Origin of the sequence: Alloyangia pacifica, from assembly GCF_020524285.1 — a bacterium.
GTDB lineage: Bacteria > Pseudomonadota > Alphaproteobacteria > Rhodobacterales > Rhodobacteraceae > Salipiger > Salipiger pacificus_B.
Map to the genome: position 1 here is coordinate 1 of NZ_JAIVKX010000004.1, position 56653 is coordinate 56653.

Annotated in this window: 51 protein-coding genes (1 of these 51 cut by a window edge); 29 read left to right on the forward strand and 22 right to left on the reverse strand. The window is 68.8% G+C overall.

All coding sequences use genetic code 11. The annotated features are described in order from the left end of the window. The first annotated feature begins 129 nt into the window (after positions 1 to 129). From LC039_RS06400 to LC039_RS06425, 6 genes are all read left to right on the forward strand, one after another. Positions 130 to 813, forward strand: a complete 684-nt coding sequence (locus tag LC039_RS06400; RefSeq protein WP_226622409.1) for an adenylate kinase — start codon at positions 130 to 132, stop codon at positions 811 to 813. 56 nt (positions 814 to 869) lie between these two features. Continuing rightward, positions 870 to 1157: a DUF4212 domain-containing protein gene (locus LC039_RS06405; RefSeq protein WP_226622411.1), complete on the forward strand. Its 288-nt coding sequence runs from the start codon at positions 870 to 872 to the stop codon at positions 1155 to 1157. Between the two features lie 6 nt (positions 1158 to 1163). Next, positions 1164 to 2945 (forward strand): sodium:solute symporter family protein, encoded by a 1782-nt coding sequence (locus LC039_RS06410; protein ID WP_226622412.1) that lies wholly within the window; start codon positions 1164 to 1166, stop codon positions 2943 to 2945. Positions 2946 to 3068: 123 nt separating this feature from the next. Then, positions 3069 to 4892: a DUF294 nucleotidyltransferase-like domain-containing protein gene (locus LC039_RS06415; RefSeq protein ID WP_226622414.1), complete on the forward strand. Its 1824-nt coding sequence runs from the start codon at positions 3069 to 3071 to the stop codon at positions 4890 to 4892. A 19-nt stretch (positions 4893 to 4911) separates the two neighbouring features. Continuing rightward, positions 4912 to 5418 carry a hypothetical protein gene (locus LC039_RS06420; RefSeq protein ID WP_226622415.1) on the forward strand — a complete coding sequence of 169 codons (507 nt, stop codon included), beginning with the start codon at positions 4912 to 4914 and terminating at the stop codon, positions 5416 to 5418. Next, on the forward strand, positions 5415 to 6821 hold the full coding sequence (locus tag LC039_RS06425; RefSeq protein ID WP_226622417.1) for a PolC-type DNA polymerase III: 1407 nt from the start codon (positions 5415 to 5417) through the stop codon (positions 6819 to 6821). The genes LC039_RS06420 and LC039_RS06425 overlap by 4 nt, the downstream gene beginning before the upstream one ends. Here the strand turns inward: LC039_RS06425 and LC039_RS06430 are convergent. Beyond that, the gene (locus tag LC039_RS06430; RefSeq protein ID WP_226622418.1) at positions 6721 to 7596 is read right to left on the reverse strand and encodes an ArsR/SmtB family transcription factor; all 876 of its coding nucleotides are present in this window, start codon (positions 7594 to 7596) and stop codon (positions 6721 to 6723) included. The genes LC039_RS06425 and LC039_RS06430 overlap by 101 nt on opposite strands. 98 nt (positions 7597 to 7694) lie before the next feature. Here LC039_RS06430 and LC039_RS06435 point away from each other — a divergent pair, with 98 nt between their 5' ends. Continuing rightward, the gene (locus LC039_RS06435; RefSeq protein WP_226622424.1) at positions 7695 to 9521 is read left to right on the forward strand and encodes an ABC-F family ATP-binding cassette domain-containing protein; all 1827 of its coding nucleotides are present in this window, start codon (positions 7695 to 7697) and stop codon (positions 9519 to 9521) included. An 86-nt stretch (positions 9522 to 9607) separates the two neighbouring features. Here LC039_RS06435 and LC039_RS06440 read toward each other — a convergent pair whose 3' ends face one another. The 6 genes from LC039_RS06440 to LC039_RS06465 form a co-directional block, all read right to left on the reverse strand. Beyond that, positions 9608 to 10693 (reverse strand): AbrB family transcriptional regulator, encoded by a 1086-nt coding sequence (locus LC039_RS06440; RefSeq protein ID WP_226622426.1) that lies wholly within the window; start codon positions 10691 to 10693, stop codon positions 9608 to 9610. Positions 10694 to 10843: 150 nt separating this feature from the next. Continuing rightward, complete coding sequence (locus LC039_RS06445) at positions 10844 to 11431, reverse strand: redoxin domain-containing protein (RefSeq protein ID WP_226622427.1); 588 nt, start codon at positions 11429 to 11431, stop codon at positions 10844 to 10846. 345 nt (positions 11432 to 11776) lie between these two features. After that, on the reverse strand, positions 11777 to 12343 hold the full coding sequence (locus LC039_RS06450) for a membrane integrity-associated transporter subunit PqiC (protein WP_226622432.1): 567 nt from the start codon (positions 12341 to 12343) through the stop codon (positions 11777 to 11779). A gap of 13 nt (positions 12344 to 12356) precedes the next feature. Continuing rightward, a complete protein-coding gene (locus LC039_RS06455) occupies positions 12357 to 14462 on the reverse strand; it encodes an MlaD family protein (protein WP_226622434.1) in 2106 nt (701 codons plus the stop codon). Then, positions 14459 to 15091: a paraquat-inducible protein A gene (locus LC039_RS06460; protein ID WP_226622435.1), complete on the reverse strand. Its 633-nt coding sequence runs from the start codon at positions 15089 to 15091 to the stop codon at positions 14459 to 14461. Before LC039_RS06460 ends, LC039_RS06455 begins: the two co-directional genes overlap by 4 nt. Beyond that, positions 15061 to 15753 (reverse strand): paraquat-inducible protein A, encoded by a 693-nt coding sequence (locus tag LC039_RS06465; protein WP_226622437.1) that lies wholly within the window; start codon positions 15751 to 15753, stop codon positions 15061 to 15063. Before LC039_RS06465 ends, LC039_RS06460 begins: the two co-directional genes overlap by 31 nt. 182 nt (positions 15754 to 15935) lie before the next feature. On the opposite strand from LC039_RS06465, the gene LC039_RS06470 reads away from it, so the two are divergent. The 3 genes from LC039_RS06470 to LC039_RS06480 all read left to right on the forward strand — a co-directional run bounded on the left by LC039_RS06470 (position 15936) and on the right by LC039_RS06480 (position 19638). Then, positions 15936 to 16973 (forward strand): histone deacetylase family protein, encoded by a 1038-nt coding sequence (locus LC039_RS06470; RefSeq protein WP_226622439.1) that lies wholly within the window; start codon positions 15936 to 15938, stop codon positions 16971 to 16973. A 32-nt stretch (positions 16974 to 17005) separates the two neighbouring features. Beyond that, positions 17006 to 18388, forward strand: coding sequence for an aspartate aminotransferase family protein (locus LC039_RS06475; RefSeq protein ID WP_226622440.1), 1383 nt, complete (start codon positions 17006 to 17008; stop codon positions 18386 to 18388). A gap of 248 nt (positions 18389 to 18636) precedes the next feature. Next, complete coding sequence (locus tag LC039_RS06480) at positions 18637 to 19638, forward strand: GntR family transcriptional regulator (RefSeq protein WP_226622442.1); 1002 nt, start codon at positions 18637 to 18639, stop codon at positions 19636 to 19638. A gap of 84 nt (positions 19639 to 19722) precedes the next feature. Here LC039_RS06480 and LC039_RS06485 read toward each other — a convergent pair whose 3' ends face one another. Then, on the reverse strand, positions 19723 to 21045 hold the full coding sequence (locus LC039_RS06485; protein ID WP_226622443.1) for a PQQ-like beta-propeller repeat protein: 1323 nt from the start codon (positions 21043 to 21045) through the stop codon (positions 19723 to 19725). Between the two features lie 49 nt (positions 21046 to 21094). Then, positions 21095 to 21751, reverse strand: coding sequence for a hypothetical protein (locus LC039_RS06490; RefSeq protein WP_226622445.1), 657 nt, complete (start codon positions 21749 to 21751; stop codon positions 21095 to 21097). Positions 21752 to 22094: 343 nt separating this feature from the next. Between LC039_RS06490 and LC039_RS06495 the strand changes: the two genes are divergently transcribed. The 3 genes from LC039_RS06495 (at position 22095) to LC039_RS06505 (ending at position 27537) form a co-directional block, all read left to right on the forward strand. After that, positions 22095 to 23390: an efflux RND transporter periplasmic adaptor subunit gene (locus tag LC039_RS06495; RefSeq protein WP_226622446.1), complete on the forward strand. Its 1296-nt coding sequence runs from the start codon at positions 22095 to 22097 to the stop codon at positions 23388 to 23390. After that, on the forward strand, positions 23387 to 27082 hold the full coding sequence (locus tag LC039_RS06500) for an efflux RND transporter permease subunit (protein WP_226622453.1): 3696 nt from the start codon (positions 23387 to 23389) through the stop codon (positions 27080 to 27082). Before LC039_RS06495 ends, LC039_RS06500 begins: the two co-directional genes overlap by 4 nt. Before the next feature lie 98 nt (positions 27083 to 27180). Beyond that, positions 27181 to 27537 (forward strand): hypothetical protein, encoded by a 357-nt coding sequence (locus LC039_RS06505; RefSeq protein ID WP_226622454.1) that lies wholly within the window; start codon positions 27181 to 27183, stop codon positions 27535 to 27537. Positions 27538 to 27568: 31 nt separating this feature from the next. Here LC039_RS06505 and LC039_RS06510 read toward each other — a convergent pair whose 3' ends face one another. Continuing rightward, positions 27569 to 27772: a hypothetical protein gene (locus LC039_RS06510; protein WP_226622456.1), complete on the reverse strand. Its 204-nt coding sequence runs from the start codon at positions 27770 to 27772 to the stop codon at positions 27569 to 27571. A 197-nt stretch (positions 27773 to 27969) separates the two neighbouring features. Here LC039_RS06510 and pepN point away from each other — a divergent pair, with 197 nt between their 5' ends. Further along, positions 27970 to 30519, forward strand: a complete 2550-nt coding sequence (gene pepN / locus LC039_RS06515; protein ID WP_226622457.1) for an aminopeptidase N — start codon at positions 27970 to 27972, stop codon at positions 30517 to 30519. After that, entirely contained in the window at positions 30516 to 31256 is a 741-nt protein-coding gene (locus tag LC039_RS06520) for an SDR family oxidoreductase (protein ID WP_226622459.1), read from the forward strand. The genes pepN and LC039_RS06520 overlap by 4 nt, the downstream gene beginning before the upstream one ends. 108 nt (positions 31257 to 31364) lie before the next feature. Here LC039_RS06520 and LC039_RS06525 read toward each other — a convergent pair whose 3' ends face one another. Beyond that, positions 31365 to 32258, reverse strand: a complete 894-nt coding sequence (locus LC039_RS06525; RefSeq protein WP_226622461.1) for a transglycosylase SLT domain-containing protein — start codon at positions 32256 to 32258, stop codon at positions 31365 to 31367. Between the two features lie 204 nt (positions 32259 to 32462). Here LC039_RS06525 and LC039_RS06530 point away from each other — a divergent pair, with 204 nt between their 5' ends. Beyond that, positions 32463 to 33863 (forward strand): hypothetical protein, encoded by a 1401-nt coding sequence (locus LC039_RS06530; RefSeq protein WP_226622462.1) that lies wholly within the window; start codon positions 32463 to 32465, stop codon positions 33861 to 33863. Then, complete coding sequence (gatB, locus tag LC039_RS06535) at positions 33851 to 35365, forward strand: Asp-tRNA(Asn)/Glu-tRNA(Gln) amidotransferase subunit GatB (protein ID WP_226622464.1); 1515 nt, start codon at positions 33851 to 33853, stop codon at positions 35363 to 35365. Before LC039_RS06530 ends, gatB begins: the two co-directional genes overlap by 13 nt. Positions 35366 to 35625: 260 nt before the next feature. On the opposite strand, the gene LC039_RS06540 is transcribed toward gatB, so the two are convergent. After that, the gene (locus LC039_RS06540) at positions 35626 to 37239 is read right to left on the reverse strand and encodes a glucan biosynthesis protein (RefSeq protein WP_226622465.1); all 1614 of its coding nucleotides are present in this window, start codon (positions 37237 to 37239) and stop codon (positions 35626 to 35628) included. Positions 37240 to 37395: 156 nt separating this feature from the next. Further along, positions 37396 to 37956 (reverse strand): TetR/AcrR family transcriptional regulator, encoded by a 561-nt coding sequence (locus tag LC039_RS06545; RefSeq protein WP_226622467.1) that lies wholly within the window; start codon positions 37954 to 37956, stop codon positions 37396 to 37398. A gap of 180 nt (positions 37957 to 38136) precedes the next feature. Between LC039_RS06545 and LC039_RS06550 the strand changes: the two genes are divergently transcribed. Beyond that, positions 38137 to 38706, forward strand: a complete 570-nt coding sequence (locus LC039_RS06550) for a carboxymuconolactone decarboxylase family protein (protein ID WP_226622469.1) — start codon at positions 38137 to 38139, stop codon at positions 38704 to 38706. Positions 38707 to 38804: 98 nt separating this feature from the next. Here LC039_RS06550 and LC039_RS06555 read toward each other — a convergent pair whose 3' ends face one another. Further along, a complete protein-coding gene (locus LC039_RS06555; protein WP_226622470.1) occupies positions 38805 to 39068 on the reverse strand; it encodes a DUF6525 family protein in 264 nt (87 codons plus the stop codon). Continuing rightward, positions 39065 to 40285, reverse strand: a complete 1221-nt coding sequence (locus LC039_RS06560; RefSeq protein ID WP_226622472.1) for a GTP-binding protein — start codon at positions 40283 to 40285, stop codon at positions 39065 to 39067. Before LC039_RS06560 ends, LC039_RS06555 begins: the two co-directional genes overlap by 4 nt. A gap of 136 nt (positions 40286 to 40421) precedes the next feature. Here LC039_RS06560 and LC039_RS06565 point away from each other — a divergent pair, with 136 nt between their 5' ends. After that, positions 40422 to 41597, forward strand: coding sequence for a benzoate/H(+) symporter BenE family transporter (locus tag LC039_RS06565; protein ID WP_226622473.1), 1176 nt, complete (start codon positions 40422 to 40424; stop codon positions 41595 to 41597). 451 nt (positions 41598 to 42048) lie between these two features. Then, the gene (locus tag LC039_RS26960; protein WP_319003709.1) at positions 42049 to 42447 is read left to right on the forward strand and encodes a DUF4177 domain-containing protein; all 399 of its coding nucleotides are present in this window, start codon (positions 42049 to 42051) and stop codon (positions 42445 to 42447) included. Positions 42448 to 42467: 20 nt separating this feature from the next. Here LC039_RS26960 and LC039_RS06575 read toward each other — a convergent pair whose 3' ends face one another. Then, complete coding sequence (locus LC039_RS06575; RefSeq protein WP_164191651.1) at positions 42468 to 42725, reverse strand: BolA family protein; 258 nt, start codon at positions 42723 to 42725, stop codon at positions 42468 to 42470. A gap of 72 nt (positions 42726 to 42797) precedes the next feature. Here LC039_RS06575 and LC039_RS06580 point away from each other — a divergent pair, with 72 nt between their 5' ends. Beyond that, positions 42798 to 43424: a DnaJ domain-containing protein gene (locus LC039_RS06580; protein WP_226622475.1), complete on the forward strand. Its 627-nt coding sequence runs from the start codon at positions 42798 to 42800 to the stop codon at positions 43422 to 43424. A gap of 419 nt (positions 43425 to 43843) precedes the next feature. On the opposite strand, the gene msrB is transcribed toward LC039_RS06580, so the two are convergent. The 3 genes from msrB to LC039_RS06595 all read right to left on the reverse strand — a co-directional run bounded on the left by msrB (position 43844) and on the right by LC039_RS06595 (position 45941). Continuing rightward, a complete protein-coding gene (msrB, locus tag LC039_RS06585) occupies positions 43844 to 44305 on the reverse strand; it encodes a peptide-methionine (R)-S-oxide reductase MsrB (RefSeq protein WP_226622480.1) in 462 nt (153 codons plus the stop codon). A gap of 443 nt (positions 44306 to 44748) precedes the next feature. Further along, entirely contained in the window at positions 44749 to 45453 is a 705-nt protein-coding gene (locus LC039_RS06590; protein WP_226622482.1) for an anti-sigma factor domain-containing protein, read from the reverse strand. After that, on the reverse strand, positions 45438 to 45941 hold the full coding sequence (locus LC039_RS06595) for a sigma-70 family RNA polymerase sigma factor (protein ID WP_226623201.1): 504 nt from the start codon (positions 45939 to 45941) through the stop codon (positions 45438 to 45440). The genes LC039_RS06590 and LC039_RS06595 overlap by 16 nt, the downstream gene beginning before the upstream one ends. A 278-nt stretch (positions 45942 to 46219) precedes the next feature. Between LC039_RS06595 and cobS the strand changes: the two genes are divergently transcribed. The 6 genes from cobS (at position 46220) to LC039_RS06625 (ending at position 52713) form a co-directional block, all read left to right on the forward strand. Continuing rightward, a complete protein-coding gene (gene cobS, locus LC039_RS06600) occupies positions 46220 to 47206 on the forward strand; it encodes a cobaltochelatase subunit CobS (RefSeq protein WP_092430064.1) in 987 nt (328 codons plus the stop codon). Positions 47207 to 47353: 147 nt separating this feature from the next. Then, entirely contained in the window at positions 47354 to 48049 is a 696-nt protein-coding gene (locus tag LC039_RS06605) for an aspartate/glutamate racemase family protein (protein ID WP_226622483.1), read from the forward strand. Further along, complete coding sequence (locus LC039_RS06610) at positions 48046 to 48390, forward strand: hypothetical protein (RefSeq protein WP_226622485.1); 345 nt, start codon at positions 48046 to 48048, stop codon at positions 48388 to 48390. Before LC039_RS06605 ends, LC039_RS06610 begins: the two co-directional genes overlap by 4 nt. 90 nt (positions 48391 to 48480) lie before the next feature. Then, entirely contained in the window at positions 48481 to 50358 is a 1878-nt protein-coding gene (gene cobT, locus LC039_RS06615) for a cobaltochelatase subunit CobT (RefSeq protein WP_226622491.1), read from the forward strand. A gap of 175 nt (positions 50359 to 50533) precedes the next feature. Beyond that, positions 50534 to 52312: an aminopeptidase P family protein gene (locus LC039_RS06620; protein WP_226622492.1), complete on the forward strand. Its 1779-nt coding sequence runs from the start codon at positions 50534 to 50536 to the stop codon at positions 52310 to 52312. Positions 52313 to 52368: 56 nt separating this feature from the next. Beyond that, complete coding sequence (locus tag LC039_RS06625; protein ID WP_226622494.1) at positions 52369 to 52713, forward strand: DUF427 domain-containing protein; 345 nt, start codon at positions 52369 to 52371, stop codon at positions 52711 to 52713. A gap of 74 nt (positions 52714 to 52787) precedes the next feature. On the opposite strand, the gene LC039_RS26815 is transcribed toward LC039_RS06625, so the two are convergent. After that, positions 52788 to 53261, reverse strand: coding sequence for a MarR family winged helix-turn-helix transcriptional regulator (locus LC039_RS26815; protein WP_264179471.1), 474 nt, complete (start codon positions 53259 to 53261; stop codon positions 52788 to 52790). Between the two features lie 103 nt (positions 53262 to 53364). Between LC039_RS26815 and LC039_RS06635 the strand changes: the two genes are divergently transcribed. After that, positions 53365 to 53793, forward strand: a complete 429-nt coding sequence (locus LC039_RS06635; RefSeq protein ID WP_226622495.1) for an organic hydroperoxide resistance protein — start codon at positions 53365 to 53367, stop codon at positions 53791 to 53793. A gap of 111 nt (positions 53794 to 53904) precedes the next feature. On the opposite strand, the gene LC039_RS06640 is transcribed toward LC039_RS06635, so the two are convergent. Next, entirely contained in the window at positions 53905 to 54438 is a 534-nt protein-coding gene (locus tag LC039_RS06640) for a GNAT family N-acetyltransferase (RefSeq protein ID WP_226622497.1), read from the reverse strand. 42 nt (positions 54439 to 54480) lie between these two features. Then, entirely contained in the window at positions 54481 to 56157 is a 1677-nt protein-coding gene (locus LC039_RS06645; protein WP_226622499.1) for a chloride channel protein, read from the reverse strand. A 73-nt stretch (positions 56158 to 56230) separates the two neighbouring features. Between LC039_RS06645 and LC039_RS06650 the strand changes: the two genes are divergently transcribed. Then, on the forward strand, positions 56231 to 56653 hold the start of the coding sequence (locus LC039_RS06650) for an FAD-binding oxidoreductase (RefSeq protein ID WP_226622505.1). Its footprint extends 951 nt past the window's final position; 423 of the gene's 1374 nt are visible here — the first part of the coding sequence; its start codon is at positions 56231 to 56233; its stop codon lies off the right edge, out of view.

A 56653-nucleotide genomic window follows, 5' to 3' on the forward strand; every position in this document is an offset into this window, starting at 1 on the left:
GATCATGCGCCGCATCCTGCGCAAGATCGCCGAGAACGATTACGGCGCCTTGGGCGACACCTCCACCCTCGCCGACCCTTCCGTCGTCGACGACCTCATCGAGAACCGCGCAAACAAGGGGTGAGCGAGATGGATGCAACAACCGTGACCCGCGCCCCCGTGCTCATCCTTCTCGGCCCTCCGGGGGCCGGGAAAGGCACCCAGGCCCGCAAGCTCGAAAGCAAGTACGGGCTGGTGCAGCTCTCGACCGGCGACCTGCTGCGCGCCGCCGTGGCGCAGGGCACCGAGGCCGGCAAGCAGGCCAAGGCGGTGATGGAAGCGGGCGAGCTGGTGAGCGACGAGATCGTCATCGCCATCCTGCGCGACCGCATCGCAGAGCCCGATTGCGCCAATGGCGTGATCCTCGATGGCTTTCCCCGCACCACCGTGCAGGCCGAGGCGCTGGACGCGCTGCTGGCCGAGAGCGGCCAGCGGATCAACGCGGCGATCAGCCTCGAGGTGGATGACGCCGCCATGGTCGAGCGGATCTCGGGCCGCTACACCTGCGCCGGCTGCGGCGAGGGCTACCACGACACGTTCAAGACGCCGAGGGAGAGCGGCGTCTGCGACACTTGCGGCGGGACCGAGATGAAACGCCGTGCCGATGACAAGGCGGAAACGGTGGCCTCGCGACTCGAGGCCTATCACGCCCAGACCGCCCCGCTCATCGGCTACTACGAAGGCAAGGGCGCCCTGAGCCGCATCGACGCGATGGGCAAGATCGAGGAGATCGCCGCCGGGCTCGGCGCGATCGTCGAAAAAGCGACGGGCTGATCCGTCGGAGGCCGCTCAAAGGAGGGGCGGCCGCATTTTCAGGAGGAGGAACCGCCATGGCGGATCAATCAACGCACCATGCGCATGACGCCGAGGAGGCCGGCAAGGCCTACTGGTCGGCCAACCTGCGTCTCATCTTCATCAGCCTGATCATCTGGGCCCTGTGCAGCTTCGGCTTCGGCATCCTGCTGCGCCCGATGCTCTCGGGCATCTCGGTCGGCGGCTCGGACCTCGGGTTCTGGTTCGCCCAGCAGGGCAGCATCATCGTCTTCCTGGCACTGATCTTTTTCTATGCCTGGCGGATGAACAAGCTCGACCGTGAATACGGCGTGGACGAGGAGTAAGGCGTCATGGATCAGTTCACCATCAACCTGCTGTTCGTGGGCGCGTCCTTCGCGCTCTACATCGGCATCGCGATCTGGGCCCGTGCGGGCTCCACGTCGGAATTCTACGCCGCCGGACGCGGCGTGCACCCGGTCACCAACGGCATGGCGACGGCGGCAGACTGGATGTCGGCGGCCTCCTTCCTGTCGATGGCGGGCCTCATCGCCTTCACCGGCTATGACAACTCGGCCTACCTGATGGGCTGGACCGGCGGCTATGTGCTGCTGGCGCTGCTGCTCGCGCCCTACCTGCGCAAATTCGGCAAGTTCACCGTCTCCGAGTTCATCGGCGACCGTTTCTACTCGCCGACCGCGCGCCTTGTGGCCGTGATCTGCCTGATCATCGCCTCGACCACCTATGTGATCGGCCAGATGACCGGCGTCGGCGTGGCCTTCGGCCGCTTCCTCGAGGTGTCGAGCACCACCGGCCTGCTGATCGGTGCGGTGATCGTGTTTGCCTACGCCGTGTTCGGCGGCATGAAGGGCGTGACCTACACGCAGGTCGCGCAATACATCGTGCTGATCCTCGCCTACACCATCCCGGCGATCTTCATCTCGCTGCAGCTGACCGGCAACCCGATCCCGGGCCTCGGCCTCTTCGGCACCGACCAGGCCTCGGGTGAGCCGCTGCTGGCCAAGCTCGACCAGATCGTGCGCGAACTGGGCTTCGGCGAATACACCGCCCACAACGGCGACACGCTCAACATGGTGCTCTTCACCCTGTCGCTGATGATCGGCACCGCCGGCCTGCCGCACGTGATCATGCGCTTCTTCACCGTGCCCAAGGTGGCCGACGCGCGCTGGTCCGCCGGCTGGGCACTGGTGTTCATCGCCCTGCTCTACCTGACGGCCCCGGCCGTGGGCGCGATGGCACGCCTCAACATCACCCAGCAGTTCTGGCCGGAAGGCACTGCGGGTCAGGCCGTCTCGCTCGAGCAGATCGAGAACGATCCGGCCTACGACTGGATGGCCACCTGGCAGCAGACCGGCCTTCTGGGCTGGGAAGACCTGAACGGTGACGGCCGCATCCAGTACTACAACGACAAGAACGCCGCGATGCAGGAGAAGGCGACCGCCGAGGGCTGGTCCGGCAACGAGTTGACCAACTTCAACAACGACATCCTCGTGCTCGCCAACCCGGAGATCGCCAACCTTCCGAGCTGGGTGATCGGCCTCGTCGCTGCCGGCGGTCTTGCCGCAGCGCTGTCGACCGCCGCCGGCCTGCTGCTCGCCATTTCCTCGGCGGTCAGCCACGACCTGATCAAGGGGCAGATCAACCCGGCGATCTCGGAAAAGGGTGAGCTTCTGTCGGCACGGATCGCCATGGCCGTGGCCATCGCCGTCGCCACCTGGCTGGGCCTCAACCCCCCGGGCTTCGCGGCGCAGACCGTGGCGCTGGCCTTCGGCCTTGCCGCAGCCTCGATCTTCCCGGCGCTGATGATGGGCATCTTCTCGAAGGTGAACAACAAGGGCGCCGTGGCAGGCATGCTCTCGGGTCTGATCGTCACCCTGCTCTACATCTTCCTGCACAAGGGCTGGTTCTTCATCCCCGACACCAACAGCTTCACCGACGCCGACCCGCTGCTCGGCACCATCAAGTCGACCTCGTTCGGTGCGGTGGGTGCCCTGGTGAATTTCGCGGTGGCCTTCACGGTCTCGGCGATGAGCAAGCCGATCCCGCAGGAAATCTCCGAGTTGGTGGAAAGCGTGCGCGTTCCGCGCGGCGCGGGCGCAGCCCAGGATCACTGACCGGTGATGGCAGACGGGGGCGTGGCTGCGCCCTCGCCCTAGGCAAATGTCCCGTCCCGCGCTATGCCGGGACGGGATTTTTTCTTCCGCGATTGCCCCTTATCGCACCAGAGGAGCGCCAAGATGCCGATTGAGCCCGACGACCTGCGCCGTTTCCTGACCTCGGTGCACCCCTACGACGCGCTGGAGACAGACGCGCTCGACGTGCTGGTGCCGCAGTTCCTGACCCGCACCTACAAGCCGGGCGAGGAGATCTACGCCGTCGGCACGCAGCTCGAGGGGCTCTACCTCGTGCACACTGGGCAGGTGGAGATTCGCGACGAGAACGGCGTCGCCGTCTCGCTGCTGGGCACGCGCAACTCCTTCGGCGAGCGCGGGCTGATGCGCGAGGGGCTGGCCGCCACCACCGCCAGCGCGCTCGACGACACGGTGCTGCTGCTGCTGCCCGCCTATGCCTTCCGCGCGCTGGTGACCGAACACGCCGCCGCCCGCCGCTTCTTCGACCGCTCGCGCGCCGCGCGGCCGCGCAGGTCCGACCTCGCGCACAGCCGGGTCGAGACTCTGATGGCCCGCGCCCCGCTGACCATCCCGCCCGAGACCCCGGCGCAGCAGGCGGCGCTGATGATGCGCGAAGAGGGCGTCTCGTCGCTCTGCATCACCCGCGGCCGCGACCTGATCGGCATCGTCACCATCCGCGACATCTCGAACAAGGTGGTGGCCGGCGGCATGGACACCAATATTCCGGTCGCCGACATCATGACCCACGAGCCGGTGACCCTGCCGCCCTCGGCAATCGGCTCGGACGTGCTGCACACGATGGTCGAGCGCCGCATTGGCCACGTGCCGATCACCGACGCCGGGCAGCTGGTGGGCATCGTCACCCAGACCGACCTCACCCGCTTCCAGGCCGTCAGTTCGGCCGAGCTTGTGGCCGCCATCGCCCGCGCCCGCAGCCCCGAGCAGATGGCCGAAACCACCGCGCGCATCCCGCAGTTGCTGGCGCAACTCGTCGCCGGCGGCAACCGCCACGAGGTCACCACCCGGCTGATCACCGACATCGCCGACACGGTCACCCGCCGCCTGCTGTCGCTCGCCGAAGAGGATCTGGGCACCGCCCCGGTGCCCTGGCTCTGGCTGGCCTGCGGCTCGCAGGGGCGGCAGGAGCAGACCGGCGTGTCGGACCAGGACAATTGCATGATCCTCGACGACAGCGCCACCGAGCGGGACATGGAATACTTCGCGGAGATGGCGAAGTTCGTCTGCGATGGTCTTGACAAGGTTGGATATTTCAACTGTCCCGGCGAGATGATGGCGACCAACCCGCGCTGGCTGCAGCCGCTTTCGACATGGCGGGGCTACTTCAAGAACTGGATCGACAAGCCGGTCCCCGAGGCGCAGATGCTGGCCTCGGTGATGTTCGACCTGCGCCCCATCGGCGGCACCAAGTCGCTGTTCGAGGAGCTGCAGGAAGAGACATTGGAGGCGGCCGCGAAGAACTCCATCTTCGTCGCCCACATGGTCTCCAATTCGCTCAAGCACACGCCGCCGCTGGGCCTGTTGCGCGGCTTTGCCACGATCCGATCCGGCGAGCACAAGAACACCGTCGATCTCAAGCACAACGGCGTGGTGCCTGTGGTCGATCTCGCACGGGTCTACGCCCTGCAGGGCCGCCTGCCCGAGGTCAGCACCCGCGCCCGTCTCGAGGCGGCCATCGCCGCCGGGGTGGTCTCGGGCAGCGGCGGGCAGGATCTGCTCGATGCCTACGACCTGATCGCCGAAACCCGGCTCGAGCATCAGGCCAGGCTGGTCAAGCGCGGCGAAAAACCCGACAACTATCTCGCGCCGTCCGACCTGTCGGACTTCGAGCGCAGCCACCTGCGCGACGCCTTCGTGGTGATCAAGTCGATGCAATCGGCGATCGGCCACGGGCGCGGCATGCTGGGCTAAGGACAACGAGGGGGGAGAAATGTTCTACGAATTGATCGCCGTGCTGGTGGCCGGTCTTGCCGGGGCCGGCGTGGTGATGCTGCTGAGTAAGGCCACCGGCGGGCGGCTGCCGCGCTGGATGATCCCGGTGGGTGCGGGCGCGGCCATGCTGGCGACCTCGATCGCCAATGAATACGGCTGGTACGGAAGCGCGGCAAACGCCCTGCCCGCCGGTGTCGAGGTGGTCGAGACCCACGAGGCGCGCGCGCTCTGGCGGCCTTGGACCTACGCCGTGCCGATGACGGATCGCTTCATCGCCGTCGATGCCGCCGGGCGGCGCGAGAACGCGCAGACGCCGGGGCTCTATCTCGCCGATCTCTACTTCTTCACCCGCTGGCAGCCGACGCAGGTGGTCGAGGTCATGGTCGACTGCCCCGGCGGCCGCCGTGCCGATCCCATGGGCGGCGACGGCGGGGATCCACGCTGGCGCGAAGTCGGCCCCGAGGACAGCATCGTCGCCGCGGTCTGCTCGGAGGCGCGCACGTGACCCATCTGAGCCTGCGCCTGCGCGTCTTCCTCTTCTTCGTCCTGATTGCGGTCGGCGGCGCGGGGATCACGGCGCTGGCGCTCTGGCTCGGCTACGGGCGCGCGCTCGCCACCACCCCGGCGAACGGCTTCGTCTTTGCCGGTATCCTCGCCGTCTTCGGCATCGTGGCGCTGAGCGTCGGGATCTGGCTGCTGTTCGACGAGAACGTCGCCAAGCCGGTCGAGCGCATCGCCTCGGAAATGCGGGTGCGTGCCCATGCCGGGGTCGAGAAGCAGGTCGACACCCACGGCGCGCGCTATCTCGGCGATCTGGCGCATGCCGCCGAGGCGGTCTCGGCGCGGCTGTCGGAAACCGCGCTGGCCTCGGCGCAGCGGGTGGCCGAGGAGACCGCGCAGCTCGCCGCCGACAAGGAGCGGTTGACCGCCCTGCTCACCGAGATCCCGGTGGCGACGATCATGGTCAGCCCCAAGGGCCGCATCGTGCTCTACGACGGGCAGGCCGCCGAGGTGCTGAGCCAGATCCACGTGCCGCGGCTGAACGCGCCGGTCACCGATTATTTCCTCGCCGCCGGGGTCGAGGCGGCGGTGCGCGAGCTGCACCGCACCGGTCGCGAGGTCTCGCTCACCCTGCGCTCGGTCGACGAGCTGCAGAGCTACCGCGGCCGGATGAAGCCGCTCGACGCGGGCGGCTACCTGCTGATCATCGACGAGGCCGAGGCCCGGATCGCGCCGCAGGCCGAGCGCCCCATGGTCTTCGACTTCTCGCTGCTCACAGCCCCCGCGCCCGCCGCGCTCGAGGACACGCCGCTGCGCGCGCTGACCTACGTGGTCTTCGACACCGAGACGACCGGGCTCCTGCCGCACAAGGACGAGGTGGTGCAGATCGGCGCGGTGCGGGTGGTGAGCGGCAAGATCGTGCCCGGCGAGCAGATGGACCAACTGGTCGATCCCGGCATGAAAATCCCGCAGAGCTCGACCAAGGTGCACAAGGTGACCGATGCCATGGTGCACGGCCAGCCGGATATCGTCGAAGCCGGGCGGCGCTTTCACCACTTCGCCCGCGGCGCGGTGATCGTGGCGCATAATGCGCCCTTCGACATGGCCTTCCTGCGCCGCCACCAGTCCCGCATGGGCGTGGCGTGGAGCAACCCCATCCTCGACACGGTGCTGCTTTCGGCGGTGCTCTTCGGGGCGAGCCAGACCCACACGCTCGACGCGCTCTGCGAACGGCTCGGCGTCATCATCCCGCCCGCCCTGCGCCACACCGCGCTCGGCGATGCGCAGGCCACCGCCGAGGTGCTGGTCAGGATGCTGCCGATGCTGGAAGCGCAGGGGATGACCACCTTCGGCGAGGTGCTGGCGCAGACCCGGCAGCACGGGCAACTTCTGGAAGACCTGAACTGAGGCCGTCGAGCGCGGCCTGAATGGACTCGCGTGGTGCGCTCCCGAGCTGCATGCGTGCCAACGCCGCGAGCCTTGGTTCCAGCGCCCTCAGCCCCGCATGCAGCGCGATGGCGCGGGGGATCACACGGCCCTCGCCCAGGCCCGCACCTGCCCCGGGCAGCGGCCAGTAGGCGCAGACCGGCGGCGGCATCTGCACGGCAACCGGAAGCGCCTGCGCCGAGGCGGCATCGAGGGCGATCACCAGGTCCGCCGCCCCGCCCGCTGCCCCGATCGGCACGCCGCCCGGCGGCGGCACGCCCCAGACGTCAAGCAGCGCCAGCAGCAGCGGATCATAGGCGGAGGCGGGATCCAATCCCGCCGCGTGCAGCCGGAGCTTGCCCCAGAGCCGCCGCCGCGCCAGCGCCGCAGCGAGCGGCGACAGCAGCGCCCCGTCCGAGCAGAGGAACAGCAGCCGCAACCTGCCCGCCGCGGCACGCTCCGGCACACCGCCCGCCCGCCCGAGGGCCAGCTCCGCCCCGAGAACCTCGATCATATACGCCAGCGCCCCCGGCACCGCGTGATAGAGCCGCAGCGGCCCGCGCACCCGTTGCACCAGCAGCCCCGCCTCGCAGAGCGCCGCGAGATGTGCCGAGAGCGTCGACGGCGGCACCCCCAGCGCCCGCGCCAGATCACCCGCCGCCAGCGGGTGCGGCAGGTGACGGATGAGCAGCCGCACCACCCGCAGGCGCAGCGGGTTGCCGAGCAGCGCAAGACGGGCGAGGCAGAGCGGGTCCATGCCTCCCGCATAACGCAGCCCGCTTGAAGGCGGGGTTAACGATAGCGCCCGCACGCGCCCACTTGACCTTTCCCCGGCGCGGCCCTAGCGCTCTGGGCATGGCACAGGCACCCCTTCTCCAGCTCTCCGACATCTCGCTCACCTTCGGCGGCGAGCCGGTCTTTTCCGGCCTCTCGCTCAACGTCCAGCCCGGCGACCGCGTCGCGCTGGTCGGCCGCAACGGCTCGGGCAAATCCACCCTGATGAAGGTCATGGCGGGCTTCGTCGAGCCCGACACCGGCGACCGCATCGTGCCGCCGGGCATCTCGGTGGGCTACATGGAGCAGGAGCCGGATCTCTCGGGCTACGAGACGCTGGGCGACTATGCCGCGGACGGGCTCGGCCCGGCGGAGATGTACAAGGTCGAGGCGGCCGGCGAAGGGCTCGGCTTCGATCCCGCCCGCGCCGTCGCCACCGCCTCGGGCGGTGAGCGCCGCCGCGCCGCGCTAGCCAAGCTGATGGCGCAGGATCCCGACGTGATGCTGCTCGACGAGCCGACCAACCACCTCGACATCAACGCCATCGGCTGGCTCGAAGACGAGCTGAAGCGCACCCGCAAGGCCTTTGTCCTGATCTCGCACGACCGGCGCTTCCTCGAGAACCTGACCCGCGCCACGCTGTGGATCGACCGCGGCGCGGTGCGCCGGCAGGAGCAGGGCTTCGCCGCCTTCGAGGCCTGGCGCGACAAGACCTGGGCCGAGGAAGACGAGGCCCGCCACAAGCTCGACCGCAAGATCAAGGCGGAGGCGAAATGGGCGGTTGAGGGCATCTCGGCCCGCCGCACCCGCAACCAAGGCCGGGTGCGCGCGCTGCAGGCGCTGCGCGCCGAGCGCTCGTCGCAGATCCGCCGCCAGGGCACCGCGGCGATGGAGCTGTCCTCCGGCCCAACCTCGGGCAAGAAGGTGATCGAGGCCGTGGGGCTCTCGAAGGGCTTCGGCGACAAGCAGATCGTCAAGGATTTCTCGCTGACCGTCATGCGCGGCGACCGGGTTGCCTTCGTCGGCCCGAACGGCGTCGGCAAGACCACCCTCATCCGCATGCTGATGGGCGAAATCGAACCCGATGCGGGCAGCGTCAAGCTCGGCACCAACCTGATGCCGGCGATCTTCGACCAGACCCGCGCCCGGCTCGATCCGGAAATGACGCTCTGGGAAAGCCTCACCGGCGATCCCGAGATGCGCGTTTCCGGCAAGGCCGACCAGGTGCTGGTGCGCGGCCAGCCGAAACACGTGGTGGGCTACCTCAAGGAATTCCTCTTCGACGAGCGTCAGGCCCGCGCGCCCGTGCGCTCGCTCTCGGGCGGCGAGAAGGCGCGCCTGCTGCTCGCCAAGATCATGGCCAGCGAGAGCAACATGCTGGTGCTCGACGAGCCGACCAACGATCTCGACGTCGAAACGCTGGACCTGCTGCAGGACCTGCTGGGCGAGTATGACGGCACGGTGCTGCTGATCAGCCACGACCGCGACTTCCTCGACCGCGTCGCCAGCTCGACCATCGCCATGGAGGGCAACGGCCAGGCGATCACCTACGCCGGCGGCTGGAGCGACTACCAGGCGCAGAAGGCGGAGGCCGAAGCCGAGGCCGCGCCGAAGGAGAAAGCCGCCGCCAAGCCCGCCAAGGAATCCGCCGCGCCGAAGCCCAAGACGCAGCCGAAGGGCATGAGCTTCAAGGACAAGCACCGGCTGGAGGAACTGCCAGGGGTGATCGACCGGCTCGGCGCCGAGATCGGCAAGCTCGAAGTGCTGCTGGCCGACCCCGAGCTCTTCACCCGCGAGCCGGTGAAGTTCAAGAAGGCCACCGAAGCGCTGACCGAGCGGCAGGAGAAGCTTGCCGCGGCCGAGGAGGAATGGCTGGAACTGGCGGAGAAGGCCGAAGCCGCGGGCTGACCCCGACCTGTGTCCGGGCCAACTCCGGCCCGCCACGGCCAATTCTCCTCGAGGAGAGTTGCAAGAGCCTCCGAAGGCTCTTGCCCCTACTCGCCAGGCTGGCGCAGCGGCAGGCGCTTCTCGGCGATCACCATCGCGCCCACGGTCAGCAGGATGCGCACCACGTGGTGCAGGCTGACCAGTGCCGGGTTGGCGGCGAGCGACAGCGCGATGATCGACATCTCGGTCACGCCCCCGGGCGCGTAGGAAATCATCAGGTGCAGGAACGGGATGTCGGTCGCCGCGGCCAGCGCCACGGCGAAGGTTCCCCCGACCACCAGCATCCAGCTCACCGACAGCACGCTCAGCCCCAGCGAGCGGCGCAGCATGGCCGCGGTCATGCCGGTGAAGCGCACGCCGAGCGAGCTGCCCACCACCACCTGCGCCGCGGCGATCAGCCAGAACGGCAGGTGCATGTCGACAAGCCCGGACAAGGTCAGCCCCGCCGAGAGCAGCAACGGCCCGGTGATCTGCCCCGCCGGCAGCTTGATCCGCGAGGCAATGAACAGCCCCGCGAAGGCCGCGAGCACCACCACCACCAGCTCGGCGGCGCTGGCCGGGCCGGTCGGCATCACGCTCTCCCCCGCCGCGCTGCCCACCGGGTGGCCGATCCACAGCGACAGCGCCGAGGGCAGGACCGAAATCACGAGGATGATGCGCAGGAACTGCTGCGCGGTGAGCAACCGCAGGTCCGCCCCCGCCTTCTCGCCGAGCACCAGGCTCTCCATCAGCCCGCCCGGCGCCCCGGCATAGAAGGCGGTGGCCCGGTCATAGCCGCCGAGGCGGTGGAAGATCAGGAAGTTGCCCGCCTGGCAGAGCACCACGAAGACGGCCAGCGCCGAGAGCGTCAGCGGCAGCTCGGGCAGCAGGGCGAAGACCTCCGGGGTCACCTGCGTGCCGATCATCACCCCGATCAGGCCGATGAACAGGGTCCGGAACTTCATCGGGTAGGCATAGTCGGCCAGCGCGCTCTTCTGGAACAGCGCCACGGCGATGCCGGAGGTGAAGAGCGAGCCCAACATGTAGGGCATGGGCAGATGGGCGAGCTGTGCGAGCCATCCCCCGATTCCGCCCGCGATCAGCAGGCAGCCGGTGGTGAAGATCATGCGCAGCGACAGTGTGGAAAGATTCATGTCCGGACATAATCCCAACATTGCCGCCAGCGCAATGCCGCCCGGTGGGGCTCGGCGTGCGCGGTCGCAGGACCGGCGGAGGATGCCTGACCGGAGCCGGATCGCGGCCGCCTCCCGTCAGGCATCGTCGCCCCTCCGCGGAACGGGGGGTTACTTGGCTTCCACGTCGCGGAAGTAGCTTCGCGCCGCTTCGAGCGCCCGCAGCAGCTCCTTCGTCGAGCGCGGGATATAGAGCGGGTATTCGAAGATCATGCTCACCTTGAGCTGCGGGTTGATGATCATCGTCTTGCGGATCGTGGTGTCCGGATCCGCATGCGGGTGGATCATCCCGAAGGTATCGGTCAGCAGCCCATCGGGGTCGGAAATGACCGGGAAGCTCACCGGCTTGCCGCTGCGGTTGGACACCAGCTCGCACCAGCGCTCCAACTCGGCCACGCTGTTGCGCGAGATGCCGACGGTGCGGATCCCGGCGCGGCGCAGCCCGTCCTGCACCAGCGTCATCCGGGCCAACTCCTTGGTGCAGATCTCGGAGAACGGATCCGCGATGCTGAAGAAGATCGTCCAGCTGCCGGAGATATAGGGATGGAAGGTGATCTGCCCCATGGTGGACTGGCCAGAGAAATTCGGGAAAAACTCACCAATCCGCGGCGACCACTTGGCCGAGGCCTTGTAGTCCGAGGGCACCTCGACCCAGGTTTCGGGCGCTTTCGTGAAATACTTGTTCTTGTCTCTGAGCATGCTGCCTCTGCGGTCGCTTCTTCCGCATGGCCGCCGCGCGCCGGGCCGGTGCACCCAACTGCAGGACAACCGATGCTACGGCGACGACTTTCTGTTCTCTCGCCAAGAGCGAGTGCAAAATTCTTTTGCACTATTCGCCGTAGAGTGGTGCTCACACTGCCGCAAGGGAAGCTGAGAGGCCGGGGCATGAGAGCGCCAACATTCTAGCAAGAATGCCACAGTGGCGTGATCTAGATGCCTCAATCCGCGGCAGTTATTGAATGCATCCCACCGAAGGGCCACCACCACGCCGGGAGCACCGGGCCACCGGCCCGGCACGCAGATGTGCAGGAGAGGCGCCGCGCCTCAGCGCGCGAGGTCGGAGGCGATCCGGTCGGCGAGCTGGGCGGTCGCGCGGCCCGCGGCATCGGCGATGGCCCCCGCGCTGGCGGCCTGCAGCGGCACGGTGATCTCGAAGCGGCTCACCCGCTCGCGGATCACCCGGTCGTAGGAGGACAGCGCGTATTGGCCCTTGAGGCGGAAGCTGCCGGAGGCGCTGGCCACCGCCTCGGAGACGCGCACGTGCACCGCGGCCTGAGCCGGCTCCTCGAGCGGCCAGGGCTCCGCCGCCACCGTGGCGCCGCTGATCACGCCGAGCCGCTCGGCCAGCGTCTGGGTCATCGCGCGGCGCGGGTCGTCGGCCCAGAGCGCGTCCTCGACCTGGGTCATCGCCCCGCTGGCATCCTCCAGCAGAATCTCCGAGGCATCGGCATAGGCCGGCAGCGAGACTTCGCGCACCTCCAGCGTGCCGACGGCGAGGCGCATCGAGGCGGCAGGCGGCGCGCTGTCCATCCGGTAGCGCGGCTCGGGGCCGCTGCAGGCGGCGGCGAGCATCGGCAGCAGCAGAAGCGGAAGGGTCGTCTTGAAGCGCATGCGGGGTCTCCTGTCAGCGGCCGAAGAGCAGCGAGTTGGGGTTGCGTTCAATCGAGCGGGCGAGCCGGTTCAGCGCCTCGGCGGCGGTCTGCACCTCGCGCAGCGCCGAGACCGTCTGGCGGTTGAAGGCGGAGTTGCCATCGTAGCCCGAGATCACAGACTCCGCCTCTGCGACCAGCCGCTGGATGCGGTTCGACAGCTCGGGCAGCGTGGCGGCGGCCTCTTCGACCGCGGCAGCGGCATCGCGCGCGGAGGCGAGCGTGGCATTGGTGTTCTCGATCACCCCGCCGGCGCGCAGCTCCGCAAGCGCGCCCTGCGCCTCCTGCAGCATCGCCGAAAGGTCGGCGGGGAGCTGGCGGGTGCTGTCCTGATCGACGAACTTGCCGGCACCATCGAGGAATTGCCCGGCATCGGCGATGAAGCTCTCGAGATCGAGCGCCGTCGCCTTCTGGGTGAGCGCGCGCAGATCCTCGAGCAGCCCCGGCACGCCGGCCATGGACTCGTCGACCGAGCCGGCAACGCCGGTGACCTCGTCGGCCGCGGCCTCCGCCGCCTCGAGTGCCGAGACCAGCTGCTGCACGGCTCCGGCGGAGCGCATGTCCTCGATCACCCCGCGCAGCTCGGCCACGGTGCCACGCAGCTCGCCGGGAATGGCCTGGATTTCCTCGTTGCCGATCAGCCCGCGGGCATCCTCGAGCAGGCCGATCACCGCGTCGGGCGCGTCGCGCAGCCGCGGGTTGGCGGTGAAGTTCTCGATCGAGGCGAGCGTGTCGATAGCCTGGTCGAGCAGGTCCTCGACCGGCAGGTCGTTGATGCGCTGGAAGAGGCCCTCGGCGGTGGCGGTGATGTCAGGCAGGTCCGACTCGACCGAGGGAATCAGCGGCGCGTCCTGCGCGAAGATGCCGAAGGTGGCGGGCTCCGCGTCGGGGATCTCGGCCAGCTCCACCACCAGCGACTGGCTGAACAGGTTCTGCGAAGCAAGCCGCGCACGCAGCCCGTTCTTCACGGCGTTCGACAGGAAGGCGATGGTCTCGGACTGCGGCGCCTCCTGCTCGAGCCCGAGCGCACGCGGGTCGATCGAGAGCGTGGTGCGCAGCCGCACGGTCTGCTGCTCGCCCTCGCCGTCGATGAAGGCGCCGATGTCGGTGACCCGGCCCACGCGCAGGCCGCGATAGGTGACGGAAGAGCCGACCTCGAGCCCGCGCACGGATTCGTCGAACTCGGCGGTCAGCTCCACGGCGTTGGAAATGGTCTCAGAGAACAGGCTGTCACGGGCGGCGGATTCGTCATCGTAAAGGTCGAAGGCATAGCCCGCGGGCACCGCGCTGCCGCCCGACACCACCGTGTCGAAGGCGATGCCGCCGCGGATCAGCGCCGCGACCGAGCCGACCGAGAGGTTGAGCCCCGAGGGGCCGAAGTTCACCGAGAAGCCGGAGGTGTCCCAGAACCGCGTCGCGGTGGTGATGCGGCGGTCGTTGGGCGCCTCGATGAAGGCGTCGACCACCACGCCGTTGCCGCGCTCGAGCAGGCGCGGCGTCTCGATCCGGCCGACCTCGATTCCCTGGTAGAAGATCGGTGCGCCCGCCGAGAGCTGCGAGCCGTCGTCGGCGCGGATGGTGATGCGGGTGCCCTTGACGCCCGGACGGACCAAGGGCGTGTCGTCGCGGCCGCGGAAGCTGCGGGCCGAGGCGCCCTCTTGCGGGGTGAATCCGGCTTCGATGTAGACGCCGGACAGCACGGTCGACAGGCCGGTGATGCCCGAGGCCGAGACCTCGGGGCGGACCACCCAGAACTCGGCATCGCTGGGCAGCGAGTCGGCGACGTTGCGATCGATGCGCGCGCTCACCCGAACCTCTGCGAGGTCGTCCGAGAACACCACCTCCTCGACCGTGCCGACGATCACGTCGCGGTAGCGGATGGTGGTTTCCTCGGCGGTGATCCCGGCGGCGTTCTCGAAGGTGATCTCGATCAGCGCGCCGCGCTCGGCAAAGCTCTGCCAGGCGATGAACAGCGTCACCGCGATGGCGGCCAGCGGCACCAGCCAGACCAGCGAGAGGTTGCGCCAGACGGAGCGGCGCTTGGGCTCGACCGACATCTGCGCCGGTTTCGGGTCACTCATTGCTCGGGTTCCTCACTCGCATCCCAGATCAGCCTCGGGTCGAAGCTCTGCGCCGAAAGCATTGTGAATGCAACGGAAAGTGCAAAACTGATCGCCGCAATCCCGGGATTGATCGCGGCGGCGAAGTCCAACTGCACCAGCGAGGCCAGGATCGCCACCACGAAGACGTCGATCATCGACCAGCGGCCGACGAATTCCACCACCTCGTAGAGATGCTGGCGCTTGCCGGGCGAGAGCTTCACCCGGTGGGTCACGCTCAGCGCGAGATAGGCGATGGCGATGAACTTGGCGACGGGGATCATGATCGAGGCGAAGAAGACGATCCCGGCGATGCCGTAGGAGCCGTGGTGCATCAGGTCCACCACCCCGCCGAAGATCGTGCTGTCGGTGGTCTTGCCGAGCAGCGTGGTCTTCAGCATCGGGTAGACATTGGCCGGCACGTAGACCACCAGCCCTGCCCCCAGCCAGGCCCAGACCCGCTGCAGCGAGGTCTCGTCGCGGCTCGACAGGTGCGAGCCGCAGCGCTCGCAGCGCTCGGGGCCCGGCACGTGGACCTTGCCGCATTCGGTGCAGGCGATCATGCCCGCACGGCGCGCGGTCAGGACCGGCGCGTTTCCAGCGTCTTCCATACGGTGACCCTGCACATGAAGGTGTCCTTGAGCACGGTGACAATCACCAGTGCGACGAATGCCCAGAAGGCCGGGCCGATCGACAGATGCGCGAGGCCCGCCACCTTCACCAGCGCCACGGCGACGCCGACGATAAACACCTCGGCCATCGCCCAGGGGCGCAGGTGGTCGGCGAGCCGGAAGAAGAACTCGGCATGGCGCGCCGGGCGGTGGCCGAAGGCCATGGGCGCCAGCACGTAGACCAGCGACAGGAAGCGGATCGAGGGCAGGATGACGATCAGCGAGGCCATGGCGATGGTCAGCGGCGCGGTCATCCCGCTCGAAAACGCGAGGATCGTGTCGAGCAACGAGCTGCGCTGCACCCGACCCGCCACCGATAGCTCGAGAAACGGAAAGAACATTGCCGCCACCATCAGCACCAGCGCCGAGAGCGCCAGCATGATGATCCGGGTCATCGCCATGCTGCGCGGGGCCTCGAGGATCTCGTGGCAACGGGTGCAGCGCGCGGTTTCGCCGACAGCGATGTCGCGCTCCTCGTGCAGCGTGTCGCACAGCGGGCAGGCAATGAGATGCTCGGCCTGCTCCGCGGTGAAGGCGGGCGGCGGGAGGGCCGGATTGATCTGCGGCGGCAGCTCGGAGGCGACGACGTCGGCGAGGCTCATGCGCCCAATCTAGAGCGCGGCGCACGGCAAGGAAAGGGCTTGCGCGCCAAAGCCTTCGCCTGCCCGCCAAGCAGGCATCGCGCGGGCGGCAAGCGCAAGCTCCGGCCGGCTCCATCGACAAGCGCCAAGGCAGCCGCTACCACTCGGAGCAGAAAAAACAATGCCGCACGGAGGTCGAGCCGATGAAATGTTTCTACGCCCCGGAGACCGAGGGCCACGACCCCAGCTTCCGCCTCACCCATGGCACCGTGGTGCGCAACGCCGAACGGGCCGAGCGCGCGACGTTGCTGCTCAAGGGGCTCGAGCAACTCGGCCTCGGCACCGAAAGCCCGCCCGAGGCGCCGCGCGCGGCGCTCGAGGCGGTGCACACGCCTGAATTCCTGCGCTTTCTCGAGACCGGCTGGGAGGAGTGGCAGAAGCTGCCGGGGGCCGGTCCCGAGGTGGTGCCCAACGTCTTTCCGCGCGGATCGGTCACCAGCTACCCCGAAACCATCATCGCCCGCGCCGGCTGGCACATGTCCGACACCTCCGCCCCGATCGGCCCGAAGAGCTGGGAGGCCACCCGCCGCGCCGCCGATTGCGCCGTGGCCGCCGCAGAGGCGGTGATGGCCGGGGAGCGCGCCGCCTATGCGCTCTGCCGCCCGCCCGGGCACCACACCACCGATGACGTTGCGGGCGGACATTGCCTGATGAACGTCACCGCCATCGCCGCGCAGCACCTGCGCCGGGCGCACCCCCACGTGGCGGTGCTCGACATCGACGTGCACCACGGCAACGGCACGCAGGCGATCTTCTACGACCGCGCCGACGTGCTGATGGTCTCGGTCCATGCGGAGACCTCGAATTACTACCCGTTCTACACCGGCTACGCCCATGAGACGGGCAGCGGCGAGGGCCAGGGCTTCAACCTCAACCTGCCGCTGCCGCGCAGCACCACGACCCCCGGCTGGCTCGCCGCCGTGGACGACGGGATCGCGCGCATCAAGGCCTATGCGCCGGGCGCTCTGGTGGTCAGCCTCGGCCTCGACGCGCATGAGAATGACCCCCTTGACGGCATGAAGGTGAGCTTCGATGGTTTCGCCGAAGCGGGCCGCCGGATTGCCGAGGCGGGGCTCCCCACGGTGATCGTCCAGGAAGGCGGCTATCTCTCGCCCGACCTGACCACGTCGCTGACCTCCTTCATGGGAGGTTTTCTCGGCAAGGACCCGCGCGCAGCCTGATGGCGCGCACCACAGGATTTCGGAGTTAACAGATGAACAAGATCCCCAACTCGCTGCATGCCTCGGACATCGCGCACAGCATGCACCCCTATACCAACATGCGCCTCCACGAGGAGCAGGGGCCGATGATCATCACCCGGGGCGAGGGCGTCCACGTCTACGATTCCGAGGGCAAGGAATACATCGAGGGGCTCGCGGGCCTGTGGTCGGTGGCCGTCGGCTTCTCGCAGCCGCGCCTCGTCGAGGCCGCCGCCAAGCAGATGGCCGAGCTGCCCTATTACCACACCTTCGCCCACAAGGCGCATGAACCGTCGATCCGCCTCGCCGAGAAGCTGGCCGAGATGACCCCCGAGGGCATGGACCGCGTGTTCTTCACCAACTCCGGCTCCGAGGCGAACGACACCGTCATAAAGATGGTCTGGTTCTACAACAACGCGCTCGGCCGCCCCGAGAAGAAGAAGTTCCTCGCCCGCAACAAGGCCTACCACGGCATCACCATCGCCTCGGGCTCGCTCACCGGCCTGCCGGCGAACCACAAGGACTTCGACCTGCCGGCGATCCCGGTGACCCACCTCACCTGCCCGCACTACTGGAAGTGGGCCGAGGAGGGTGAGAGCGAGGCCGAGTTCACCGCGCGCCTGCTGAAGGAAGCCGAGGACACCATCCTTGCAGAAGGCCCCGAGACCATTGCCGGCTTCATCGGCGAGCCGGTGATGGGCGCCGGTGGCGTGATGACCCCGCCCGAGGGCTACTGGCCCGGCATCCGCGCGCTCTGCGACAAGTACGACATCCTGCTGGTCTCGGACGAGGTCATCAACGGTTTCGGCCGCTGCGGCACCCCCTTCGGCTGCCAGAAGTACGGCTTCACCCCCGACATCATGGTGACATCGAAGCAGCTCACCTCGTCCTACATGCCGCTGGCGGCGATCATCGTGAACGACAAGGTCTACAACACCATCGCCGATCACACCGCCAAGCTCGGCACCTTCGGCCACGGGTTCACCGGCTCGGGTCACCCCGTCGCCTGCGCCGTCGGCCTCGAGAACCTCAAGATCATCGAGGAGCAGGACCTGATGGGCAACGCCGCCCGTCTCGAGGCGAAGTTCCAGGAGGGCCTGCGCAAGTTCGCCGATCACCCGCTGGTCGGCGAGGTCCGCGGCGTCGGCCTCATCGGCGGCATCGAGATGGCCAAGGACAAAGAGAAGCGCCTCAGCTTCGAGCCCGCGGGCAAGGTCGCGCCGCAGGTGGTGAAGTTCTGCGCCGAAGAGGGGCTGATCCTGCGCGCGGTCTACGAGACCGTCGCCCTCTGCCCGCCGCTGATCGTCACCGAAGAGGACATCGACCAGATCCTCGCCCGTCTCGGCCGCGCGCTCGACCGCGGCTGGGAGTGGGTGCAGGCCGAAGGTCTGGTCTGACCCTCTCTTCCCCGAAGCAAGTGAAAGGGCGCCGCAACGTGGCGCCCTTTTTCCGTGTCCTGCCAGTCCCGTCACAACCCGGTTGCGCTGCGCCACGCGACCCTGACGGGCACGGCTGACCCAAAATCGCGCAGGACGGTCGCCCGCCATGTGATATGCTGGCCTGACACATCTTATTTTGTATTCAGATGGATATATACGTGTTTCAATCCCTTGTCAGCAAAAGCTCTTTTCAGCAATGACACGCCATGACATCCAGACAGGCACAACTCGACGACGCCCTGGCCCGCATCGCCAACGCGATTGACCCCGACTCCAGTGTCGGTGTTCCGCAGCAGTTGCGCGGCGCGCTCGAATTCGGCATCGCCGCCGGCGAGCTGCCGATCGGCGCCCGGCTGCCCTCGGTCAGGGCGCTGGCGCGGCAGCTGAACCTCTCGCCGGTCACGGTCAGCAACGTCTACGCCGCGCTGCAGACCGCCGGCCACGTCGAGGGGCGCGTCGGCTCCGGAACCTTCGTAAGCCCCAACGCTCCGGTCGTTGATCCCGAGAAGTTCCAGGCGCTCGAGCGGGCGATCACCAACCTCATCGCCCTCGCCCGCGACTGCGGCATCGACCGCGCCGACCTCGCGACGCGCATCGGCATGGACCGCCCGCGCAACGCCCGCCCGGTGCGGGTGCTGATGCTGGGCAATTTCGCCGAGGCCACCCGCGCCTATGCCGCCGACGTGCGGCCGCATCTCGCGCCCGGCGACAGTATCGAGCCCATGCTCATCGACGAGATCGCCGGCAATCCGCCTCAGGAGTTCGATATCGTGCTGGCGCCCCGGACCCTGCTGCCGCAGGCGCGCGAACTCTTTCCGCATGCCGAGGTCCTCGGCCTGACCGTCATCCCCAACGAGGCGACCCGCGTGGCGCTGGCCGCGATCCCGCCCGAGGCCTCGGTGGTCGGCTATTCCTACTTTCCCACCTACGTGTCGATGATGAAGGCAAACGTCATGCGCTACGCGCCGCATGTCTGCCGCCTGAGCATGGTGGTGCGCGGCGACGAGAGCGAGGCGGCCCGCGCCAAGATCGCCGGCGCGGACGTGCTGATCTACGCCACCGGCGCGGACTACCTCGCGGCGCGGCTGTCACCGGGACAGAGCGCCTTCGAATACCGCCACACGCCCGACAGCCAGGAGCTGCGCAGTGTCCTGCCGCCGCTGCTCGACCGCTGCCGCCGCCGCGAGGCGCCCGGCCCGGTCGCCTAGCTCGCCCTCCCCCGCTTGCCGCAAAAGCAAACGGGCGGCCCGCCCCGCGGTGCCGCCCGTGTCCGTTGCCGAGGTCTCGAAGGCTCAGCGATAGGCGTGCAGCACGCCCTCCGAGGAGACCACGTAGAGCGTGCCGTTGGCGACGATCGGCCGGGTCGTCGCCCCGCCCTCGATCGCCGTCGTGCCGACCAGCTGGCCCGAGGCCGGGTCGAAGGCGCGGATCAGCCCGTCGGAGGAGGCCACGATCAGCCGCCCACCCGCGAGGATCGGCCCGTGGTTGACGAAGGCGCTGTCGCGGCGTTTCTGCGGCGTGCGCTCCGGCTTGTACCCCGGCAGGTCCACCGCCCAGATCTGTGCCCCCGTGCGCGCGTCGAGCCGCACAAGCTGGTTGAGGTCGGAGACGAGGAACACCGAATCCCCCGCCGGCCAGACCGGATCCAGCGCCCCCATGCGCGCGGTCCAGAGCCGCTCGCCGCTCGAGAGCGACAGCGCCACCACCCGGCCCGAATGGTTGCCCGCGTAGACCACGCCGTTCGAGATCAGCGGATCGCCGGTGATATCGGTGATCGAGGCCAGCGCATTGCCGTTGCGGCTGCCCGCCACGTCGGCGCTCCAGCGGCGCAGGCCGCCCTGCCGGAAGGCCGCCTGCAGCGCCCCCGAGCCGAAGGAGAAGACCACCATCTCGCCATCGGTGGCCGGGGCCGGCGCGCCGGCGACATTGGTGTAGTCCTCGGCGTAGTCGATGCGCCAGCGGATGCGGCCGGTGGCGGTCTCGATCGCCCAGCCTGTGGAATCCGCCGAGGTGACATAGGCCAGCCCGCCGCGCACCGTCGGCGCGCCGGTGGCAGTGCCGCCGAGCTTCTGGGTCCAGACCTCGCCGCCCGTTGCCGCGTCGAGCGCGGTCAGGGTGCCGAAGCCCGAGGAGACGTAGAGCCGCCCGCCCTCGAGCGCGAGCCCGCCGCCCTGTGCCTGCGAGGCCTGATCGCGCGAGGGCACCATGCTGCGCTGCCACAGCACCTGCCCCGAAGCGCTCACCGCGCTGACCGTATGGGCGGAATCCATGGTGAAGATGCGGCTGCCATCCGAGACCGGATCGGCGTTGAGCCGGTTCCGGCGCGTGTCGCCCTGGCCGATCTCGGTGGCGAAGACCGGCTGCAGCGGCAGCGAGAGCGCCGCGTGGTTGCTGCGGGCAAAGGGAGACACCGGGCTCTGGGCCGCGCGTCCGGCGCTCATCGCGCCGAGCGAGATGGCCTGCGCCCGGTTCGCCGGGATCGCCCCATCGGGACCGCCGGACTCGAGAATTTCCCGCGCGCCGAGGCGCTCTCCGGGCAGCACCGCCTCGGGCCGTTCGCAGGCGGCCAGCGCCGTCAGCCCCAGAAGCGCCGCGGAAATCGTGGTAATGCGCAAAACACTGCCCCCGTCGTACTTGGTTCTTGCCGCGGCCCGCTGCGCGGGGTCAGCCCGCATCGGGCGTGCCGCCGAGCGCCACAATCAACTGCGCCGCACGCTGGCGCAAGCCCGCGGTGATCTCGGAATCTTCAAGGATGCGTTGCAGCTTCTCCAGCGCGGCGTCGCTGTCGCCGGCCTTGATGTCGAGCAGCGCAAGCTGCTCTTCCGCGAGCAGGCGCAGCGGCTTGCCGGGCACTGCCAGCGCCTCGAGGCGAATGCGGCGCTCGTCGTCCGAAAGCCCGGAGTCGCTGCGGCTGACCGCCTTGTAGGCGGCGATCTCGCGGTAGATCTCCGGCACCTCGCCATTGCCCGCGGCCTCGTCGAGCAGCGCCGTGGCGGCGGCCCCGTCCTCGGCGGAGGCGAGCTCGGAGGCGGCAAGCAGGTCGGTCACCACCGCGGCCTCGGCGCCGGGCGCCGTCACCTCGGTCAGCGCCGCGGCGCGGTCGGCCGCGGCATCCGCCTCGAGCGCGCCGCGCAGCGCATCACCGAAGACCTCGGCCTGCGCCTGCCGCTGCACCGCGCTGTACTCGCGCCAGGCCGCGCCGCCGACGATCGCCAGCACCGCCACCACGCCGATCCAGCCGTAGCGCTTGAGCAGCGCGAAGAGCCTGTCGCGGCGGACCTCCTCGGTCACCTCGTCGATGAAACTGTCGGTATTGCTCACGGGGCTGCCTCACCTTTCGATTGTTGCCCCCTCTTAGCGCGGCAGGCGCAGGCTGCCAAGGCCAAGCCCGCGACACCATTGCCGGATCGGCCAGCCCCCGCCCCCGATGCCAGCGCGACAGAAGGCCGCTTGATCGGTTTTGCAATTCCTCTATTCTGAACTGGAGAGTTTAGTCACGTCTGCACACATTCCCGGCATACCCCCCGTTCCGCGCGCCAGCTTGCGCAGGCCGGCCCCCGGGAATGGTCCAATCGTGCAGCCCGCACGTAAGGTTCCCCAAACCGGGGCCCGCCAAAAGGCCGGCACTTCGGCCAGTATTCGGCCAGTACTTTGGAAGACCACCATGAAGTTGATTTCGATCCTCACCGCCATTCTCGTCGCGGCGGCGCTCTACGCGGTGGTCCTCGACCGCGAACGGCTCATGGGCTGGGTACACGGCGGGGCGCCCGAAGAGACGTCCGAGACCGTCTCGGACGCCTCCGAGCCCACCGAAAGCGCCCCGGCGGAGGCCGCCCCCGGCGCGGTTTCGGTCATGGCCCGGCATTCGCAGGCGCAGCAGATCGACGACGCGGTGCTGCTGCGCGGCGAGACCCGGCCCTCGCGCGAGGTCGAGGTGCTGTCCGAGGCCTCCGGCCGGGTGATCTCCACGCCGCTGCGCAAGGGCAGCCTCGTCGAAGAGGGCGAAGTGCTGTGCAAGCTCGACCCCGGCACCACCGGCGCGGCGCTGGTCGAGGCGGAGGCGCGGCTGGCTGAGGCCCGGGCGCAGCGCCCGCAGGTCGAGGCCGCCCTGCCCGAGGCCGAGGCCGTGCTGGCGCAGGCAAAGGCCGCGGTGGCCGAGGCCGATATCAACCTCACCGCCGCGCGCGAGCTGTCGCAGGGCGGCTACTCCTCGCGCACCTCCGTCGCCTCCGCCGAGGCCAAGATGCGCGCCGCCGAGGCCAGCGTGCGCAGCGCCGAGGCCGGGCTGGAATCGGCCCGCGCCGGCACCGACAGCCTCGAGGCCTCGATCCAGAGCGCCGAGGCCGCCGTCGCCAGCGCCCGCAAGGCGGTCGAGAACCTGACGATCACCGCGCCCTTCGGCGGCGTGCTGGAAAGCGACACCGCCGAACTCGGGCTGTTGATGAGCACGACCGGCAACGCCACCTGCGCCCATGTGCTGCAGCTCGACCCGATCCGGCTGGTGGGCTACGCGCCCGAGGCCGACGTGGCGCGCATCCATCTCGGCGCCCGCGCCGGGGCGCAGCTCACCGGCGGCGAAACGCGGGTCGGCACCGTCACCTTCGTGTCGCGGCAGGCCGACGAGACCACCCGCACCTTCCGCATCGAGGTCACGCTGGACAACCCCGACCTGACCCTGCGCGCCGGCCAGACCGCGCGCATCCTCATCGAGGCCGATGGCGCGCTGGCGCACCTGCTGCCGCAGAGCGCGCTGACGCTGAACGACGCGGGCCGCATGGGGCTGCGCACGGTGAGCGCCGAGCAGACCGCGAAGTTCGTGCCGGTGAGCATCCTGCGCGACACTCCCGAGGGCGTCTGGATCGCCGGGCTGCCCGACAGCGTCGACGTAATCACCCTTGGACAGGAGTATGTCACCGACGGCGTGCCCGTCGCGCCGAGCTATCAGGAGATCCTCCAGTGACAGGCATCGTCGACTGGGCGGCGCAGCGCGCCCGCATGGTGCTGGCCTTCATCGTCCTGTCGATCGTGGCGGGGGCCTTCGCCTATATCACCCTGCCGAAAGAGGGCGAGCCGGACATCGAGATCCCGGCGCTCTTCGTGTCGGTGCCCTTCCCCGGCATCTCGGCCGAGGACGCCGAGACGCTGATGGTCAAGCCGATGGAGACCGAGCTTTCGGACATCGACGGGCTCGACAAGATCAGCGGCGTCGCGTCGGAGGGCTACGCCGGCGTCGCGATGGAGTTCGAATTCGGCTGGAACCGCACCGAGACCATGGCCGAGGTGCGCGACGCGATGACCAAGGCGCAGGCCAAGTTCCCCGAGGGGGCCGAGCAATACACCATCTCCGAGATCAACTTCTCGGAGTTCCCGATCATCATCGTCTCGCTCACCGGCCCGCTCCCCGAGCGCACCATGGCGCAGGTCGCCAAGGATCTGCAGGACCGGGTCGAGGCGCTGGATTCGGTGCTGGAAGCGGGCATCGCCGGCAACCGCGACGAGATGGTCGAGGTGGTGATCGACCCGCTGAAGCTGGAGAGCTACAATGTCACCGCCAGCGAGCTGATCCAGACCGTCCAGAACAACAACCAGCTCATCGCCGCGGGCGAGGTGCGTTCCGAGCGCGGCACCTTCTCGGTGAAGATCCCCTCGAGCTTCCGCGAGCCGCAGGACATCTTCGACCTGCCGATCAAGGTGAACGGCGAGCGGGTGGTGACGCTGGGCGATCTTGCCGACATCCGCCTCACCTTCGAGGACCGCACCGGCACCGCGCGGTTCAACGGCGACACGGCGGTGGCGCTGCAGGTGGTCAAGCGCAAGGGCTTCAACCTGATCGATACTGCCGCGCAGGTGCGCGAAACCGTGGCCGAGGCCCAGCAGGGCTGGCCCGAAGAGCTGCGCGCCACGGTGGTGGTCGAGGAAAGCAACGACCAGTCGCGCATCGTCGACTCGATGGTCAGCCAGCTCGAAGGCGCGGTGCTGACCGCCATCGCGCTGGTGATGATCGTGGTGCTGGGCTCGCTCGGCACCCGCGCGGCGCTGCTCGTGGGCTTTGCCATCCCCACGTCGTTCCTGCTGTGCTTCGTGCTGCTGGCGGTGATGGGCATCACCGTGTCGAACATCGTCATGTTCGGCCTGATCCTCGCCGTGGGCATGCTGGTCGATGGCGCGATCGTGGTGGTCGAATACGCCGACAAGCGCATCTCCGACGGCGTCGGGCCGATGCACGCCTACGTCGAGGCGGCGAAACGGATGTTCTGGCCCGTCGTCAGCTCCACCGCCACCACGCTCTGCGCCTTCCTGCCGATGCTGTTCTGGCCCGGGGTCGCGGGCGAGTTCATGGGCATGCTGCCGGTGACGCTGATTTTCGTGCTCTCGGCCTCGCTGATCGTGGCGCTCGTCTACCTGCCGGTGATGGGCGGCGTGTCGGGGCGCTTCTCGCGGCTGCTGCACAATGCCTCGCTCACCCTGCGCAAGCGGGTCGAGGGCTGGCCCGCCCGCGCGGCGCTGGTGCCGGTGGCGCTTGGCGGGATGCTGCTCGGGGCGCTGCTGGTGCTGAACCCATCGTTCCTCGGTTTCACGCTGATCGAGGGGCGCGGCGCACGGGTGCCGGGGATCGTGCTGTTCCTGCTCTTTGCCGTCATGGCCTCGATCACCCTCGACGCGGCGCAGATCGAGCGCAGACGCAGCAAAGTCGGCAAAACCTACCGCCGCTCGGTCTTCGGGCGGGTGATCCAGTTCGTCACCGGCAACCCGGTGATGCCGCTGGTGACCATCGGCGCTGTGATCTTCTTCGTCATCTCGGTCTTTGGCTACTACGGTCAGAACAACAACGGCACCGAGTTCTTCACCGAGAGCGAGCCCGAGCAGGCCATCGTCTACGTGCGCGCCCGCGGCAACCTCTCGCTGGCCGAGAAGGACGCGCTGGTGAAGCGGGCCGAAGCGATCGTGCTGCAGCACCCGGGCATCGAGACCGCCTTTGCCTTTGCCGGCGACGGCGGGCTGGAATCGAACACCGGCGGCGCGCAGCCGCCCACCGACACCATCGGGCAGATCCAGCTCGAGGTCGTCCCCTGGGAGGACCGCCGCGACCGGCCCGAGCTCGACGGCGACATCGTTCTCGCCGAGCTGAGCGCGGAACTGGCCACCATCCCCGGCATCGAGACAGAGATCCTCAACCTCGCCATGGGACCGGCCTCGGCCAAGCCGGTGCACCTGCGGCTCAAGGGCGACAACTGGGAGGACCTGCTGGCCGCGACCGAAACCGCGCGCGCCGAGTTCGACGCCATGGCCGGGTTGCGGCTGATCGAGGACACCCGCCCCCTGCCCGGCATCGACTGGCAGATCGACGTCGACGTGGAGGAGGCCGGGCGCTACGGCGCCGATGTCGCCACGGTGGGCGCGATGGTACAGCTTGTCACCCGCGGCGTGACGCTCGACACCATGCCCGTCGACAGCTCCGACGAGGAGATCGACATCCGCGTGCGCCTGCCCGAGCAAGACCGCGTGCTCTCGACCCTCGACAACCTGCGTGTGCGCACCACCGACGGGCTGATCCCGCTGTCGCATTTCATCACACGCACCCCGGTGCCCAAGCTCGCCGAGATCAACCGCGAGGGCCGTAAGCGCTACTTCGACGTGAAGGCCGGCGTGGTCGACGGGCTGGTGAAGTTCACCTCGGGCGAAGAGACGTTCGGCTACGGGCGCGAGGCCGAGGGCGGCGCGCTCACCGTGCACGGAACCACCTACGAGATCACCCGCACCGAAGAGGGCAGCGACAGCGATGCGATCCGCCGGGCCGCCGTGGACGGCACGCTCTCGACTGCGCCGGTCACCGCCAACGAGCGCATCGCCACCCTCTCGAGCCTGCTCGAAGACACGGAGTTCCCGCCTGGCATCAGCTGGGAATGGACCGGCGACCAGGAGGAGGAGGCGGAGAGCCAAGCCTTCCTGACCCAGGCCTTCGCCGCCGCGCTGGGGCTGATGTTCATCATCCTGCTGGCGCAGTTCAACAGCTTCTACAACTCGGTGCTGGTGCTTCTGGCAGTGGTGCTCTCGACCGCGGGCGTATTCCTCGGGATGATCGTGCTCGACCAGACCTTCTCGATCATCATGTCCGGGACCGGGGTCGTGGCGCTGGCCGGGATCGTGGTGAACAACAACATCGTGCTGATCGACACCTTCCAGGACTACTCGCGCTACATGCCGCGGCTCGAGGCCATCGTGCGCACCGCCGAGGACCGCATCCGCCCGGTGCTGCTGACCACGATCACCACCATCGCGGGTCTCTTCCCGATGATGATCGGCCTCAGCCTCGACTTCTTCGGCGGCGGCTATTCGATCAACGCCCCGACCTCGCTGTGGTGGAAGCCGCTGGCCTCGGCCGTGGTCTTCGGCCTGTCGGTCGCGACGGTGCTGACGCTGGTCTTCACCCCCGCGATGCTGGCGCTGCGGGTGTGGCTGTCGACCTACGCGCACTGGCTGGCGCGGCTGCTGGCCATCGCCTCCTTCGGACGCGGCAGCCGGGCTGCGCGGGACTGGGCGCTGCAGCGCGAGGCCCGCAAGGTGAAGGCGCCGCTGATCCTCTGGGACGATCCCGACGCCGAGGGCACCGGCGCGCCCGGGGCGAAAACCACCATGCGCGCGGCGGAATAGCGCAGGGTCTCGCCGCCGCCGCGGTTTGGCGCTTCGGGCTTCGTCTCCTATATGAAAGGGGTGCACCGGACCGCGGTGCCCCCAACGGGAGACCCGCCATGAAGCCCCTGCTCGTTGCCCTGGCCCTGGCCGCCGCATCCGTCGCCCTGCCCGGCCCGCTCGCCGCGCAGGTCAAGGGCTGCGTGGCAGACAAGAACGGCATCACCCGCTGTGCCGGCCCCTCGACCTTCTCCACCGATCAGCTCGGCATCACCCGCGAGCGCCGCAACGCGCCGCAGACCACCGACCGCAACGGCATCGTGCGCGACAATATCGATGGCGGAACGCTCATCGCCCCGGGCGATGCGACCTCGGACCGGGGCGGCGCGGTCAGCTCCAAACGCCCGCCGAGCACGACCCGGCGCGCGCAACAGAACTGTACGACGGATGCGAATGGCGTGGTGCGCTGCGACTGAGCCGCAGGGCACCACGGATCAAGTTTCGCGATCAATCGCCGGCCGGGGCGGTCTCCTCCTGGACAGCGGCGTCCGGTGCGGCGGCCTGACCGGCCTCCGGCTCCTCGCCGTTCGTCGCGTAGGCCAGCCACCACACCAGCAGCAGCGCCACAACGACCATCGCCCCCCAAATTCCGAGCAGCGGTCCACGGTGCTGTTTCTCCTGCGCCTTGGTATTGGTATCGGGTGCGGACATGGGTCTCTCCTTCCCGCGGCACGACCGGCGAAGACCGCGCCGGAGAAGCGTCTCTCCGCCGCGTCCCGACGCCCTGCCGCGCGTCACTGGCATTTCACCGGCGCAGCGGTTGCCGCGCGCCTCTCATGGGCATAACGTCCCGCTGACGCGCCGGTTCCTGCAGGCGCCAGCCCACAGCTTCAGGCAAGGAGACGCCCATGAAGGACGCAAGCCCCCAGACCATCTACCTCAAGGATTACACCCCCTTCGGCTGGACCGCCGAAGAGGTGCATCTGACCTTCGTGCTTGCGCCAACGGCGACCCGCGTCCGTTCGCGCATCCGCTTCGCGCCCAACCCCGACGCGCCGAAACAGGCGTTCTTCCTGCACGGCGAGCAGCTCAAGCCGATCTCCTTCGCCATCGACGGCACTCCCGTCATCCCCGAAATCAGCGACACCGGCCTCACCTGCGCCGTGCCCGATGGGGCCTTCACCTGGGAGGCCGAGGTCGAGATCGCGCCGGTGGAGAACTTCGCGCTCGAGGGGCTCTACATGTCGAACGGCATGTACTGCACGCAATGCGAGGCCGAGGGCTTCCGCAAGATCACCTTCTACCCCGACCGCCCCGACGTGATGTCGGTCTTCACCGTGCGCATCGAAGGCGACGAAAAGGTCAAACTGTCGAACGGCAACCCGCAGGCCAGCGGCGAGGGCTGGGCCGAGTGGCACGATCCGTGGCCGAAGCCTGCCTATCTCTTTGCGCTGGTCGCCGGCGATCTGGTCAACCATCCCGGCAGCTTCACCACCATGTCGGGCCGTGAGGTCGAGCTGAACCTCTGGGTGCGTCCCGGAGACGAGGGCAAATGCGCCTTTGGCATGGAAGCGCTGAAGAAGTCGATGAAATGGGACGAGGAGGTCTACGGCCGCGAGTACGACCTCGACATCTTCAACATCGTCGCCGTGGATGACTTCAACATGGGCGCGATGGAGAACAAGGGGCTAAACATCTTCAACTCCTCCGCCGTGCTCGCCTCGCCCGAAACCGCCACGGATGCCAACTTCGAGCGCATCGAGGCGATCATCGCGCATGAGTATTTCCACAACTGGACCGGCAACCGCATCACCTGCCGCGACTGGTTCCAGCTGTGCCTGAAAGAGGGCCTGACGGTCTTCCGCGACGCGCAGTTCACCTCCGATATGCGCGGCGAGGAGGTGAAGCGCATCTCCGACGTGATCGACCTGCGCGGCCGCCAGTTCCCCGAGGACCAGGGACCGCTCTCGCACCCCGTGCGCCCCGAGAGCTTCCAGGAGATCAACAACTTCTACACCGCCACCGTCTACGAGAAAGGCGCCGAGGTGATCGGCATGCTCAAGACGCTGGTGGGCGACGAGGGCTATGCCAGGGCGCTCGACCTCTACTTCGAGCGCCACGACGGCGACGCGGCCACCATCGAGGACTGGCTGAAGGTCTTCGAGGAGGCCACCGGGCGCGATCTTTCGCAGTTCAAGCGCTGGTATTCGCAGGCCGGGACGCCGCATGTGGCCGTCTCCGAGGCCTTCGAGGGTGGCACCTACACGCTGACGCTCAAGCAGCACACGCCCCCCACCCCCGGCCAGCCCGACAAGGCGCCGCAGGTGATCCCGGTGGCCGTGGGGCTGCTCTCGCCCAATGGCGACGAGGTGCTGCCGACCAAAGTGCTGGAACTGACAGAGGCCGAGCAGAGCTTCACCTTCGAGGGGCTGAGCGCCAGGCCCGTACCCTCGATCCTGCGCGGCTTCTCCGCGCCGGTGGTGCTGGAGCGCGAAAGCAGCAAGGAAGAACGCGCCTTCCTGCTTGCCCATGACACCGACAGCTTCAACCGCTGGGAGGCGAACCGCGACCTCGCCCGCGCATGCCTCGTGTCGATGATCACCGAGGGGGCCGAGCCCGACACCGCATGGCTCGACGGGCTGGAGGCGGTGATCCGCGACAGCGCGCTCGACCCGGCCTACCGCGCGCTGATGCTGGGCATCCCGACGCAGTCCGAGCTGGCGCAGGTGCTGCACCAGCGCGGCGTGACCCCCGACCCCGACGCGATCTGGACCGCGACCGAGACCCTCAAGAAGACCCGCGCCGAGCGCTGGTCGAAGCTGCTGCCGCAGCTCGCCGAGGAAGCCAAGGTCACCGAAGCCTACCAGCCCGACGCAGAGCAATCCGGCAAGCGCGCGCTTGGCTCCGCCGTGCTGGCGCTGACCTCGCGTCTTGATGGCGGCGAGGCCGCCAAGGCGCAGTTCGAAAGCGCCGACAATATGACGCTGCAACTCTCGGCGCTGGCCTGCCTCGTGCAGGCAGGCGCGGGCGAGGACGCCCTCGCGAAGTTCCGCGCGCAGTGGAACGGCGACCGGCTGGTGATGGACAAGTGGTTCGGCCTGCAGGTCGCCGCCTCCGGCCCGTCGGAGACCGCCGACCGCGCCAAGGCGCTGACCGAGGATCCGGACTTCGACATGAAGAACCCCAACCGCTTCCGCGCGGTGATGGGCGCGCTGGCGATGAACCACGCCGGCTTCCACCGGATCGACGGCGCGGGCTACCAGTTGCTCGCCGACTGGCTGATCAAGCTCGACGAGAAGAACCCGCAGACCACCGCGCGCATGTGCTCGGCCTTCCAGACATGGAAACGCTATGACGAGACGCGCCGCGAGCTGATGAAGGCGCAGCTCGAGCGCATCGCCGCCAAGCCCGGCCTGTCGCGCGACGTGACCGAGATGGTCACCCGGCTGCTGTCGTGAGCCGGCTACTTCTGGTCACCGGCGGCAGCGCCGGCATCGGGGCGGCCTGCTGCCGCCTCGCCCCGTCCCGTGGCTGGCAGCGGGTCGCGGTGCACTACGGGCGCGACAAGGCCGGTGCCGAGGCGGTGGCCGAAGAGGTGCGCGCGCAGGGTGCCGAGGCGCATGTGATCGGCGCCGATGTCTCGGATCATGCGCAGGTGGCCGAGCTCTTCGCCGAGCTGACCGCACTGGCGCCGGGACCGCTCGATCTGGTGAACAACGCCGGGATCGTCGCGCCGACCGGATCGCTTGCGGACCTGACGCCCGAGCGGGTGCGGCGGGTCTTCGAGGTCAACGTCTTCGGCGCTATAGAGGTCGCCCGGCAGGCGGTGGCCTACATGCGCGCCCATGCCGGCGGCGGCGTCGTCAACGTCAGTTCCGTGGCGGCGCGGCTCGGTTCGGCGCGGCAGTACATGGACTATGCCGCCTCCAAGGGCGCGATCGACACCTTCACCCTGGGCCTCGCCGACGAGCTGGCGTCCGAGGGCATCCGGGTGAACGCCGTGCGCCCCGGGCTGATCGAGACCGGCATCCACGCCAAGGGCGGCGAGCCCGACCGCCTCGCCCGCATCGGCCACACCCCGCCGCTGGGCCGGGCCGGCACGCCCGAGGAAGTGGCCGAGAGCATCCTGTGGCTGCTGTCGGACCGCGCGGGCTACGTGACTCGCAGCATCCTCGACGTCGGCGGCGGGCGCTGACCCGGTTTGCCGGACGCCGCGACCCCGCGGAAATGAATCGTGGAAACGAAATCGGGCGGAACCATCATTGGTCCCGCCCGTTAATTTCCTGAAACGATCTTCAGCAGATCAGCCTTCGCTCTCCAGCAATTGGCCCTTGGTGGAGATGAAGGTGTTGGCATAGCTCGCATCCAGCGCGCGCGACCGCACCAGCGGGCCGGAGCCGGCGCCGATGTCGTTGGACGCCATGATGCCGGGCAGCAGGCTCACCGGGCGCTCGACCGGGCGCAGCGAGCGGCCCATGCCGGTGCAGTAGGCCTGCGAGCGAGTCCAGGCGATCATGTCCTCGCGCTTCTTGCGCGAATGGAAGGGGCCCCAGTCGGCAGCAACGCCGCGCATGTTGGCGCTGACCACGCCATCGCGGGCGACGGTGCGGGCCATGATGCGCAGGCCGCAGGATAGGTTGGCGCGCGGGTCCTTGAGACCCGAAACCGTCGTCGCCTGGCAGCCGTAAAGCCGTGCGGTGGAGGGCAGAATCTGCATCAGCCCGATCCACTTGCCGCCCCCGCCGACAGCCGTCGGCTTGAAGGTGCTCTCGTGCTTCACCAGCGCCGAGACGAGGCCGAGCCAGAAGGCCTCGCGCTGTTCGCGCGATCCGCTCTCATAGGCCGGGCACCAGGTGTCGATGTCAGCCGGCACCACGTCGGGCAGCGCGTTCGCATGGCCGCGCAGCGACGAGAGAACTGCCAGCGACCAGGTGCTGCGCCCGCCCGACGTGCCCCAGCGGGCCTTCGGGATGGCCATGCGGCGGGCCAGCGGACGCGGCGAGGCGGAGACCGCAAGGAGCGACTCCGGCGCGTCGGGCATCGCATGCGGCGAAACCCGGGGCATCGTTGGGGCCGTCACCGCGAAGGCCGCCTGCGCCACGGGGGCAGGTCCGGTATTCGCATGGGCCATCGGCGCGATCATCAGCGCCGCAAGGGCAGGAATGAAACGGTTCAGCATGCCGGTGAACTTGCCCATCCCGGACAATTCCGGCAAGCCTCGCGCGGTATTATGCGCGGCAGACCGCCTATCGGGACAAAAAGTATTTGTTTTTCCGAAGCTATTCGACAAAGGCGGGCATCTACGGTTTGAACAATTTGCCGCCGCGGCGCCGTGGTCTCGCCGCCGCCTGATCCGGGAAACGCCGCCTCCGCGCCCGAATCCTTCCGCAGCGTCACCCGCATGCCCCATGAGCTTCCACGCCTCCTCACGCAGCTTCCCGAATTGCCCCGGCGGCTGTTCGCGCGCGCCCATCAGCGTGCCGTTGTCGCCCGGCGAACAGGCTCCGACAAGCCGGACACGACCGCGCCGCCGGTCGCCATCCCGATCCGCGCCATCAGCGGTGAGACCGAGGCGCGACGGCAGATATTCCGCCACGGTCTGCGGCTCGCCCGGCAGGAGCAGTGGTCCGCGCTGGTAGATGCCCTGTCTGACGCCGACCGCGCGCGCGCGATGACCCCGGCGGGCACATCCGCCAGCCGGCTGCTCTGCGACGGTGCGGTGCAGGACACCCTCTGCCGCGCCAGCGCCCCGGTGGCACAGGGGGACGCAGAGGCGGCTCGCGGGATCGCGGCGGGGTTCTGCCGGGCGCTCGGCCCCACGACGGAAGCCCCGATGCGTGCGCTGATCGCCGCCTCGGCTCATCTTGGCCTCGCCCGGCTCTGGCGCGCGGCACCGGCGGCCTCCCTCCCCGTCCCGCGCCGCCGCGCGGCCGTGCAGCACCACCTCGAGACAGCCCATCTGCTGCTGCGCCCCCATGCCCCTGACAGCCTCGGCTCTGCGGCATTGCAGGCGGCGCACTGCGCGGTGATCGAAGTGCTGCCCCGCCCCGAGGCCCGTCTCGCGCGGGACTACGACGCGCTGATCGCGTTGGAGCCCGCCTGCCCTGCGCATCTGCGCGCCTACGGAAACGAGCTGTCGCCCCACCGCTTCGGCACCTGGCCGGAGCTGGAACGCCAGGCCCGCCGCATCGCGATGATGACGGCGGAAGTCTGGGGCGGCGGCGGGTATTGCTGGCTCTGGCTCGATGTGCTCGCGGCACAGCCCGAGGGGCTCGCGCATCTGGACACCGAGCTTTTCGTTGCGGGGCTGCACGACCTGCTGCAGATCGGGCGCGGTGCGGATCCCGGCACGCAGGCCGAAGCCTCGCAGGCCCATCAGCACCGAGCCAACCTGCTCGCCGCATGGTGCAGCCGCTTGCGCCACGAAACAGCCCCGGCCAGCGCGCTCCAGAGCCGCGCCCGTGCCCGCATCGCGGCCTGCCTTGACTGGATCGTCTCGGATCACCTGCGCGAGTTGCACCCGGCACTCTGGGCACCGGGCCGGGTACCGGGCGGCGCGCTTGACCCGCGGCTACCGGCTTCCGAAGCGGATGCCCTGACGGCGCAGGGCACCGCCGCCGCGCAGGCCGCGTTGAGAGATCTTTTCGCCCACCACGTGAGCCGCGGGCGCTCGGTTGTCTTCACCGATCAGGGCATCGCGCTGAAGCCCGGCGGCTGCACCTCCTGCACCCTTGCCCCCTGTGCCGCTCTGGCGTATCCCCGTCGCAACCTGAGAGACGAGGACCCCCCATGCTTGACCTGAGCTTCGAGCCCCCCAAACCCAAGGTCATCGCCGGCGCCAAATACGATTGGGAGCTGGTGATCGGGATGGAAATCCACGCCCAGATTTCCACCGAGGCGAAGCTGTTCTCCGGCGCCTCGACCAAATTCGGCGCAGAGCCCAACTCCAACGTCGCCTTCGTGGATGCGGCGATGCCCGGCATGCTGCCGGTGATCAACGAGTATTGCATCGAGCAGGCCGTGCGCACCGGGCTGGGTCTGAAGGCCGAGATCAACCTGAAATCCGCCTTCGACCGCAAGAACTACTTCTACCCCGACCTGCCGCAGGGCTACCAGATTTCGCAGCTCTACCACCCGCTGGTGGGCGAAGGCGAAGTCATCGTCGACATGGAGCCGGGCATCGCCCGCAAGGTGCGCATCGAGCGTATCCACGTCGAGCAGGACGCCGGCAAGTCGATCCACGACATGGACCCGTCGATGTCCTTCGTCGACCTCAACCGCACCGGCGTGGCGCTGATGGAGATCGTCTCGCGCCCCGACATCCGCGGCCCCGAGGAAGCGGCGGCCTACGTGGTCAAGCTGCGGCAGATCCTGCGCTACCTCGGCACCTGCGACGGCAACATGCAGAACGGCAACCTCCGCGCCGACGTGAACGTCTCGGTCTGCCGTCCGGGCCAGTACGAGAAGTACCAGGAAACGCAGGACTTCTCGCATCTCGGCACGCGCTGCGAGATCAAGAACATGAACTCCATGCGCTTCATCCAGCAGGCCATCGACTACGAGGCGCGGCGCCAGATCGCCATCCTCGAGAACGGCGGCTCGGTGGATCAGGAGACCCGTCTCTACGATCCCGACAAGGGCGAGACGCGCTCCATGCGCTCGAAGGAAGAGGCGCACGACTACCGCTACTTCCCCGATCCCGACCTGCTGCCGCTCGAGATCGAGCAGGGCTGGGTGGACGATATCGCCGCCTCGCTGCCGGAGCTGCCCGACGAGAAGAAGGCGCGCTTCGTCAAGGACTTCGGCCTGTCGGAATACGATGCCGGCGTGCTGACCGCAGAAGTGGTCAACTCGGCCTATTTCGAGGACGTGCTGAAGGGCTGCGACGACGGCAAGCTGGCCGCCAACTGGGTGATCAACGAGCTCTTCGGCCGCCTAAAGAAGGAAGGCCATGACATCACCGAGAGCCCGGTCTCGCCGGCGCAGCTCGCGGGGATCGTCTCGCTGATCAAGAAGGGCGACATCTCGGGCAAGATCGGCAAGGACGTCTTCGAGATCGTCTACACCGAGGGGGGAGATCCGGCGAAGATCGTCGAGGAGAAGGGCCTCAAGCAGGTCACCGACACCGGCGCCATCGAGGCGGCCGTGGACGAGGTGATCGCGGCCAACCCGGCGCAGGTCGAGAAGGCCAAGCAGAACCCCAAGCTCGCGGGCTGGTTCGTCGGCCAGGTGATGAAGAGCACCGGCGGCAAGGCCAACCCCAAGGCGGTCAACGAGATCGTCGCGGCCAAGCTGGGTCTCTGAGGGCTTGCGCTCTGCGGAAATCGAAAGGCCGCCCGGATTGGGCGGCCTTTTTCGTCTGAGCTAGCCGGAAGAACGCACCCGCCCGGAATCAAGGCTAGGCCGCCGGGCGCGCGCCTGCCCGTCCCGGCGGGCTGGCGCTTTGCCATCCCTGCGCAACGCTAACGTGTCGTCCGGACCTGGCAGGCACAAAGCGCCCACTACCGAGCGAGCAGCGCCATCCCACGGGCAGGCCCTCGCCCGGCTACCGTCTCGCTTGGGCCCTACCCCCGCGCCGCGAGCAGCGCGCGCAGCTGGCTCGGGAAGAGCTGCAGGATCAGCGTCTCGCTCATCGCCTCGCCCTCGTGCGAGACATAGACCCGCAGGTCGATCGGCTCGTCGTCCTCCGCCGCGATGGCCGAGAAATCGAGATCGAACATCGCCCGCCAGTTCTCGGTGCTGACCACCGGGTAGGCGACCTCGCCCGAGACCTCGCCGCGCGAGGCGCTGACCACCGGCAGGGCACCTGAGCTGCGGTCGAGCTCCTCCATGCCGAGCCCGTCGAAATCGCAGACGATCTTCACCGTATCCGCCGGGCGCGGCTGGCCGGGAATGCCGCCCTTGCCCATGCGCACCGCGATGAAGCGCGCCGCCTGCGGCGGCACCGGGCAGTCCTCGAGCCAGGTGAGCTGGTAGTTCATGCTGTAGGAGCTGCCTGCGGCGGCCGGTTCCGAAGGCGTCCAGAAGGCGACGATATTGTCGTGGATCTCGTCGTCCGTGGGCAGCTCGACCAGGGTGACGGCGCCCTGCCCCCACCCCTCCTGCGGCTTGATCCAGGCCGAGGCCCGGCGCTCGTAGAACACGCCGTCGTCCTCGTATTCGCTGAAGTTGCGCTCACGCTGCATCAGCCCGAAACCCGCGGGATCGGTGGCGCCGAAGGCATTGGCCATCACCCGCGGCGGGTTGTTGAGCGGGCGCCAGATGCGCTCGCCGCTGCCGGTGTGGATCTCCAGCCCGTCGCTGTCATGCACCTCGGGGCGCCAGTCGGCGGCGACATGGCGGTTGTGCTTGCCGAACCAGAACATCGAGGTCAGCGGCGCGATCCCCAGGCGCTCGACGTCGCCGCGCAGGAAGATCTCGGCCGAGACGTCCTGGATCACGCCATTGTCGCGGCGCGAGGCGATGCGGTAGGCGCCGGTGGCGCGCGGGCTTTCCAGCAGCGCGTAGGTGGTCACCGCGCCGCCCTCGCCCTGCTCCAGCCAGAAGCGGGTGAACCGCGGGAATTCCTCGGGGCCGTCGGGGATCGCCGTGTCCATGGCAAGCCCGCGCACCGACAGGCCGAACTGCCCCGAATAGCCCGCCGTGCGCCAGTAGGAGGCGCCGAGGAAAGCCATCCAGTCGAGTCGCTCCTCGGGATCCTGCACGGCGAAGCCGGCGAAGCCTTCGGTCTTTTCCAGACGGTTGGCCGGATTGCCTTGCGGGATGTCGAAAAGATCACGCGAGAAGGGCACCTCGCGCGCGGTGCCGTCCTCGAGCGCGTAGACATGCACCGGCTCGGGGAAGTAGCGACCCGGGAAGAAGAAGCGCACCGGCTGCGCGTCGCCCTGGTCGGCCCAGAGCGCGCGGTCCTTGCGGAAGCTGATCGCGCCGTGGGCGTCATAGTCGATCTGCTGCAGGATCTCGGCGTCGGGCACCGCCATGGGCGTGAACTCCTCCTTGGCGAGGTTCGCCGCCAGCTCGCGCAGCGTGTCGAAGGAGAAGGCCTGAGGCGGGCCGAGCGGGATGCCCGAGGCGATGGCGCCGCTCTGCGCGCGGGCAAAGTCGGGGATCAGGCTGAAGGCCCCCGTGGCGAGGGCGGATGCGAGGAAGGCGCGGCGGTCGAGCGTGTCGGCGGACATGCGGGTCTCCGGAATTGTCATTCCTGAGCAAATTTGGCGCTTTTCCGCGTCGCAGCAATCGCTATTGCCCGGGATGGGCGAGGCTTTGCCGATTTTGCGACGTTACGTCAAGTAGCGGACAGAACGTCCGGCGTTTGCCCGCCCGCACCGCCGGCCTCAGGCGAGCGCGCGCGCCTCGACGTCACGGGCAATGTCCTCGGCCAGCTGCGCCACCTTCTCGCGCGAATCCGTGCGCTGCGCATAGGCACGCAGGCCGAAGATCTCGGCCTGCAGACGGCTGGCAAGGTGCTGCGGGTCGGCCTCGGACCCCAGTTCGCCGCGGGCCTGCGCCTCGCGGAAGGCGCGGGCGAACATCTCCTCCATGCCGCGCATCAGCGTCTCGGTCTGGGCGCGCAGCGTCGCATCGTCATCCGGGGTTTCCAGCAGTGTCTTGACCAGCATGCAGGCGCGCGACGGGCCGGTCTCGCCGACACAGCCGAGCCGGCGGACGTGGTTCGCGAGCCCCGCCAAGCGGCTCGGCCCGGCTTCCATCGCCTCGACGAACTGCGCCCGCGAGGTCTCGGCGTAGAGCGCCAGCGTTTCCGAGAACAGCGCCTCCTTCGAACCGAAGGCGGCGTAGATCGAGCCCGGCCGCATGTCGAGCGCCAGCTCGAGGTCCTTGAGCGAGGTGGCGTGGTAGCCCTTGGACCAGAACAGTTCGAGCGCCTTGGCCAGCACTTCGTGTCTGTCGTGTCGTGCCTGCCTCGCCATGAAATGTGCGCTCCCGATGCCTTGCTGCCGGCCAGTTCACGCCGGATTTGAGTGATTGCTCAAAATATATCTTGAGCGGTCATTCAAGTAAAGCTACCCCTAGGGCCAGAATTTGAGCAATCACTCAAGAATCACGGAGAGACCCGGATGACCGAATTCACCCGCCACACGCTCGACACCGCCCCGGACGCCAGCCGCGCATTGCTCGAGCACTCGCAGAAAGCCTTTGGCCGCCTGCCCGGCCTGCACGCCGTGATGGCCGAGGCGCCCGCGCTGCTCGACGGCTACAAGCAGCTGCACCGGCTGTTCGCCGAGGAGACCAGCTTCGACAAGGACGAGATCACCGTGGTCTGGCAGACGATCAACGTCGAACACGCCTGCCACTACTGCGTGCCCGCGCACACCGGCATCGCCAAGATGATGCAGGTCGATGATGCGATCACCAATGCGCTGCGCGACGAGACCGCGCTGCCGAGCGCCCGCCTCGAGGCCCTGCGCGACTTCACCCTGCAGGTGGTGCGCCAGCGCGGCGCGCTAGAAGACGCGCAGGTGCAGGCCTTCCTCGATGCCGGCTACACGCAGCGGCAGATCCTCGAGGTGATCCTCGCCGTGGCGCAGAAGGTGATGTCGAACTACACCAACCACCTAGCGAACACGCCGGTGGACCAGGTGATGCAGAAGTTCGCCTGGGAAAAGAAGGGCGCCGCGGCGGCCTGAGCAGAAAGCGCCCCGCGACCCGGCCCGGAAGGATGGCCAGGCCGCGAGACCCGCGCCGGCCCTCCCCATGGGCCGGCGATCCGGTTCGACGGTGCGCCTCAGCGCGTGGCCGTGCGAAAGTCCTTGCGCGCCAGTTGCCCGGCCTCGATCGCGTTCAGCCGGTCCGCAGCAGCCTCGGCACAGCCGGTGCGGCGCAGGGCGCTGCGCCAGGCCCGCAGGGCCGAGCGCGGCGACCAGGGCAGCGCCGCCTGCGCCAGCCAGGCCCGAAGCTCGGGCGGCAGCCGGTCATAGGCGGACATGACATCCCCCTCGCGCCGCCGGTTCGGCGGAGCCCCGAGGTTGCGCCGCGGCGCGGCGCTCATGCCGCCTGCGCCTCGCGCCACGCCGGGAAGGGATCGGCCATGCCGGCCCAGAGTGCGGGCTCGTAGCTCTCCTCGGGCACCAGCGCCGCATCGAGTGCCGCGGTGATCGCGGCCCTGTCGAAGCCCGCGCCGATGAACACCAGCTCCTGCCGACGGTCGCCGAAGGGCTCCACCCAATGCTGCGCGAGGTAGTCGCGGAAGGCAGCGTGGCCGGGCATCCGCTCGGGCGGCACGCTGGCCCACCAGCGGCCCATCGGGCGCACCGAGCTGAGCGCCCCGGCCAGCGAGAACTCGGCCAGCCAGTCGGGCCGCGTGGCGATCCAGAAGTGCCCCTTGGCGCGGATCACCCCCGGCAGCGGCCCGTTCAGCACCGCGTGGAACTTCTCGGGCACAAACGGGCGCCGGGCGCGGTAGACGAAGGAGGAGACGCCGTATTCCTCGGTCTCGGGCACGTGGTCGGCGAAGCCGTAGAGTTCCTTGGCCCAGAGCGGGTGCGCATGGGCGGTCTCGAAATCGAAGCGTCCGGTGCCCATGATGCGGGCGGGATCGACCCGGCCATAGTCGGCCTCGACGATCTGCGCGTCGGGGTTGAGCGAGGTGATGATCAGCCGCGCCGCGACCCGCGCGTCCTCGCCCGCGGTCGAGACCTTGTTGAGCACCACCACGTCGGCGAACTCGATCTGGTCGACCAGCAGGTCCACCAGCGTGCGATTGTCCGCCTCGCCAAGGCTCTCGCCCCGGTCGGCGAGGAAGTCGTGGCTGGCGTAGTCGCGCAGCAGGTTGGCGGCATCCACCACCGTCACCATCGTGTCGAGCCGCGCGATGTCGGACAGGCTCTCCCCCGACTCGTCGCGGAACTCGAAGGTGGCGGCGACCGGGAGCGGCTCGGAAATCCCGGTGCTTTCGATCAAAAGATAATCAAAGCGCTTTTCCGCGGCGAGGCGGCGCACCTCGGTCAGCAGGTCGTCGCGCAGGGTGCAGCAGATGCAGCCATTGGTCATCTCGACCAGCGTCTCCTCGGTCTGGGACAGCTCCGCCCCGCCCTCGCGCACCAGATCGGCGTCGATGTTGACCTCGGACATGTCGTTGACGATGACCGCCACGCGGCGTCCCTCGCGGTTGTTCAGCACCTGGTTGAGCAGCGTGGTCTTGCCCGCCCCGAGAAAACCCGAGAGCACGGTGACGGGAAGGCGCGGGTCGGCGGCAGGGGTGGACATGGGCGGCGCTCCTGATTCGTTACGTTATAACATTGCGAATAACCGAACACAGCCGCCGGATGCAAGCCCGCCCCCGCCTTGCCATTCGGCGGCGCGCTGCCTAAGGGCGATAAAGACCCAACGTTAAGGACCGACCATGGCACGACCCTCCGCACGACCCGGGCCCGACCTGCAGAACGTGACAACCGGGGCCATGGTGGCGATCGTCGGGGTGTTCAGTTCCTTCCCCATCGTGCTGCAGGGTCTGACGGCGGTGGGCGCAAACCCCGAGCAGGCCGGGGCCGGGCTGGCGGCGGCGGCGATCTCCATGGCCATCGCGGGCATCGTGCTGGCCTGGTGGCGGCGCGAACCGGTCTCCTGCGCATGGTCGACGCCCGCCGTGGCGCTGCTCGCCGCCTCGCAGCCGCTGGCCGACGGCTTTGCCGGGGCGGTGGCGGCCTTCATCGTGGCGGGCGGGCTGATCACCCTGGCCGGGCTCTGGCCGGCGCTGGCGCGGCTGGTGACCTCGGTGCCGACGGCGCTGGCGCAGGCGATGCTCGCCGGGGTGCTGGCGGGGCTCTGCATGGCGCCCTTCCGCGGGCTGGTCGAGGCGCCCGAGGTGGCGGTGCCGATCCTGCTGTGCTGGTTTCTCTTGGGCCGCGTGAAGCGCATCCTCGCCGTGCCCGCCGCCGTGCTGGCGGCGCTCGGCGTGACGCTCTGGGCGCATGACTTCGCCCTGCCCCTCAGCGGCGTCTGGATGAGCCACCCGGTCTGGGTCACGCCGGTCTTCTCGCCCGAGGCGGTGCTGTCGCTCGGCATCCCGCTGTTCATCGTCACCATGGCGACGCAGAACATCCCCGCCGTCGCCGTGCTGCGCAGCTTCGGCTACACGCCGCCGCCCGGCCCGCTGCTCGCGGGGGTCGGCGGCATCTCGCTGCTGACCGCCCCCTTCGGCAATCCCGCCACCTGCCTCGCCGCGATCACCGCCAGCATGTGCGCCAACGCCGACAGCCACCCCGACCCGGCGCGGCGGTACTGGTCGGCGGTGATGGCCGGGGTCTTCTACGCGCTCTTCGGGCTCTTCGCCGTGGCGGTCACCGCGGTGGCGGCGCTGGCCCCGCCGATGACGCTGCAGGTGCTGGCAGGCGTGGCACTCCTGCCGGTCTTTGCCGCCTCGGCGAGCGGCGCGCTGCAGGCCGAAGAGAGCCGCGAGGGCGCCGCGGTGACCTTCCTCGTGACGGCTTCGGGGATCACCCTCTGGGGCCTTGGCGCGGCGGTCTGGGGCTTGGCACTGGGCGGCCTCGTGCTGGCAACACGATCCCGGAAGAGGTGACTGGATTCAGGGAGTTAACGCCATGGTTGCAAATTGCCCCCGCCCCTTTTCCCACCAGAAATCCGGCTTATGTCGTAAAGCGCCGGGGCTCCGTGAGGCGCCGGTCCCGCCCCCAGCATTGATCGGGGTCACGGGGTAAGTCATTTGTTTCGGGTTTTTTGTCCCGATTTCATGACGCAACCGGGAGGCAGGCTTCGGCCGCTCCCGGTCTTTAAATTTCGGCGCTGTGGATTTCCGGCTATTGGACGTCCGGCCCCCAGAAACCTTCGGGCCCGATATATTCCATCCCCTAGGCTCCCGGACTTTAAGCTCCCGATCCATTCGCCCCTCGGCCCGTAGCCGCCCGGGCTTTACTTGCCGACCCCCAAGTCTTACCCAATGGATCTTACCCATTTGTTAACGCAAGCTGCCGGCCAGCGCGGGTCAGCACCGCGGAAAGGGGCACGCCGAGATGAAAACCCACGAATACAAGGTCCTCCCCGCCCCCACCAAGGGAGAGAAGGCCAAGGCGGCCAAGGGGCCCGAGGGCCGCTTCGCGGTGTCGATGTCGCGCCTGCTCAACGAGATGGCCGAACAGGGCTGGGAATATATCCGCGCCGATATCCTGCCGAGCGAGGAACGCAGCGGGCTGACCTCGACGCAGACGGTCTGGCGGACGCTGCTGGTGTTCCGCCGCCCGGTGCCGCAGGCCCCGGAGGTCGCGCCCTTCCGTCACGAGCCTGTCGTGACGCCGGTCGAACCTCCGAATGCCGTACCGCCAGCTCTGCGAGGGCCCGCCCCCGAAACCCTGCCGGAGGGCTCCACGCCTCCGACGCCCCCCGCCGGCAGCGACCCCGACAAGGTCAACTGAGCCGCGGCCCGCGGCGCCGCTCAGCCCTGCAGGTCGAGCGACAGCGCGTGGATCGCGCCAACGAGGTCGCTTCCCAGCGCCGCATGCACGGCGCGATGGCGCTGGATGCGGCTCATGTCGGCGAGCTCGGCCGCGCGCATGCGCACGTGGAAATGGCTCTCGCCGCCCTCCTGATAGCCGGCGTGGCCCACATGCTTTTGACTTTCGTCGAGAACCTCCAGCTCGGAGGGATCAAAGGCCGCCCGCAGCCGGGTTTCGATCTCGTTCGCTCGCGACATTTTTGGCTCCTGCCTCTTCAAACTCGGTCAGGATTGTCTAAACTCCCTCGTCCGAGTCGAAAAGGTGAGACCATGAGCAGACCCGACCCCTTCGGTTTCGACATGTCGATTAAGTCGGCTAAGAAAAAGAACCCGCGCGGCCGGCGCGGCATGACCGGCGAGCAGGAGACCTCCACCCGCGTGTGCGAGCATGAGGGCTGCCAGGAGCCGGGCAAGTTCCGCGCGCCCAAGGCGCCGGACGTGCTCGACGAATTCAAATGGTTCTGCAAGGACCACGTGCGCGAGTACAACAACCAGTGGAATTTCTTCCACGGCAAGACCGAGGCCGAGATGAACGCTCAGGCCACGTCGGACAAGGTGTGGGAGCGCAAGACCAAGGATTACCGCGACCCCGAACAGCGGGCCTGGGCCCGTCTCGGCATCGAGGACGCGCATCAGGTGCTCGGCGACAATGCCACCCGCAACCCCGGGCGCAAGGCGCCGGGCGGCGGCCGCCGCCTGCCCCCGACCGAGAAGCGCGCGCTGGAGATCCTCGAAGTCGAGAGCGCCGAGACCAAAGCCGAGGTGCGCAAGGCATACAAGAAGCTGATCAAGGTGCTGCACCCGGACATGAACGGCGGCGACCGCTCGCAGGAAGAGCAGTTGCAGGAAGTCGTCTGGGCCTGGGACCAGATCAAGGACAGCCGGAACTTCAAGTGACAGACGGGCCCCGCGGGGCCCGTTTTTCTTGGGCACGCCTGGCCCGGCGCAGGCCACAGCGGAGCGTCCGCGGGCACACCCTGGCCCTGAGTTCGGCCCTGCGTTCACAGACCGCCCTCAAGCTTCCGATTTCCCCATTCCGCAGAGGTCGCGTAAATTCACAACCTATTGGTGTGAATTTCTCGACACATTCCCCAAGGTTGTGCTAGCCTACCTGCGTACGGCCACAGTTTCCCGGCCGGACAAACGTGACGCGAGCTCCCTGTCGTGTCCACTCACGGACCAAGACGGCCTGCACACCGCTCCCCCTGGATGTGCAGGCCTCTTGGGAAACTCCCCCCCCGCATCCCCCGCACCCGACCTGGCTGGCCCACCCAGCCAGGTCGGGACTTCCGCAGTCGGGACGTCCGCAAGGCAGCTCAGGCCGGCACGAAGCGCAGCGCGATGCCATTGATGCAATGGCGCTTGCCGGTGGGCGGCGGGCCGTCGTCGAAGACATGCCCCATGTGCGAGCCGCAGCGGCGGCAATGGCACTCGGTCCGGGTCATGAAGAACGACCGGTCGGGCCTCAGGCCGATGGCACCCGGCAGCGCCTCGTAGAAGGACGGCCAGCCGGTGCCGCTGTCGAATTTCGCCGCCGAGCTGTAGAGCGGCAGGTCGCAGCCCTTGCAGTGAAACAGGCCGCTGCGCTTCTCCCTGTCGAGCGGCGAGCTGAACGCACGCTCGGTGCCCGCCTCGCGCAGCACCTTGTATTCGGCAGGTGACAGGCGCGCGCGCCACTCTTCGGGGCTGCGGGTGATCTCGAACGCCGATTGCGCGCGGGCCGAGCCGTTTGACGCGAGCACGGCCGCGAGACCCGCGAGGACTCCTCTGCGTTTCATCGTCTCCTCCCCTTTTCCTCCGCCCCAAGAGATGCGCTCCCGGCCCGACCGAGGTCAAGCCGGGAGCCTGCGCACCGCCGGGGGATCCGGCACGGAAACGATCACTTTTTACACTTTCCGGTCCGCAGCGGTGCAGCTCCCTCCCGGCCGCCCCGCTTGCGCGGTGGGGCTGCGACGGCCGGGAGGGCCGGTCACCGGACCGCGCAGACGCGGCCACGGCGATGCGCGAGGTCCCTTCGGCGCGCACCCCGCTCCGCCGCGGCGGCAGGCAACGCCTGCGGAGCGTGGTTCGGAGTGCGCTGCGAATGGGCCGTCCGGGGACGTCCTCGACGCAGAACAATCCCGCCTTCTGCGAGCGGGATCAGGCGAAGTCACGCGGCATGGGGACAAAGAGTTTCAGCCGAGGCGTCACACCCACGTGAGGCACCGTGCCCCCGGAGACTTCACTCCGGCGCCAGCCGCCCCAGCGCAATCACCGGCCCGGTGGGCCGGCCCGTGGGGGATCCGCCCGGCGGCTCTTCGGAAAGGGCGATGGCGGCTCCGGAGAGCTGGCGCGCAAGCGCCGGGGGCAGATCGAGGACAGTCTCTGCCCCCTCCGTCAGCACCCCCAGCGAGACCGGCGCCCCCGCGCTGTCCGACAGCAGCCAGAGCTCAAGTGCCCGGTCTGAGGGAAGCTCGCCGGCCTCGCGGCGCACCGTGAGCCTGCGGCTCCGCGGCGCGTAGTCGGCCTGCAGCGCGAGCCCCTGCACGCCAGCGACCAGCCGGGCGTGCAGCTCCGGCCCGGTGCCGCCCGGCGTCATCACGCCCGAGACCATCGCGGCCCAGGCGATCCCGGCCGCAGCGACGGCGCCCAGAAGGTAGGGCGCGAGCTGCCGCCAAAGCGGCACGCGCGGGGCGCGATGAAGCCGTGCCTCGACGCGCGGCCAGAGTCCTTCGGGAGGCGTGACTTCGGGAATATCGGCAGTCAGCGCGGCGAAACAGGCTTGCCAGCTGGCAACCTCTTCGCGCAGACCGGCGTCCCGCGCCAGCAGCGCTTCGAAGGCCTGCGTCTCGGCCTCGGGCAGCAAGCCCAGCACGTATTCCGCCGCGGTCGCCTCCACCCCGTCAGGCGGGTCTGGCTGCGGCCCGCCGGTCATCGGCTCAGGCACTCCCGCAGGCTCATCAGGCTGCGCCGCAGCCAGGTCCTGACGGTGTTGAGCTTGACCCCGGTGGCCTCCGACAGCTCGGCATAGGTGGCGCCCTCGAGATAGGCCCGCCGCACCATCTCGGCGCGGTCGGGTGGCAGCTCGTCCATGCAGAGCGCCAGCGCCTGCACCTCGTCGCGCGCCTCGGCCTGCTGCGCCGGGCCGGGCGCCGGGTCGGCGAAACGGTCGTCGATCTCGAGCGGCTGCACCACCCGCCCCGCGCCGCTGCGGCGGCGACGATCAACGGCGGCATTGCGCGCCAGGGTGATCAGCCAGGTCATCGGCGAGTAGCCGTTGACCTGGTACTTGCCGGCATTGTTCCAGACCTTGAGGTAGGTGTCCTGCAGCGCCTCCTCGGCCAGCGCCCGGTCCTGCAGCACCCGCAGGCAGACCCCGAAGAGCTTGGCCGAGGTGCGCTCGTAGAGCCGGGCAAAGGCGGCGCGGTCGGCCATGGCGACGCGCGCGATCAGCTCCTCGATGTCGGGATGGGGGGACGTCGCCACGTAGGATGCCTGCCATTATCGTGTTCTGCCGCGAGCGTATCGCCCGAAAGGGTCGCGGCGCAAACACAAACCGCCCCGGCTCTGCCCGGCATCGCGGCCCGCCTGCACGTCTCCCGCCCCGCATGGCCGGGCCGGTGACAAAGCCCGCCGCGGCCCCCTTGCCCTTGCCCGCGATATGGGGCACGACGGTGCGCAAGAATTTCTAACGACCGGACAGGGGCACGACCATGGCGGATGGCACGATCGACATCAATGCGAAACCCACCGAGGAAATCTCGGTCCGCGAGGTGTTCGGCATCGACACGGACATGGTGGTGCACGGCTTCCCCGACCGCACCGATCGCGTTCCGGATCTCGACAGCACCTACAAGTTCGACCCCGACACCACGCTGGCGATCCTCGCGGGCTTCCGCAACAACCGCCGGGTGATGATCCAGGGCTACCACGGCACCGGCAAGTCGACCCACATCGAGCAGGTCGCCTCGCGCCTCAACTGGCCCTGCGTGCGCGTCAACCTCGACAGCCACATCTCCCGGATCGACCTCATCGGCAAGGACGCGATCAAGCTGGTCGACGGCAAGCAGGTCACCCAGTTCCAGGAAGGCATCCTGCCCTGGGCGCTGCGCAACCCCACCGCCATCGTCTTCGACGAATATGACGCGGGCCGCGCCGACGTGATGTTCGTGATCCAGCGCGTGCTGGAGACCGACGGCAAGCTGACCCTCCTGGACCAGAACCAGGTGATCACGCCGCACAAGTACTTCCGCATCTTCGCCACCGCCAACACCGTCGGCCTTGGCGACACCACGGGCCTCTACCACGGCACCCAGCAGATCAACCAGGGCCAGATGGACCGCTGGAGCCTCGTGGCGACGCTGAACTACCTCAGCATCGACGCCGAGGTGAACATCGTGCTCAGCAAGGCGCCGCATTACAACAACGAGAAGGGCCGCAAGACCATCCGCCAGATGGTCACCGTCGCGGACTTCACCCGCCGCGCCTTCATGAACGGCGAGCTGTCGACGGTGATGTCGCCGCGGACGGTGATCGCCTGGGCGGCCAACGCCGAGATCTTCCGCAACGTCGGCTACGCCTTCCGCCTGTCGTTCCTCAACAAGTGCGACGAGCTCGAGCGCCAGACCGTGGCCGAGTTCTACCAGCGCTGCTTCGACGAGGAACTGCCGGAGAGCGCCGCCTCGCTGTCGCTGGTCTGAGACCGGCCCCGGCGGCAGGCGGGGGGCGCTGCCCCCGCCCGCTGACGCGGACTTCCCCGGGATGTTTTCGCCATGCGGAAACTGGCAAACGCAAAAGAGGGGCGCGGGCCGCGAGGTCTGCGCCCCTTTGGGTGAGGAGGAGCGAAAATGGCCAAGCCACTCCATATCGGATTGATCGGCGGCATCGGCGTTGCGGCCACGGTGGTCTATTACCAGCGGCTCTGCGCCGCGGTGAGCGCCATGGGCCTGCCGCTCGAGCTGACGCTCGTGCAGGCCGACGTGCAGGAACTGATCCGCAACAACCTCGCCGACAACCGCGACGCGCAGGCCAAGGTCTACGCCCGGCTCATCGACCGGCTGGCGGCGGCGGGCTGCGACTGCGCGGCGATCACCTCGCTCGGCGGGCACTTCTGCTTCGACGAGACCGTGGCACGCGCCGCGCTGCCGCTAATCTCCGCCGTGGCGCCGCTCGATGAGTTCTTCGCCGCCGAGGGCCTGCACCGCGTCGGCCTGCTGGGCACCCGCGTGGTGATGCGCACGCGGCTCTACGGGCAGCTGGCGCGCACCGAGGCGGTGGCGCTCGACGCCGAGACCGAAGCCCTCGGCCAGCGCTACCAGGACATGGCCGTCGCCGGGACCTGCTCCGACGAGGACCGCGCCGTCTTCTTCGACGCCGGGCGGCGGATGACAGACGAAATGGGCGCGCAGGCCATCGTGCTTGCCGGCACCGATCTCAACCTCGCCTTCGACGGCAGCCACGATCCCGGCTACCGGGTGATCGACGCGCTCGACGTCCATGTGGACGTGCTGGCAGGACTCGCCACCGGGAGGACCATGCTGTGAACAAACCCTTGCTTGCCATCCTCCTGCTCGCCTCCGGCGCGGCCCAGGCCGAGGGAGAAAGCGCCGCCGATTGTGCCGCGCTCTGGCAGGGCGTGGCGCTCGAGGCGGCCGACAACCCGAACCTCTCGGGCTCGCCGGAGAGCGCCAGCCTGCTCGCCCGCCAGTTCAGCGTCACCGCCGCCTCCGAGGGGCTGTCGGGCCCGCCGCTGCGCCGCGCCATCCTCGACGCCCTGCCCGGATACCGGCTGCTCTACCGCGGGGTGATCGCCGGGGACGCAGAGAGCCAGGAGGCCTTCGATGCGCTGTCCGAGGCCTGCAGCGGGCTGCTCGCGCAGAGCTGAGCCGCGCGGCGGCACCCGCAGCCGCTCTGCGGGCGCCATCATGCGCATCTCCTCTTGCCAATTGCCCGCCACGGCGCGAAACCTGTGCCCATGGCACGCGACACCGACAACCCCGCAGATCCGTTCAAGAAGGCCCTGGCCGAGGCCACCAAGGTCATGGCCGACGATCCTGAACTCACGGTCAACTATTCCGTCGATCCGGCGGGCGTCTCGGGCGACATCATGCGCCTGCCGCAGGTGTCGCGCCGCATGACCCGCGACGAGGTGCTGCTCGCCCGCGGCACCGCCGACGCGCTGGCATTGCACCGCCGCTACCACGACGGCGCCACCCACACCCGCTACGCACCGCAGGGCGAGATGGCGCGCGAGCTCTACGAGGCGATGGAGACCGCCCGCTGCGAGGCGATGGGCGCGCGCGACATGCCCGGCACCGCCGGCAATATCGACGCCAAGATCGGCCACGAGGCCGCGCGCCGCGGCTACGGGCAGATCACCCAGGCCTCCGAGGCGCCGCTGCCGGTGGCCGCGGGCTACATGATCCGCCACCTCGCCACCGGGCGCGATCTGCCCAAGGACGCCGCCCACGTGATGGAACTGTGGCGCGGCTTCATCGAGGACCAGGCGGGCGGCACGCTCGAGGATCTGCAGGCCAAGCTGTCGGACCAGGCGGCCTTTGCCCGCTTCGCGCGGCAGATCATCACCGACCTCGGCTACGGCGACCAGCTCGGCGAGGATCCGGACCAGCTCGACGACGAGGCGCAGGACGAGGCCGAGCCCGGCACCGAGGAGGACCAGGAACCCGATTCGACCGGCCAGGACGAGCAGGACCAGGACGAGGCGGAAGCCTCGCCTGAACAGTCCCAGGAACAGACCCAGGACCAGAGCCAGGCGCAGGTCTCGGCCGACGAGATGGCCGACCAGGAGATGGGCGAGGAGGCCGAGCTGCCCGAGGGCGACGCGCCGATGGAGCCGCCGCCCCCCGCCCCCGTGTCGGAGGCCGACCCGGGCTACAAGGTCTACGATTCGACCCACGACGAGGAAATCCTCGCCGAGGAGCTGGCCGAGCCGCAGGAGCTGGAGCGCCTGCGCGCCTATCTCGACCAGCAGCTCGAGCCGCTGAAGGGCGCGGTCTCGCGCCTCGCCAACAAGCTGCAGCGGCGACTGCAGGCGCAGCAGAACCGCTCGTGGGAGTTCGACAAGGAAGAGGGCGTGCTGGACGCCGGCCGCCTCGCCCGCGTCGTCGCCAACCCCACCACGCCGCTGTCGTTCAAGGTCGAGAAGGACACCGAGTTCCGCGACACCGTGGTGACCCTGCTGATCGACAACTCCGGCTCGATGCGGGGCCGCCCGATCTCGATCGCGGCGATCTGCGCAGACGTGCTGGCGCGCACCCTCGAGCGCTGCTCGGTGAAGGTCGAGATCCTCGGCTTCACCACCCGCGCCTGGAAGGGCGGGCTGGCGCGCGAGAAGTGGCTCGCCGAGGGCCGCGAGCAGCAGCCGGGGCGCCTGAACGACCTGCGTCACATCATCTACAAGAGCGCCGACTCGCCCTGGCGCCGGGTCCGCGACAACCTCGGGCTAATGATGAAGGAAGGCCTGCTGAAGGAGAACATCGACGGCGAGGCGCTGGAATGGGCGCACAAGCGCATGGCGCACCGCCCCGAGGCCCGCAAGATCCTCATGGTGATCTCCGACGGCGCGCCGGTGGACGATTCCACGCTCTCGGTAAATCCCGCCAACTACCTCGAGAAGCACCTGCGCGACGTGATCGCCATGGTCGAGCGCAAGAAGCAGGTCGAACTGCTGGCGATCGGCATCGGCCACGACGTGACCCGCTACTACGAGCGCGCGGTGACCATCACCGACGTCGAGCAGCTGGCCGGCGCGATGACCGAACAGCTTGCCGCGCTCTTCGATTCCGATCCGCGGGCGCGAGCCCGCGTCATGGGCATCAAGCGCGCGGGCTGACGCCTCGGAACCGAGGGGCCAGCCTCTCGGGCTCCCCGGGATATTTCCATCTGGACGAAGGGCGCATCACCTCGGGCTTCGTCTGGACGAAAATACCCCGGGGTGAATTGCCGCGACGCGGCAAGAGGGGCAGCGCCCCTCCCCCGCTTTTGACATGACTTCAGGAGACCTCCGCATGTTCCAGACATTCGAGCAGAGCGCTTCCCCCGAACAGGGCCCGCCGCGGCTGGCCGCGCTGCGCGCCGAGCTGGCGTCCGAGGGGCTCGACGGCTTTCTCGTGCCGCGCGCCGATGCGCATCAGGGCGAATATGTCGCGCCGCACGACGACCGGCTGGCCTGGCTCACCGGCTTCACCGGCTCGGCGGGCTATTGCGTGGCCCTGACAGACAAGGCCGGAGTCTTCGTCGATGGACGCTACCGGGTGCAGGTCAAGGCGCAGGTGGCGCCGGAGTTCACCCCGGTCGACTGGCCCGAGGTCGGGCTCGCCGAGTGGATCGCCGAGGCGCTGCCCGGGGGCGGCACCGTGGGCCTCGATCCGTGGCTGTTCTCGGTCGACCAGATGCGCGGGCTGGAACGCGGGCTCGGCGCGGTGGACCTGCGGCTCTGCGACAACCTCGTGGACCGGGTCTGGGCCGATCAGCCGGAGCCGCCGATGGGCGCGGTCTTTGCCCAGCCGGTGGAGCTGGCGGGCGAGGCGCATGAAGACAAGATCGTCCGGCTCGCCAAGGAGCTGGGCAAGGCCGGTGCCTGCGTGATCACCCTGCCCGACAGCCTCGCCTGGCTGCTCAACATCCGCGGCTCTGACGTGCCGCGCAACCCAGTGCCGCACGGCTTTGCCATCCTGCACGCCGCGGGCCGGGTCACGCTCTTCATGGCGGCGCAGAAGCTCGACGGGCTGGCTGGTCACCTCGGGCCGCTGGTCGAGCTGCGCGCGCCGGAGGACTTCGTGCCGGCGCTGGAGGCGCTCGAGGGCACGGTGCAGATCGACCCCGCCACCTGCCCCGTCGCGGTGCAGACGGCACTGAAGGGCTGCGAGATCACCGAGGCCCCCGACCCCTGCCTCCTGCCGAAGGCGCGCAAGAACGCCGCCGAGCTGGCGGGATCGCGCGCGGCGCACCTGCGCGACGGCGCGGCCATGGTGCGTTTCCTGCATTGGGTCGACAGCCAGACCCCGGGCGCGTTCACCGAGATCGATGCGGTGGTGGCGCTCGAGGAGGAGCGCCGCGCCACCAATGCGCTGCGCGATATCTCCTTCGAGACCATCTCGGGCACCGGCCCCAATGGCGCCATCGTGCACTACCGGGTGACCGAGGCGACCAACCGCACCACCCGGCCGAACGAACTGCTGCTGATCGACAGCGGCGGGCAATATGTCGACGGCACCACCGACATCACCCGCACCATGGTACTGGGCGAGGCCGGGGACGAGGAGAGGGACGCCTTCACCCGCGTGCTCAAGGGGATGATCGCGCTGTCGCGGCTGCGCTTCCCGGCGGGGCTCGCAGGGCGCGACATCGACGTGCTGGCGCGGGCCGCGCTCTGGGAGGCGGGGCTCGACTACGGCCATGGCACCGGCCACGGCGTCGGCGCCTACCTGTCGGTGCACGAGGGGCCGCAGCGCATCGCCCGCACCGGCACCGTGCCGCTGGAACCGGGGATGATCCTTTCGAACGAGCCGGGCTTCTATCGGGAGGGATCTTATGGTATCCGCATCGAGAACCTCATCGCGGTGGAACCCGCGCCCCCCCTTCCCGGCCAGACCGTTGCGAAGATGCTTCGCTTCGAAACGCTGACATGGGTGCCGATCGACCGGCGCCTGATCGAGACGGGGCTGCTGACCGCCGCGGAACGCGACTGGCTCAACGGTTACCACGCCGAGGTTTTGACACGCATCGCTCCGCTTGTCTCAGGCGCCGTGCGGGACTGGCTCGAAGCGGCCTGCGCGCCGCTTTGACACAGGACTGTCGCATCGGCGCTGGTATATGATGGGCGGACAACGGGAGACAGATTATGTTGAAACAGATTGCCGTCCGCCCGGCCACGGGCACTTGGGTCATCCGCGCCGGCGGGGCCGTGCTCGGTGAAAGCAGCCGCGCGCTGGAGCTGACCGAGGGCGACAAGCCCCAGACCATCTACTTCCCGCGCGAGGACGTGGCGATGGCCTTCCTCGAGCCGAGCGACTACCGCAGCACCAGCGCTGCCCTCGGCGACGCCGAGCACTTCCACATCGCGTCGAAGAGCCGCAGCTACGACAACGCGGTGTACTCCTACATCGATCCGAAGCCCGAGGCAGCGGACATCAAGGGGTACCTGGCCTTCGACCTGCAGGATGGCGTGGCCGTCGAACAGGTCTGAGCGCCTGGGCGCCGACACATGAAAAGGCCGGTCCCGCGGGACCGGCCTTTTCATGTCCGGAGCCTGCCTGCGCCCTACCCCTTGCGCAGGTTGTCCCGCAGGCGGCTCACCTGGTCGCGCAGGGTCAGCAACTCCTCGACGCTCATGCCGCTCTGCTCGGCAATGCAGCCCGCGATATGCGCGCTGCGTCCATGCATCTGCTGCCCCTCCCCGGTGAGCGCGATGCGCACCTGCCGCTCGTCCTCTGCGTCGCGACGGCGGGTCAACAGCCCCATTGTCTCGAGCCGCTTCAGCAATGGGGTCAGCGTGCTCGACTCGAGCTGCAACTGGCGAGACAGCATGCCGACGGTCGGCGGCGCCTCGGCGGCCCACAGCGCGCTCATCACGAGGTACTGCGGATAGGTCAGCCCGAGCTTTTCCAGATGCGGACGGTAGGCCTGGCTCATGGCGTGGACTGCCGAGTAGAGCGAAAAGCAGACCATGTCCTGCGGCGAAAGCGCCTGCGGTGCGGTCGTCCCGGAGTCTGTTGGCGTGGAGGTCTGGGTCATGCGCCGAATATAAATCGCGCGCGATCCTTTCTCAAGCGATTGACTTTCCGATGGGCAGAAATATATATCGTGCACGATTTAATCGACCGCAAAGGATTATCCCATGTCTCTCGATGTGAAATACCGGACCGAAGCGCAGGCCTCCGGCAGCGGCCGCGACGGGGTGACCAGGCTCGCCTCGGGCATGCTGACCGTGACGATGAACAGCCCCAAGGAGCTGGGCGGTTCGGGCAAGGGGCACAACCCCGAAGAGCTGTTTGCCATGGGCTATGCCGCCTGCTTCCTCAGTGCCATGCGCTTCGTGGCGCAGGCCGAGAAGCTGGGCAACGTGCCCGCCGACGCGACCGTCGATGCGCAGGTGGCCATCGGCGCCCTGCCCGAGGGCGGCTTCGGGCTGGCGGTGACGCTGATCGCGAAGATGCCGGGGCTGGAGCGCGACGTCGCCGAGGCAATCCTCGCACGCGCGCATGAGGTCTGCCCCTATTCCAACGCCACCCGCGGCAATATCGAGGTGAACCTCGAGCTGGCCTGAGGCCCGGTTTTGAAAGACGATAAAGCCTCGCGGATACCCGCGAGGCTTTTGGCGCCGGCAAGACCGCGCGCCCTGGCCGTGCTCCCTGTCCGTGTGCCCTGTCCGTCGCGCCTAGGACGGCGTCCGGCCCGGGGCATCCCGCAGCCGTCCCATGACATGCGAGTCGATGAGGACGCCGCCGCGCAGGGCATCTCCACGCCGCGTGCCCTCGATCTCGAAGCCGTGCCGCTGGTAGAGGCGGATCGCGGCGAGATTGTCGACGTTCACGTCGAGCTCCAACCGTCTCAGGCCCAGCCAGTTGTCGGCAATGTCGATGAGCGCCTGCAGGATCGCCGCGCCGTAGCCGCGTCCCACGTGATCGTCGTGGACGATGAGAAAGACCTCGCCCACATGAGAGCGCCGCCGTTGTCCCGGAATCAGGCCACCCTCGGCAACGACGGTCTTCAGCCCATCCCCCGCGTCGATCACCCCGACGAGGAAGTGATTGCTGCCGCTCGCCGCGAGCCGTCGTTCGACACGGCTCCGTGAATCATACGGCATGCGCAGGGTGCCATGGCGCACGCCGGGGAGATTGCCGATCTCCGCGAGAGCCTCGGCATCTCCCGGCTCGGCGGCGCGGATGGTCAGCATCGGAAACTCGGTCACTCTGTCACTCCCATCGAGGTGGCGCCTCGGCAGGCCGCCGTCTCAGCTATGCTCTTCTTCCGCCGTCGCCGCCAGCGCGCGATTGTAGGCCTTGAGCGCGTCGACGTGGAAGAGCGCACCCTGCAGCACCGGCGCGTCATCGGGTCCGCTGCGGGTCACCACCGGCAGGTAGGCCACGCCGGATTTGTCGAAGAGCGGCAGCGCCGCCTCTAGCGTCGCCTGCGCGTTGAGGAAGAGCCCCTGCTCGATCATCCGCAGGCAGGCGGCCTCGTCCGCGGCGCCGTCGTCATTGGGTCTGCGCATCACCCCCTGCACCCGGAACATCGCCAGCAGGTAGGCCTGCGGCCCGGCGGCGAGGTGGACGTTGCGCTTCTCGAGCTGCGACAGGAAGAAGCTGCGGTCGACCAGCCGCGAGGCCAGCGCGGTGGACATCGACACCGAGACCATCACCGCCAGCCCGGTCTGCCAGTCACCCGTCAGCTCGAAGACGATGAGCGTGGTGGAAATCGGCGCGCCCAGCACGGCGGCCGCCACCGCCCCCATGCCCGCCAGCGCGTAGAGCGTGAAGACCGAGCTCTGCTCGGGGAAGATCCCGGTCGCGATATGGCCGAAGGTCAGCCCGGTCAGCGCCCCGACCATCAGCGAGGGCGAGAAGACCCCGCCGCCCATGCGCCCGGCCATGGTGATCGACACCGCCGCCACCTTCACCGCCGCGAAGAGGAAGGCCTCGCTCAGGGTGAGCTGCCCCGAAAGCGCGCGCGAGGTGGTCTCGTAGCCGACGCCGATGATGTGCGGAAAGGCGATGGCGATGGCCCCGAGCAGCAGGCCCGCGACCGCCGGGCGCAGCCAGTGCGGCAGGCCGAGCTTGTTCTGGATCGCCGTGCCGACGCCATCGGACCAGAACAGAGTCTTGATCATCAGCACCGCCACCAGCCCGCAGACCAGGCCCATCAGGAAGAAGGCGGGCAGCTCGAGGTAGAACTGCACCGTGGTGGTGCCGGGCAGCACGAACTCGGTGACGTCGCCGAAGTAGAGCCGGTTGATCACCGTGCCGGCGGCGCTGGCCACCACGATCGGCGCAAAGGCATGCAGGGCGAAGTGGCGCAGGATCACCTCGAGCCCGAAGAGCGCGCCTGCGATGGGCGCGTTGAAGCTGGCCGAGACCGCCGCCGCCACGGCGCAGCCCAGAAGGTCGCGCCCGGTGATGCCGTCGACGCGCAGCAGGTTCGACACCGACGAAGCGATCATTGCCGCGATATGCACCACCGGCCCCTCGCGCCCGGTCGAGCCGCCGGTCGACAGGGTGATCCACGAGCAGAGCGCCGAGGCGATGCCCGCCTTCTTCTCGACCCGCCCGTCGTTCAGCGCCGCGCCCTCGATCACGTCCGAGACGCTGCGCACCCGCCCGTCGGGGGTGAACTTCTGCAAGATGAGCCCGACCACCGCGCCGCCCGCCACCGGGATCAGCAGCACGTAGATCCAGGGCAGCGTCTGCGCGAAGCTGGCCAGCAGGTTCACGTCCTCGGTGCCGTAGACGAAGGCCTGCAGCCTGTGGATCGCGAGCCGGAAGAGCAGCGCCGCGAAGCCCGAGGCGGCCCCCACCAGCAGCGCGATCACCCAGAAGGTGACCTGTCCCGGCCCCTTGTGGCGCAGCGTGTCCCACCCGCGGCTGCAAAGGGCGCGCGTCTCGCGCCACTGATCGGCAATCTGGTGCGGCATTCCTCGGTCCCATGGCTTTCGCAGGGCGCGCGGCGGGGATAAGGTCGCCCCGATTTTCCACGGAGGTTTCTCTATGTCCGTCGCCGAAGCCCTGGAGGCTCTTGATGCCTTCCTAGGCGAACGATTCACCCGCTCCAAGTCCGAACTGGAGCAGCATGGCCGTTCTGAGTCCTATTTCCCACTCACCCTGCCGGATGGGGTCGCCTATCCCGAAACCGCCGAAGAGGTGCAGCGCATCGTGCAGATCTGCGCCGAGCACGGCTGCCCGGTGATCGGCTGGGGCGCCGGCAGCTCGCTCGAGGGCCACGGCCAGGCGGTGAAGGGCGGCGTCGTCGTCGATTTCACCCGCATGAACAAGGTGCTCGAAATCCGGCCCGCCGACATGGACGTGACCATCCAGCCCGGCGTCACCCGCGAGGCGCTGAACGAGGAACTGCGCGCCACCGGCCTGTTCTTCCCGGTCGACCCCGGTGCCAATGCCACGCTCGGCGGCATG

Excerpts from the sequence above, each read along its gene's own strand:
- LC039_RS06400 (WP_226622409.1), top strand. The coding sequence starts at position 130 with ATGGATGCAACAACCGTGACCCGCGCCCCCGTGCTCATCCTTCTCGGC.
- LC039_RS06405 (WP_226622411.1), top strand. The coding sequence starts at position 870 with ATGGCGGATCAATCAACGCACCATGCGCATGACGCCGAGGAGGCCGGC.
- LC039_RS06410 (WP_226622412.1), top strand. The coding sequence starts at position 1,164 with ATGGATCAGTTCACCATCAACCTGCTGTTCGTGGGCGCGTCCTTCGCG.
- LC039_RS06415 (WP_226622414.1), top strand. The coding sequence starts at position 3,069 with ATGCCGATTGAGCCCGACGACCTGCGCCGTTTCCTGACCTCGGTGCAC.
- LC039_RS06420 (WP_226622415.1), top strand. The coding sequence starts at position 4,912 with ATGTTCTACGAATTGATCGCCGTGCTGGTGGCCGGTCTTGCCGGGGCC.
- LC039_RS06430 (WP_226622418.1), bottom strand. The coding sequence starts at position 7,596 with ATGGACCCGCTCTGCCTCGCCCGTCTTGCGCTGCTCGGCAACCCGCTG.
- LC039_RS06435 (WP_226622424.1), top strand. The coding sequence starts at position 7,695 with ATGGCACAGGCACCCCTTCTCCAGCTCTCCGACATCTCGCTCACCTTC.
- LC039_RS06440 (WP_226622426.1), bottom strand. The coding sequence starts at position 10,693 with ATGAATCTTTCCACACTGTCGCTGCGCATGATCTTCACCACCGGCTGC.
- LC039_RS06445 (WP_226622427.1), bottom strand. The coding sequence starts at position 11,431 with ATGCTCAGAGACAAGAACAAGTATTTCACGAAAGCGCCCGAAACCTGG.
- LC039_RS06450 (WP_226622432.1), bottom strand. The coding sequence starts at position 12,343 with ATGCGCTTCAAGACGACCCTTCCGCTTCTGCTGCTGCCGATGCTCGCC.
- LC039_RS06455 (WP_226622434.1), bottom strand. The coding sequence starts at position 14,462 with ATGAGTGACCCGAAACCGGCGCAGATGTCGGTCGAGCCCAAGCGCCGC.
- LC039_RS06460 (WP_226622435.1), bottom strand. The coding sequence starts at position 15,091 with ATGGAAGACGCTGGAAACGCGCCGGTCCTGACCGCGCGCCGTGCGGGC.
- LC039_RS06465 (WP_226622437.1), bottom strand. The coding sequence starts at position 15,753 with ATGAGCCTCGCCGACGTCGTCGCCTCCGAGCTGCCGCCGCAGATCAAT.
- LC039_RS06470 (WP_226622439.1), top strand. The coding sequence starts at position 15,936 with ATGAAATGTTTCTACGCCCCGGAGACCGAGGGCCACGACCCCAGCTTC.
- LC039_RS06475 (WP_226622440.1), top strand. The coding sequence starts at position 17,006 with ATGAACAAGATCCCCAACTCGCTGCATGCCTCGGACATCGCGCACAGC.
- LC039_RS06480 (WP_226622442.1), top strand. The coding sequence starts at position 18,637 with ATGACATCCAGACAGGCACAACTCGACGACGCCCTGGCCCGCATCGCC.
- LC039_RS06495 (WP_226622446.1), top strand. The coding sequence starts at position 22,095 with ATGAAGTTGATTTCGATCCTCACCGCCATTCTCGTCGCGGCGGCGCTC.
- LC039_RS06505 (WP_226622454.1), top strand. The coding sequence starts at position 27,181 with ATGAAGCCCCTGCTCGTTGCCCTGGCCCTGGCCGCCGCATCCGTCGCC.
- LC039_RS06510 (WP_226622456.1), bottom strand. The coding sequence starts at position 27,772 with ATGTCCGCACCCGATACCAATACCAAGGCGCAGGAGAAACAGCACCGT.
- pepN (WP_226622457.1), top strand. The coding sequence starts at position 27,970 with ATGAAGGACGCAAGCCCCCAGACCATCTACCTCAAGGATTACACCCCC.
- LC039_RS06525 (WP_226622461.1), bottom strand. The coding sequence starts at position 32,258 with ATGGGCAAGTTCACCGGCATGCTGAACCGTTTCATTCCTGCCCTTGCG.
- LC039_RS06530 (WP_226622462.1), top strand. The coding sequence starts at position 32,463 with ATGCCCCATGAGCTTCCACGCCTCCTCACGCAGCTTCCCGAATTGCCC.
- gatB (WP_226622464.1), top strand. The coding sequence starts at position 33,851 with ATGCTTGACCTGAGCTTCGAGCCCCCCAAACCCAAGGTCATCGCCGGC.
- LC039_RS06540 (WP_226622465.1), bottom strand. The coding sequence starts at position 37,239 with ATGTCCGCCGACACGCTCGACCGCCGCGCCTTCCTCGCATCCGCCCTC.
- LC039_RS06550 (WP_226622469.1), top strand. The coding sequence starts at position 38,137 with ATGACCGAATTCACCCGCCACACGCTCGACACCGCCCCGGACGCCAGC.
- LC039_RS06555 (WP_226622470.1), bottom strand. The coding sequence starts at position 39,068 with ATGAGCGCCGCGCCGCGGCGCAACCTCGGGGCTCCGCCGAACCGGCGG.
- LC039_RS06560 (WP_226622472.1), bottom strand. The coding sequence starts at position 40,285 with ATGTCCACCCCTGCCGCCGACCCGCGCCTTCCCGTCACCGTGCTCTCG.
- LC039_RS06565 (WP_226622473.1), top strand. The coding sequence starts at position 40,422 with ATGGCACGACCCTCCGCACGACCCGGGCCCGACCTGCAGAACGTGACA.
- LC039_RS26960 (WP_319003709.1), top strand. The coding sequence starts at position 42,049 with ATGAAAACCCACGAATACAAGGTCCTCCCCGCCCCCACCAAGGGAGAG.
- LC039_RS06575 (WP_164191651.1), bottom strand. The coding sequence starts at position 42,725 with ATGTCGCGAGCGAACGAGATCGAAACCCGGCTGCGGGCGGCCTTTGAT.
- LC039_RS06580 (WP_226622475.1), top strand. The coding sequence starts at position 42,798 with ATGAGCAGACCCGACCCCTTCGGTTTCGACATGTCGATTAAGTCGGCT.
- msrB (WP_226622480.1), bottom strand. The coding sequence starts at position 44,305 with ATGAAACGCAGAGGAGTCCTCGCGGGTCTCGCGGCCGTGCTCGCGTCA.
- LC039_RS06595 (WP_226623201.1), bottom strand. The coding sequence starts at position 45,941 with ATGGCCGACCGCGCCGCCTTTGCCCGGCTCTACGAGCGCACCTCGGCC.
- cobS (WP_092430064.1), top strand. The coding sequence starts at position 46,220 with ATGGCGGATGGCACGATCGACATCAATGCGAAACCCACCGAGGAAATC.
- LC039_RS06605 (WP_226622483.1), top strand. The coding sequence starts at position 47,354 with ATGGCCAAGCCACTCCATATCGGATTGATCGGCGGCATCGGCGTTGCG.
- cobT (WP_226622491.1), top strand. The coding sequence starts at position 48,481 with ATGGCACGCGACACCGACAACCCCGCAGATCCGTTCAAGAAGGCCCTG.
- LC039_RS06620 (WP_226622492.1), top strand. The coding sequence starts at position 50,534 with ATGTTCCAGACATTCGAGCAGAGCGCTTCCCCCGAACAGGGCCCGCCG.
- LC039_RS06625 (WP_226622494.1), top strand. The coding sequence starts at position 52,369 with ATGTTGAAACAGATTGCCGTCCGCCCGGCCACGGGCACTTGGGTCATC.
- LC039_RS26815 (WP_264179471.1), bottom strand. The coding sequence starts at position 53,261 with ATGACCCAGACCTCCACGCCAACAGACTCCGGGACGACCGCACCGCAG.
- LC039_RS06635 (WP_226622495.1), top strand. The coding sequence starts at position 53,365 with ATGTCTCTCGATGTGAAATACCGGACCGAAGCGCAGGCCTCCGGCAGC.
- LC039_RS06645 (WP_226622499.1), bottom strand. The coding sequence starts at position 56,157 with ATGCCGCACCAGATTGCCGATCAGTGGCGCGAGACGCGCGCCCTTTGC.